Source organism: Okibacterium sp. HSC-33S16, from assembly GCF_024171565.1.
In the GTDB taxonomy this organism is placed as follows: domain Bacteria; phylum Actinomycetota; class Actinomycetes; order Actinomycetales; family Microbacteriaceae; genus Mycetocola_A.
The window spans coordinates 1-57,671 of sequence record NZ_JALJZZ010000001.1; the positions used below are offsets into that span (position 1 = coordinate 1).

Here is a 57,671-nt window from a genome sequence, read left to right on the forward strand (position 1 = left end):
GTGGAAGAGAGGACTAAAGACTCTCGGAGCTGACCGGTACTAATAAGCCGATAACTTACCAATCATCCCACCCCCTGGGTGGAGCATGAGTTTTGGTAAATCATTAACGAACTCAGATCGAACATTGACATGTTCTCTGATGCGACGCGTCCACTATGTGGTTCTCGATGTACGGTCGAGAACCGAACAACACACTCAAACGTGTTTGTTCGATTCAACTTTTGACTACACGTCACAAGATGTTTCGGCGGCCATAGCAAGAGGGAAACGCCCGGTCACATTCCGAACCCGGAAGCTAAGACTCTTTGCGCCGATGGTACTGCAGGGGGGACCCTGTGGGAGAGTAGGACACCGCCGGACTTAACTTAGAAGAGCCCACCCCCAAGGGGTGGGCTCTTCGCATTTAACCCACCAACACACAGCCCGCCCACACCAGGACGGGCTCTTCGCATTTAACGCTGCTTTACGTAGGCTTGGCGTGCCACGAATCGAAGGGGAGCCATGCGTGAGTTGAGCGAAATCGACATCCGGACGTCATTCATGAACTGCTCGAAGGGTGAAGCATTCCGCATCATGGTTCCCGTCGGGCTCGAGCATCTCGACTGGGAGCGCCGTGATTACCTCGGTTGGCAGGATCCGAAAGCTCCACAGCGTGCGTACCTCGTTACATGGCGTGGCGACGAGCCGGTCGGAATCGTTCTCCGCCGCGCAGACCAGTCCACACGCGCTCGCTTTCAGATGTGCTCACTCTGCCAAACACCGCAGCCAGCAGACAATGTCGCGCTCTTCGTCGCTCCCCGCTCGGGAGACGCCGGGCGCAACGGCAACACTATTGGCACCTATCTTTGTGCTGGGCTGAACTGCTCCGCACATGTTCGCGTCGAACCGCCCGTTTCGGAGATTCAGCCTGACCCCTCGGTCGTTGTCGCAACTAAGATCGCTGGACTGAAGAGCCGGCTCGACGGTTTCGTCGCCAAAGTCGACAGCGTCTAAGTCGTCAAGTCTGACACCGCGGGCACCAGTAGCTGTCCCGCAGCCGAGTCGGGTCGCTGCCGATTGAACCTGAACGAATCCTGGTGCCGCAACGGCGACAGGGCTTACCGCCGCGGCCGTATACCCAGACCTGGCGTCCCGGTCGTGTGTCACCGGTCGTTGTGCGCTCGGTTCGGTCTCGGTTGGCCATGATAAGTCGATACGCCAGCGCAACCATTGCGGGGATATCGGTCTCACCGATGGGTCGAGTAGGCAATACGCCACGAAGGAAGCACAATTCGTTCGCGTACACATTGCCCAAGCCTGCGAGGTTCCGCTGGTCGAGGAGCGCCACCGCTGACGGAACCGCGGGGTCCGCGCTCAACCGTGCGATTGCCTCGTTGACGTCCCAATCGGCACCGAGGAGGTCGGGGCCGAGGTGGCCAACTACAGAGTCTTCATCGGCGCGAGCAATGAGCTCGACCACCCCAAGATCGAAACCGACGCTCACCCAATCGCTCGTCGTGAGTACCGCTCGCGCTTGGAAGGCAGGGCGCTTCCATGGCGACCCGGGACGGTACAGGTGCCATGATCCTTCCATCTTGAGGTGACTGTGTAGGGTGTAGTCCCCAATGCGATGAAGCAGGTGCTTGCCCCGGCTCACCACCTCATCGATGCGTTCACCCGTGAGATCCGACGTTGCGTACGCCGGTACTCGAAGATCCCAGCCGGTGAGCGTTGCTCCGTTCAGTGCCTGATCCAGGTGAACCGCTGCCCGGTAGACGGTATCGCCCTCAGGCATGCCGCATCCGCAATCCGCGCGGTGTCTCGCTGAAGCCAGCTTCGCGAAGCGCCGCCGCCACGGGAGTGCCCAGTAGGAACTCGCCGTTCACCTTCTCTACAGCAAGCTTGTCGATCGCGCCTTGTCTCACAAGGGTACCGACAGACGCGGCAGCAGCAGCTAGCTTGCCATCATCATCACTGAAGTTGAGCAGGGTCTTACCGCCTCGCTCGAAGTACAGGACGAGCTCACCGTCGACGAGCGTGACCAGACCACCTGCCTTACGGCCCGGGCGATGTTTGGTGCCCGCCGTCTCAAGGGCTGGCCATGGGAGGGCGGCGCCATAGGGATTGGCCGGGTCGCTCGCAGCGAGCGTGACCACGTCGACGGGGTCCTTAGGCTCGTCATCATCGGCGCGAGTGAATGCCCGGAGCCGGTCGACGGTGCCCGCGAGGGAGAACTGAGCGGCACCCAGCCCGTCGATGAAATAGCCACGGCGAGCACGACCGGAGTCTTCAAATCCGCTCAGCACGCGGTACGTCAGGGCGAACCCACCGGGGACGCCCTCGGTCATCACCGATCCACGAGTGACGACGCCATAGCGCTCAAGCAGGATCTCCGCCGTGGCCGCACCGCGGATGGTGGCGTCTTGCTCGGCCAGCGGCAGGATGGACCAACGACCTCCGAGTATGGGGGCTCCCACCCGGGTCGCCATCGTCGCCGGGCGCAGCGGGCGTCCTCGATACATTCGGGCTCGGGGAACGGCACGAGTCGTGCGGTGCGCACCCTTCCCGTGACCCGTCAGTGTGCGCAAGGGCGCGAACGTGTCGTTCGTGATGAGCCCAGCCCAGACGAGTTCCCACAACGCAGTGACAAGGGAAGCATCGTCGCGTGCTCCAGTAGCCTCGGCCAGCTGCGGGAAGAAATAGGCGCCGCCACCACCGAGTGCGAGCAGCACCTCGCGCTGGAGCTCATCGGGTTCGGCGTCGACGGGGACGGGCAACGTCAGGGATGCGGCTTCTGCGAGGTGCAGGCTGACCCATCCGTCGTTGCCAGGAAGTGAGCCTGCTCCGGCCCAGACCACTTCTCCGGTAGCGGTGAGCTCGTCGAGCATCGCCGGGGAGTAGTCGGACACGCGTTGTGGAAGGACGAGGGACTCCCATGCCGAGGCCGGGAGGGCGACACCCGCGAGTTGATCGATGACGGTTGCCACACCATCCACTCCACGAAGGCGTCCGCCGATGTGCTGCCATACGGGGAGGAACCGGGCGAACGCGGACTGTTCCACCGGCTCGACCTCGTGCCGCAGTGCGGCGAGGGAGCGCACACGCAGCCGACGGAGGACTTCACTGTCGCACCATTCGGTATTGTCACCCACGGTCTCACGACCGGTTGCGAGGAACTCCCCGCGGACGATGCGGCGTGCGTCCGCCAATCGGACGAGGGTGTGTGAGGCGACGGCACTGCCGAGTCCGAACCGGTCGGCGACCTGCTGTGTGGTGAAGGGGCCGTGTGTGCGCGCATATCGGGCGACCAGGTCGCCCACTGGGTCGGCGACCGGTTCGATAAACGCGAGCGGGACGCCGATCGGCAGCGGGACGCCGAGTGCGTCCCGGAGTCGCGCGGAGTCTTCTATCGCGGCCCACCAGTTGGTCCCCGCGAAAGACACAGCAATGGCACGTTTCGCGCTTACGAGGTCGGCGAGGTGTTGTGCGGCGACGGCAACCTCTTCGGCAGTGGGAACGCGAGTGGTGGTAACCGTGGTGGCCGGCTCGGGGCTGGTAGGGTCGGCGGTCTCGGCGAGAGCTGTGGCATCTGCCGTTTCCCTGAACTCGGTGCTGGTCGGAGCGGGCGGCGCAAACTCGAGCCGGGCAGCGACCTCCTCGGCGGTGAGCGGGCCCAGCATCCGCAGGAGGTCAGCGACCCCCTCGAGGCCTTTGGCGTGACGCGACTCGGCGAGGCGCTGGAGCTCTGACTCGGTGCGCGCGATGACACCCGGATCGAGAAGCTCGCGCAGTTCGACCTGGCCGAGCAGTTCGGCGAGGAGCCCGCTGTCGAGGGTCAGTGCTGCTGCTTTGCGCTCGGCGATCGGGCTGTCGCCCTCGTACATGAAGGCACCGACGTAACCAAAGAGCAGCGACTTGGCGAACGGCGAAGGCAGGTCAGTTGTGGTCTCGACGATGCGGATCGCTCGGCTGGCGAGCTTCTTCGTGATGGCGAGGAGTGCGGGCAGGTCGTATGCGTCTTGCAGGCACTCGCGCACCGTCTCGAGGATGATCGGAAACGACGGGTACTTGCGGGCGACGTCGAGCAGTTGGGCCGAGCGCTGTCGTTGCTGCCACAGCGGTGCCCGTTTGCCGGGCGAGTAGTTGGGCAGGAGGAGGGCTCGCGCGGCACACTCGCGGAAGCGGGAGGCGAAGAGAGCGGAGCCACCCACCTGCTCGGTGACGAGTGCCTCGAGCTCGGCCGCGTCGAAGACGAAGAGTTCCGCGCCCGGTGGTTCTGTCTCGGTGTCGGGGATGCGAACGATGATGCCGTCGTCGCTGGCCACCGAGGCGCCGTCGATGCCGAACCGCTCCTGCACCCGTGCACTGACAGCGAGGGCCCACGGCGCATGCACTTGCATTCCGTATGGGGAATGAAGGATGACTCGCCAGTCGCCGAGTTCGTCTCGCGTGCGTTCAACGACGAGCGTCTTGTCGGAGGGAATGTGCCCGGTCGCCGTGCGTTGCTCGGTCAGGTAGGCCACAAGGTTGGTGGCTGCGCGCGCATCGAGACCGGCGCTGGCAAGCCGGGCCGTGGCATCCGCTTCGCTTGCTGTATCGATCTCGCGACGGAATGCTCCGACCGCTTCGCCGAGTTCGGCGGGGCGGCCGAGGCTGTCGCCTTTCCAGAACGGCAGGCGGCCGGGTTGGCCGAACGCCGGGGTGACGAGGACGCGGTCGTGGGTGATCTCCTGAATCTTCCAACTGGTGGCTCCGAGCGCGAAGACATCGCCGACGCGCGACTCGTAGACCATCTCTTCGTCGAGTTCGCCGACGCGGGAGCCGGGAGTGGCGTCACCGGACACCATGTAGACGGCGAAGAGGCCGCGGTCGGGGATGGTTCCGCCGCTCGTGACAGCGAGGCGCTGGGCGCCGGGGCGGCCGGTGAGGGTACCGGCGTCACGGTCCCAGACGATGCGCGGGCGAAGCTCCGCAAACTCGTCGCTCGGGTATCGACCGGCCAGTAGATCGAGAGTCGCCTCGTATGCGGAGCGGGGGAGCCGGGAGAACGGGGCGCTGCGTTTGACCTGTTCGTACCACTCCTCGACGCCGATTGGCTCGAGAGCGGTGGCCGCGACGGTTTGCTGGGCGAGAATGTCGAGCGGGTTGGTGGGAACGGAGAGGGACTCGATCTGTCCGGCCACCATGCGTTCGGCGGCGACCGCCGAGTTGACGAGGTCGGATCGATGTTTGGGGAAGAGGACTCCGCGAGAAATCTCGCCAACCTGGTGCCCGGCTCGGCCGACGCGCTGGAGTCCGCTGGCGACGGAGGGCGGCGATTCGACCTGCACGACGAGGTCGACTTCGCCCATGTCGATTCCGAGCTCGAGGCTGGAGGTCGCAACGACACAGCGCAGTCGACCTGACTTGAGGTCATCTTCGATGAAGGCACGCTGCTCTTTTGACACCGAGCCGTGGTGGGCGCGAGCGAGTTGAGGACCGTCGTCGGAAGAACCCTGCGTCTGCCCGCTTCCACCCATCAGCGCAGCGGGTGGTCGGGTCGCCGTGCCGGTGGCTGCAGCGACCGCCGTGCCGGCCAGCTCGGGTTCGGTGGCGAGGACCTCAGCGTCGAGCCGCGCCTCGTAAATCTCGTTGAACCGCGCCGTGAGGCGCTCGGCCAGGCGCCTCGAGTTCGCAAAAACGATGGTGGATCGATGCTCGAGGATGCGATCGACGATGGCTTCTTCGACGTGGGGCCAGATGGACCCGGTGCGCTCGCCGTCGAGGGCGCCTGACGTGGACCCTTCGGGGACGAATGGAGCGTTTGAGGCGAGGTCGGTCATGTCGTCGACGGGGACGATGACGCCGAGGTCGAAGCGCTTGGAGGCCGGCGGGGCGACAATTTCGACGAGGGAGGAGCCCCCCAGGAAGCGTGCGACTTCTTCACAAGGGCGCACGGTTGCTGAGAGGCCGATCCGCTGGGCGGGCTTGGTGAGGAGCGCGTCGAGCCGTTCGAGGGACAGAGCGAGGTGGGCACCGCGCTTGGTGGCTGCGACGGCGTGGACCTCATCGATGATCACGGTCTCGACCGAACGCAGGGTTTCGCGGGCTGCCGATGTGAGCATGAGGAACAGCGACTCGGGCGTCGTGATGAGGATGTCGGGCGGGTTCTTCGCGAGCAGACGGCGGTCGGCGGCCGGAGTGTCACCAGAGCGCACGCCGACCGAGACGTGCGGCGGCTCGGCACCGAGTCTGATCGCGGTTTGGGTGATGCCAGTCAGCGGGGCGCGCAGGTTGCGCTCGACGTCGACGCCCAGCGCCTTGAGTGGGGAAATATACAACACACGGGTCGCCGTGTCATCGGTGCGCGGTTCGCTCATCAACCGGTCGAGCGACCAGAGGAACGCAGAGAGGGTCTTACCGGAACCGGTTGGCGCTACGACGAGCGCATGTGACCCGCGCGAGATGGCGTCCCAGGCGCCGGATTGTGCACTGGTAGGTGCGGCGAACGCCCCACTGAACCACTCACGGGTGGCGGGGGAGAACCGCTCGAGGACATCACGCACGTTTCCATCCTGCATGACGCCACTGACAGCATCCGCTTTTCTGGAATTTTTGGGTGATGGGTTTACAACTGTCGTTCGATGAACGCTCGGATGTCGGCGAGCTCCTGCTGCGAAATCGAGTGGTCGAGCCCTTCATAGATGCGACCGGCCAGCGTGGAGTGTTCGGGAAGCCACTCGACGGTGCGCGCAACGGCGGACGCCGGGATGACCTGGTCATGAGTTCCGCGCCCCCAGAACACCGGTGGGCGGCGTTCGGCGAGGACAGCGTCGCCCTCGAGGACACCGGGCGACACGTAACCGGAGAGGTTCACGGCGTAAGCGAACCGCTCGGGGGCGTGGCGGATCAACTGCATGGCCATGGCTCCACCCTGCGAGAAGCCGAGAACTCCGATCGTTGCTGGCTGGTTCGGTAACGCGTCGAGCCAGGCGAGCACAGCCTGGGCGGCTCCATCCACTCCCGCCTCGTCGGGCTTGCCGGGCGCGTCGATGGGGTACCAGGAGAAACCCTCAACAGGCCAGGGCGCATCCAGCGGCGCACGTAATGACGCGATGACCGGTTCGAGCGGCAGGTAGGGCGCGAGACTGAACAGGTCGGCTTCATTCGAACCGTAACCGTGCAGGACCAGGAGTAGTGACCGGTCGTCGTGGTCTTCCTCGGCGGCCGACCACAGAACGGCATCGCGGTCAATCGTGGGGTTCGTCATGCGGCTGTTCTCTCTGATTGGGGCCTTCGGTCAAGCCTACAGATGTGAACGCTGGTAAGAATGGACCATGAGCGTTCGCACTCCCGACCCAGACCAGCCGCAGGAACCGTCGTCGAATCCCACTCCGGGCTGGCTCAGCGACATCGAACTCGCCGAGGTGCGCCAGCGGCTTCCACTGCTCTACGTTGAAGCTGTTCCGGTGCGGGTCGACGGGCTCGGTATCGTCACCGAGGTCGGCGTTCTGCTGCGGGCGACACCAACCGGGCAGATGACCAGGACCCTGGTCTCCGGTCGGGTCATGTTTGGTGAGACACTGCGCGACGCGTTGTTCCGGCACCTGGAGAAGGACCTCGGACCCATGGCGTTCCCGCTGCTGCCGGCGTCGCCGACTCCGTTCCACGTCGCCGAATACTTTCCGATGCCCGGCATCTCGCCGTACACCGATGACCGCCAGCACGCGGTCGCGCTCGCCTACGTTGTGCCGGTGACCGGCACGTGTGAGCCGCGTCAGGACGCACTCGAGATCACCTGGATGACGCCTGAAGAAGCGCAATCGGATGCCGTCAGTGACGAGATGGAAGGCGGGCGCGGCACCCTGCTTCGCCTGGCGCTCGCATCGGTCGGTCGACTGCGGTAGGAGTTGCGCAGTTCAGCGTGCGCGATGAGTTCGCGGGCGTCTCGCTATCGCACGTACCGAACTTCGTGGATCTCTTCGCCGAGGAACGGCTCGGTGTGCTCGGCACCGTCGGCGACGAAGCCGTTCTTCTCGTAGAAGTGGCGCGCTCGACCGTTCGCCGATGAGACCCAAAGGTAAGCGGGTCCATCGCCAATCGCGGCGTCGAACAGTTTCTGGCCGGTGCCGGTGCTGCGGAACTCGGCGAGCATGTTGATGAAGTACAGCTCTCGCTCTCGCGGAGCATCCTCGTCACGAGCGGGGCCCGATCCGGCAAAACCGATAATCTCGCCCTCGAGCACGGCCGCGAACTGCATGTACTCGGGACCCTGATTCATCCAGTGCGTCCAGAGCTCAGCCATCCGCCGCGGCGAGAGGCGCTCAAGCGCTGCCTTGGAGATGAGCTCGTCGTACGCTTCATGCCAGCACTGGGCGTGAACGCGACCGAGTGACTCCGCATCGACATCGCGGACCGGGCGGACAATGACTTCACGGGTGGGAGTGATGGAGGCTTCGTTGCTCATACCGTGACCATACCCCGTGGTTTTGACTCTGAGAAATCCTTGAGCCGATTTGACGGAGCGTCCGAGTGTTCCCTCGCGCTCACGAAAAACACCGGCCGCCGCTCCGGGAAAAGGAGTGAGGCGACCGGTGTTTGTCGAGCGTGGGAGTGCTTAGCTTCCGCTGGAAACGCGGCGGTGCGTGCGCTGTCCGCCCGAGGCGGCCGGGCGAGATGAACGCTCGGGGCGCGCGGCGCGGTCAGGCCGAGCCTGAGCCGGGCGGCCCGATGCCGCACCTTCGTGACGGCGACCGGTCGTTCCGGCCGACGACGTCGAGTAGTCGCGCGATCCGGCACCCGAGCGAGTCCGTCCGCTGCCGCCCTGGCCCGACCGTGCGGTGCGCTTGCGCTGGGCGTTGGCGCCCTGTGAGCGTCCACCGCCTTGCGCCTGGACGACGCGGGGGACCGGCTTGACGTATGCGGCAACCTCACCGACGAGAGCGGTGACTTCGGGGCTCTTGGGTGTCACGGCGATCGGGGTCACCTTGATCTCGGCCTTCCGGAGCAGGACGGCGAGGTCCTTCTTCTGGGTCGGAAGGCAGATGGTGACCACGTCTCCGGCGCTGCCGGCGCGAGCCGTGCGGCCCGAGCGGTGCAGGTACGCCTTGTGCTCCATGGGCGGGTCAACGTGGATGACGAGTTCAACGTCATCGACGTGCACGCCGCGAGCCGCGACATCCGTTGCCACGAGAACGCGGGCCGATCCGTCGCTGAACGCGGCGAGGTTGCGGTCGCGCTGCGGCTGCGAGAGGTTTCCGTGCAAGTCGACGGCGGGGATACCCGAGTCGGTGAGCTGCTTGGCGAGCTTCTTCGCGTGGTGCTTGGTGCGCATGAAGAGGATCCGGCGACCGGTTCCCGATGCGAGCGTCTCGATGAGCTCCTTCTTGGAGTCGGCGCCCGAGACCTCGAACACGTGGTGGGTCATCGCGGAGACGTGGCTGGTGGCCTCGTCGACGGAGTGCAGAACCTCGTTGTGCAGGAAGCGGCGCACGAGCTTGTCCACACCATTGTCGAGCGTTGCGGAGAACAACAGGCGCTGTCCGTTGGACGGCGTCTTGTCGAGGATGCGGGTGACGACCGGCAGGAAGCCGAGGTCGGCCATGTGGTCGGCCTCATCGAGCACGGTGATCTCAACGGCGTCGAGGTTGACGAAGCCCTGCTTCATCAGGTCCTCGAGGCGGCCGGGGCAGGCTACGACGATGTCGACGCCAGCCTTGAGCGCGGTGACCTGGCGGGTCTGGTTGACGCCACCGAAGATCGTGGTGGTGTTGAGCCCGTAGGCCGCTGCGAGTGGGTTGAGCACGGCAGAGATCTGGGTCGCCAGCTCGCGGGTCGGTGCGAGCACCAGTCCGAGCGGACGGCCGGGGCGGCGCTTTCCACCGGCGAGCTTGCCGCCGAGTCGAGCGACCATCGGAATGCTGAACGCAAGCGTCTTGCCCGAGCCGGTCTTTCCGCGGCCGAGAACGTCGCGTCCACCGAGGGTGTCGGGGAGCGTGTCGACCTGGATCGGGAAGGCGAGCGTCTTGCCGTCTGCGGCGAGAGCCGAGACGAGAGCTGCAGGAACGCCGAGTTCAGCGAAAGTGGTGTCTGGAACAGTTTCTGACAAAGAAATGCCTTTCGGGGCACAGTCTCCCGTACTGGATCTCGACAGGCGAAACCGGCTGGAGCGGGAGTAAATGGCGAAGGTGGCAGTGGCCACATCCGTTCGCCGTATGAAGAGTCATCGACCCGAACTCTCGAAGAGTGTCGGGGAGAGAGGAAGCGTTCTACGACGCAAGGGGCACGTAACTGGGCCCGCAAGTGTTTCCAGTCTAGCGGATGTCACGTGGTGACGTCTGGCAGGTCGCCGAGAGCGCCTGCCTGCCCGCCGCTTTTTCGGCTGTCAAGATTTTTCGCTCATCCACTCGCCAAGCGATAAAAGACAATATAGGATCGACGATCGTATGGACCCCGCTGGAGATCCTTCCGGCCGGAACCGTTTTACAAAGGAGTAAGCGTTTTGACAACCACAGCACCCAAGCCCGCCCCGACGCCGGTTCGGCGCACGATGAAAAACCTGCGCTGGTGGATCCTCGGTTGGGCCCTCTTCGCGGGCATTCTCAACTACATGGACCGCAGTGCGATCTCCATCGCCGCACCGGAGCTCATCGCCGACCTGGGCCTCACCCGCACCGATATCGGCCTGCTCGGAACCGTGTTCTCCTGGACGTACGCGTTCTGCCAGCTCCCGGCCGGGTTCCTCGTCGACAAGCTCGGCGCTCGCCGCATGTACTTCATCGCGATCGCCGGCTGGAGCATCGCAACCGCGCTGATGGCGTTCGGCACCAAGCTCTGGCACTTCATCACGTTCCGCGCGTTGCTCGGACTGATGGAAGCCCCGAACGGTCCCGCATCGGCCAAGCTCACCGCCGACTGGTTCCCACGCTCAGAGCGTGGACAGGCGACGGCGATCTGGGACAGCGGCTCGAAGTGGGGACCGGCTATCGCCCCGCCGATCCTGACCTTCTTCCTCATCACGTTCGGCTGGCAGTCGATCTTCTTCTTCCTCGGCGCAGTGGGACTCGTTCTCGCCGTGGCGTTCTACCTCTTCTACCGGATGCCTGAGGACCACCGCCGGGTGTCTGAAGAAGAGTTCGCGCACATCAAGTCGGAGCGCGACATCGAAGCCGCCGGCAGCACCAAGGCCTCGTGGATCAGCCTCTTCCGCCACCGCCAGGTGTGGGGCATGATGGCTGGGTTCTTCTGTGTCATCTGGATCTGGAACATCTTCATCGTCTTCCTCCCGCTGTACCTGCAGGACGCGCATGGTGTGACCATCGCGGGCACAGGCATCCTGGCAGCGATTCCTTATCTCGGTGCCGCCATTCTCGGAATCACGGGCGGTTGGGTGATGACCCGCTACACCAAGCGTTCGGGTCGCGATGCGCTGACCGCCAAGCGCTACGTCATGTCGGTAGCCGCGATCGTGGCCGGAATCCTGGTTGTGCTCATCCCGTTCCTGCCAACGCTTCCTCTCGCCATTGCCGTCATGACGGTTGCCCTGGGCTTCGTGGCCACCATGCAGGCAGCGGCCTGGGCTATGCCCGGCGACATCGTGCCGCGCAGCCAGATCGCGTCGGTCGGTGCCATCCAGAACTTCGGTGGCTACTTCGGTGGAGCATTCGCGCCGCTGGTCACCGGTGTGATCTACGACGCCACCGGCTCATACACCCCGTCATTCGTCATCGGCGGCATCATCGCGTCGCTCGCCGCCGTGGCCTACACGGTCCTCGTACGTAAGCCCATCACCGCACAGAAGCTGGCCACCGCGTGACCGGCGCCGCGCTGACGGAGGACGAGATGGCGACAACGAACCCGAAGGGTACTAGGGCGAGCGCGTACCGCGTGGCCGTCACCGCTGATGTCGTGCGGCCCGACGGCTCATCGGTGCACGGCGACCTGGGATTCGACCGGCTGGTCGAGCGGGGCATCGACTGGTCGGTGCTCCCGGGCGACGCGCCGGTGCTTCCGCCGGAGTACTTCGACGACGTCGACGCTGTTCTCGTGATGGGTCACACGTACTTCGATGCGGAAACTGTGGACCGGACGCCGCGACTTCGACACATTGCGCGGTTCGGCGCCGGCTACGAGACCATCGATCTCGACGCGTGCACCCGCGCCGGGGTGGTCGTCACGAACACGCCGACCGCCATCCGGCGCACGCTCTCCACGGCTGCCGTCACCATGATCCTCGGGCTGACACATCATGTCGTTCCGAAGGACCGAATGGTGCGCGAGTCACGGTGGAGTGACCGCGAGCACTTCCGCGGCGTCGGGCTCGAGGGCCGTACCCTCGGCATTGTCGGGTTCGGTAGCGTCGGGGCGGATGTCGCTCGACTGATGCAGAACTTCGACATGACGATCCTCGGCACCAACCGCAGCGGAAAGAGCGCGGCGGCCGACGAGCTCGGCGTCAGCCTCGTCTCGTTCGAGGAACTGCTTGAGCGCTCCGATGTGGTGTTGCTGACCGCGGCTCTCACACCGGAGACGACGGGAATGATCGACGAGGCGGCTCTTGCGCGGATGAAGCGCTCGGCGTTCCTCGTCAACGTGGGGCGCGGCAAACTCGTCGACACCGACGCGCTTCGTGACGCCCTGCTCGACGGGCGCATCGCGGGTGCCGGGCTCGACGTCTTCGACCCCGAACCGCTCACCCCGAACGATCCGATCCTCGGGCTCGACAACGTGCTGCTGAGCCCGCACGCCCTCGGTTGGACCGATCAGTTCACCGACGCGGTGTCGACCGCGGCTCTCGACGCCATCATCGCGATCGCCGATGGTGGGCGCCCCGACTCGGTGCTGAACCCCGAGGTCTTCGAGACCGAGGCGTGGCGGGCGAAGGTTGCGTCGGACTAGCTCACACCGTTGAACGGAACCCCCGCTTCGCGCTCGCTCAGTGCGCGGCGGGGGTTTCTGCGTTCGACGCGTCGTCGGTCGGCTCGCCCGGCTCGCCCGGCTCAGCTGCGGGCACTGGTTCGAAGGCCCAGTTCGGCGCCATCTGCGCGAGCCGCAGCCCGCGCCATTGCCACATCGTCCACAACGGCATCCAGAGCGGAAGCGCCGCGGGACCCGTGACATCGAGTCGGTCCCGGTAGAGGGTTTTCCCCTCGGCTCCTGCCGCTGGCGCAACAGCCATGCGATGGTGCCAGCTGTCGAGGAGCGACAAGGGGCCGCTGAGCGGCCGACCGCTGTCGACAAGAATCCGTACCCCAGGCATCCGCTTCAGATCAAAATCAAGATCGATCAACTGGCGGCCAACCGGAACGACACCGGCACCCTTCATGGTGACGTTCATGGCACCGGGCTCCCACAGCGTGGGCATCGGAGAGTCGGGAGCAAGTTGCAGCAGCGGCCCGTACAACTCCTGGAGCACAGCCGGGGAGCGCAGGGCCCGCCAGGCATCGTCGGGTTCGCAGTCGAGAATGAGCTTCAGTTGCACACGCATGTGCCCAGTCTGGCCCTACTTCTTTCCCGGCGGCAGGGAGAACGCTCCGAGAGCGCTGCGATGCGCTAAACAGGGAGGATGGCGATTCGATACTGGCTGGCCGTTGCGTCGCGCGACCACGTACGGAACGCCGTCGACCTCGGAATCGCGCAAGTGAACCACGGCCAACGGGGCGGGCTCGACGCGATGGGCGAAGCCGACGGGCTCGTCTATTACTCGCCGAAGACCGACTATCCCGACGGCGAGACGATTCGCGAGTTCACGGCGATTGGGCGCATCGCGGCGGGCATGCCGTACCAGGCGGTGTCGCTCGATCGTCGGCCGTGGCGTCGACGCGTTGAGTATGAGCGCGATGCCGAGTCCGCGCCGATTCGGTCGATGCTCGGCATGCTCGACTTCACCCGCGACGCACCACAGCAGTGGGGCTACCAGTTGCGCCGTGGGCTGATCGAAATTTCGCGCCACGACTTCGAGCTGATCCGTCAGGCCATGCAACGCCCCAGTGCCGATGACCGCACGTGGCCCGAACCGCGACGTTAGACGGCGTAACAGTTTTTTCATCGAACGGATGCTCCGCCTACCCTTGCATCATGCCCGAACTTCAGCGTGAAACGACCGCGACCGCCCAATCGAAATATCAGGTGCGGTTTGACGTCGGTCTCGATGGCCTCACTCGAGTGGGCGCTGCAGACATTGTCGTGTGGGTGGACGCGCTTGGCGTCAGCGACACCGATGCCGTACTCGACGCGTTGGACTCCGGAGCGACCGCGGTACGTGCCGGACTCGTCAACCGTCGTGCCGTCGCCCAGTGGGTGCTCGACCAGCAAGTCGGGCGCGGGCGTCGGGTGTCGATCGCGATTGTCGCGGCCGGTCGCGGCGGCGGGTTCTCGAGCACTGACGTGCTCGCGGCCGGGGCCGTCATCGATGCGCTCGTCGCTCTGGGCATCGACTTCACCTCGCCCGAAGCGGCCGTGGCCTGCGCCGCGTACGAGTCGCTCCGCAACGCGGTGGGCCACCTCTTCACCGCATCGGTCAGCGGACAGGAACTCCTTGCCCGGGGTGAGCGTGACCGGGTCGTTGCTGCGGCCCAGGTCGACTCGTCGACCGACGTGACGGTGCTGCGGCTCGTCTGAGTCGGCCGGTTCCTCCGGGAACCCTGTTAGCTCACTGCGAACTCGCACGCAAGGCACCGGTGCCTTCGCGGGCCGGGCGTAGTGTCGGGCGCATGAAGGCTACCTATCGCGACACCGTCATTGCCGATTCACCGACCGAAGATCTCGTCAAGATCGAGGGCAACTGGTACTTCCCGCCGTCGAGTATCTCGGAGGAGAAGTTCTCGAAGAGTCCAACGCCGTACACCTGCCCGTGGAAGGGCGCGTGCCAGTACTGGAACGTCACGGTCGACGGCAGCGAGCAGAAAGACCTGGCGTGGAGCTACCCCGACCCGTACCCGACCGCATTTGACCGCGTCGGAAAGGACTTCTCGGGCTACGTCGCGTTCGACCGCTCGGTGACGATTACCGAGTAGCTGTGGCGCGTGCCCGGTGCGCGCGCACCTTGTGCCGGTTGCCGCAGCGCTGCATGGAGCACCACCGGCGGTTCCCGGCGCGCGAGGTGTCGAGGTAAATCAGGGCGCAATCGTCGGCGTCGCATTCGCGGATGCGACCGAGCGTCTCGCCGGAGAACAGAGCGACCGCGTCGCGTGCGATCGTTGAGAGCGCCTGCCCGGCTCGAGGTTCGGTGCGGCCGGCCTGAACGGTGCCACCGGCGAGCCGCGGCGGAATGTCGGGCGTAGCCGCATAGAGGTTGAGCAGGTCGATATCGTGCGCGTCAGGCGCGCTGCCGGCGCTCGCCGCGAGGGCGAGCCGGGTGATCGAGCCACGCAACATCAGCGCGTCCTGCAGGTCCCGGTCGGTCGCGCTCACGCTCGGCAACCGGGTCGCCAGCCAGGCCGAGAGGTCCTCGGGGCCCTGCAGCGTTTCGCTGTTGCCGTCCGCCGTCCCGCCGCTGGCGCTTACTGGGCCGGTGTACGCGAAGTCCAGCGCCAGCGAGCTGGTGTCAAACCACCATCGCGTCCCGTCGGTGACCAGCCACTGGCCCGTGGGGTTCTGTGCGACGCCGGAGTGAGGGTGCGAGGCCTGAGCGTTCTGAGGCACGGCGGATTCGCCGAAAGCAGGGGATTCCTGCGCGGGGGAGGGCATACCTCCATGGTACTGAGTCGCCGTCTGCCCCTCCTGCGGCAACGAGCTCAGAGCAGCTTGCGCAAGGTCCGCAGGTTGCGGGTGGTCGTGACCGCAGGACCTTTCTGCCTGGTTGTGCGTTTCGCGAACGGGCTGTCGGTCGACATGCCACGCCGCACCTCCCAATAGAGAACACCGTCGCCGCGCACGACCCGCTCGACGTCGTCGTTTGAGTAGGCGCCCTCACCGAGATCGTGCAACAGTGCCGGGTCTGACGCGAAGACGACGTACGGCTGCGTGTCGTCGACCTCAGGGAATGGGTATGCGGCGACCACCGCAGCAAGCGTCGACTGTTTTACGAGAACCACCCGGGCGGCGTAGCCGAACGTGTCGCTCAGCGCCGACTCGATGCGGCTCGTGAGTGCCGACACGTCGTTCTCTCCTGTGCTGAAGAGCACATTGCCCGAAGCGAGCACGGTCCTGACGTCATCGAGCTCTAACCCCCGAAACACCTCGGCGAGTTGCGCTGACTTCACGGTGACGCCCCCGACGTTCACGCCGCGAAGCAGCGCAACCCAGCGGGTCACAGTCCGGGCGCGGCCGCGCGGCGCCGCATCGACGGCGTGATCTCGCGGTGCTGCCAGCTGATGGTGAACCGGTCGTCGAAACGACGCGAACACACGCCGCAGCTTGTCACGTGCCGCGGCTTGCGGTAGCGGTACAGCGTGTGCCCATTGGGGCAGGCACCGACCCACGGCGCGAGCTCGTCGGCCGTTTCACCGTGGTGCAGCCGCGAGCCGACATAGCCGAGCTCTTTCGCCACGCGATCCCAACTGGGACCGTGCCCGGCGCGAGGCCCGGCGAGTGCGTGCGCGACTTCGTGGAGGAGGATTTGATGGACGTCATCGTCGTCATAGCGCGCGGCAAGGTAGCGCGACACGGTGATGCGGTGCGTGTTGAAATTGCAGAGCCCGGCACGGCGCTTGGCATTGTCGAACCCGAATGACCACACGGCCGGGTCGAGATGCAACCTGATTAGAGAATCGGCCCAGAGCCGAACCTTCACCAAATCTGACATGCCATCACGTTAGCTTCCGCCTCCGACATTCCCGGCTCAGACGCGGTTGCCAACGAACGATTCGGTCACCGCCACCGCGATGAGAGCCGATTCAATCTGATCCTCGGATGCTCCCAGCTCGGTCCGCAAAGACACGGCGGCTCTGAAGTCGGTGAGAGCGGCGGTGAACTCGCGCTGGTCGAAGTACACCTTGCCGCGGTGCTGCAGCGCGAGCGCCTCGTGCAGCTTCCACTCGTGGGTGTGCGCTTCGTCGATGAGGGAAGACAGTTCGTGAATTGCTTCCTCATAAGCGCCACGGAATTGCAAAACCTGGGCTCGAAGCATCCGTGGTTGCATCAATCCTTTGCGGTCACCGGTGAAGCGTGCCAAACGCACGCACTGGTTCGCCACGTCGAGTGCATCGTCGAGTTGCCCGGCCACTTTGAGCAGCCAGGCCTTTTCGCAGAGCGCGCTGAGGCTGCGCATATCGCCGAGTTCCTCGAGGCGCTCGCCCACGGCCTTGAGGTCTACTTTTTCGCGCAATGTTTTGGCGTCGTAGCCAAGAATGATGCTCAGGGTGTACTCCAAGGGTGGTGCTCTGCCCGGTGTCGCCGATTTCCCCGGGGCTACGTTCGACTTTAACCCTCGACGAGCGGGGAGAGGGTGACCTCAACCAGCCTGTCGTCATCCGGCGTCGGATTTCCACGACCGTCTGTATTGTTCGTGATCATCCAGAGCGAGCCGTTCGGGCCAGGAACCACATCGCGGATGCGCCCGAACTCGCCGTCGAAGAACGGGTTCGCCGAAATGACGCCCTCGAGTCCGACACTTCCCTCGGGCACGTGGACACCGTCGAGGATCGACCAGAGCCTCTCGCCTCGGAGCGCGGCCATAAACAGGGTGTTGTCGACGACGGTGAGTCCGCTCGGGCTCGCGTCGCTCGTCGACCACTGGAACGCGGGATCGACGTAGTCAGCGTTTCCGCCGTGTCCTTCAACGATCGGCCAGCCGTAGTTCTTCCCCGGTTCGATGATGTTGAGCTCGTCCCAGGTGTTCTGCCCGAACTCGCTCGCCCACATCCGGCCGTCCTCCGTCCACGCAATGCCCTGCGGGTTGCGGTGGCCCAGCGAGTACACCGGCGATGCGAACGGGTTGTCCTGCGGTACGTCACCGGTTGGCGTGACCCGGAGGATCTTGCCGTTGAGCGAGGCCGGGTCCTGCGCACGGTTCGGCTCACCGGCGTCCCCGACCGTGATGTAGAGCATGCCATCAGGGCCGAAGGCGATGCGGCCGCCGTTGTGGTTGCTTGCCTTGTCCAGCCCCTCCAGAACAACCTCCGCCGCGCCGAGGGTGAGCGAACCGAGTTCGCCACCCAGTGACATCCGTATCACGCGGTTGTCGTCAGCCGTCGTGAGATAGGCGTACACCCATCGCGTTCCACTGATCTCGCGTGCGGCCAGGCCGAGCAGTCCGCCCTCGCCTGCGGCGTCGACCTCCGGAACGACGGCTGCCTCACGCAGATCGCCGGCGGTCGTGAGTTCCATGATCTGCCCGGTGTCGCGGTAGCTGATCAGGGTGCTGTCGCCAACCGGGAGGACCGACCACGGGGCGTCAAGCCCGGTCGCGAGCACCTTCGTCTCACCGGTCGGCGCGACAGGGCCTTCGCCGATTGGAGCAGGCGCCGGGGTGGTGGCTGGCGAGCCGGAAGGCGCAGACGTTGGTGGTTCGCTTGCGCTGCAGCCCGCGAGGAGGGCGGCCGCCGTGAGCGACGCGACAAGAAGGTGCGGAACGCGGCGGGTCATCTCAGCTCCCGGACTTCACCTGGAAGATGCTCTTGGCCGGCGGCGGAGACGGGATCGCCGTCGCATCGGTCATCACCGGGGCCCCGGCGACAAACTGCCTGAGCTCGGCACCCGCGACCGCTTTCGCCGGGTGCGGCCCGCCGGCCAGGAGCCGCGGAATGAAGTCCATCGGCAGCTCAGCATTCGACCCCACGAGCACGAGGTTGCCGAACCGGCGCCCCTTGAGAATCTGGGTTTCGGCGAGAACAGCGACCGACTCGACTGCGGCACCGAGCGTCGCCACCTGGCTGCGGGCGAAGGCCAGGCCGGGGCCATCGGCAACGTTGACGACGATCACGCCGTCTGGTGCAAGAAGAGCGGATGCTGCGCGATAAAACTCGAGGCTCGTCACGTGGGCGGGCGTGCGGGCTCCCGAGAAAATGTCGACCACAACGAGGTCGACGGTTCCGGCCAGTCCACCGGGGAGGCGACCGAGCACCTCGCGGGCGTCTCCATAGCGCACGCGAATCGCCGAGCGCTTGGGCCACGGCAGGTGCTCGCGCACGAAGTCGACGAGGTCTTGCTCGATCTCGATGACCTGCTGCCGGCTGCCCGGGCGGGTGGCTTCAACGTAACGGGGGAGCGTCAGTGCGCCGGCACCCAGGTGAACGGCCGTGATGGCCTTGCCAGGGTCCCGAAACTCGTCGATGACATGCCCGATGCGCTGGATGTACTCGAAAAACAACTGGCTCGGATCGTCAAGGTTCACGTGTGACTGCGGAGTGCCGTCGACCACGAGCTGGAAGCTGCCCGGGGTGAAGCGGTCAACCTCGATCACCGCCTGGAAACCGCTGAGGGCCAGTTTGATGCTGGGGTTGTCGGTTTCGCGTGATGCCATGGATCGAGCCTACCTTTCGAGGGTTCGACCGGGCAGCTAGCCTGAGGGGGTGCGCGTTGACCTCAACAGTGACCTCGGCGAGACGGTGGATGGCCACCCGACCGCCGATGACGCCGCGATGTTTCGGCTCATCTCGAGCGCGAATATCGCCTGCGGGTTCCACGCCGGAGACGCCGACTCGATGCTCGCCTCCTGCCGCCTCGCGGTGGAGAACGACGTGAGCGTCGGGGCACACGTCTCCTACCGCGACCGGGCGCACTTCGGCCGGGCCGACCTCGAAGTGCTGCCCGCTGTGCTCACCGACGAGGTGACCGAACAACTGGCGGCGCTCGCCGAGGCGGCACACGAAGCAGGCACGGGCATCCGTTACGTGAAACCACACGGAGCGCTCTACAACAAGATCGTCTCCGACGATCGGCGAGCGGATGCTGTCGCGCGCGCGATCGCAGAATTCTCGCCAGGGCTGCCGTTGATGGGCCTCGGCGGATCGGCGGCTGAACGTGCCGCGGTGCGTCACTCCCTTCCTTTTGTGCGCGAGGCGTTCGTCGACCGGGCCTACCAGCACAACGGTGCCCTGGTGCCGCGGAAGCTGCCGGGTGCCGTGTTGCACGGGACATCCGAAGTGGCCGAGCGAGCCGTCGCCATGGTGAGTGAGGGCACCGTTCGGGCGATCGACGGTCGGATGCTGCAGGTCGAGGTCGATTCGCTGTGTGTGCACGGTGACACCCCGGACTCGGTCGAGATGGCGACGGCGGTGCGCCGGGCGCTCGCCGCGGCTGGAATCGAGATCGGAGCGTTCGCATGAGTCGAACCGTTCGGACGGTTGGCGACCGCGGGGTGCTCGTCGACTGCGCATCGATGGATGAGGTGCTCGCAGTGTCGGCGGGGCTGGCTGACGACCCGCCAGTCGGGGTGGTCGATGTGGTGCCTGCGGCGCGGAGTGTTTTGGTGAGGATCGACCCGACGGTGTTGCCTGTCGACCGGGCCGTCGACTGGGTGCGGAGAACTCCCGAGCGCCCGACCGGCGGCGTGGATGTCGACGATGCCGTCGTCATCGACGTGGACTACTCGGGGGAGGACCTCAGCGATGTCGCGCGGTTCCTGGCCTGCACCGAACGCGATGTTGTTGATCGGCACACCGGCACTCACTGGCGGGTCGCCTTCGTGGGCTTCGCACCTGGCTTCGGCTACCTCGTGGCCGACGATGCCGGCCTGACCGTGCCGCGCCGGGTCTCGCCGCGAACGAGTGTTCCGGCCGGGACGGTCGGGCTCGCGGGCGAGTTCACCGGCATCTACCCGCGCTCATCGCCCGGCGGCTGGCAAATCCTCGGACACACCGACACTGTGCTGTGGGACCCGGCTGCTGCCGAACCCGCGCTCCTTCGCCCCGGGCGGCTCGTGCGGTTTCGGGAGTCGATATGACGGCGCTGACCGTGCGCACGGCGGGCCCGCTCTCGACGGTGCAGGATCTTGGGCGCCCCGGCCACGCGGCGATTGGTGTGCCGTCGTCTGGCGCCCTCGACCGCAGTGCTCTGCGGCTCGGTAACCGGCTGGTCGGCAACGCCGAGGGCGCTGCCGGCATCGAAGTCACGGTTGGCGGGCTCTCGGGCTCGTTCGACGGCGACGTGTGGATTGCGGTGACCGGCGCGTGGGGCCCGGTCACCGTCGGTGGGCGAGCCGTCGACATCAACCACCCGGTGCGGATGGTGGCCGGCGAGCACCTCGAGATCGGAATGGCCGAGGCCGGGTTGCGCTACTACCTCGCTGTCGCGGGTGGCATCGCGGTGCCGCCCGTGCTCGGGTCGCGGTCGACCGACCTGCTCTCCGGCACCGGCCCGGCCGTGCTCGTCGACGGGGACACTCTGCCCATTGGTCAGGCACACCCCGAGTCCATGCGCCCGGTCGACATCTCGCCGTGGGGCCGACCGGATGTGGGCGTCGTCACGGTGCCGCTCTTCGTCGGGCCGCGCGATGACTGGTTTACGCCTGCCTCGGTCGACGCACTGTTCACCCGGACCTGGACGCTGAGCCCGGCCTCCAACCGGGTCGGCGCGCGGCTCGAGGGCACACCGCTCGAGCGGTCAGCCCGGGCGGTCGAGTGGGGCGAGCTGCCGAGCGAGGGCATGGTCGCCGGCGCGCTGCAGGTGCCGCCATCGGGACTTCCCACAGTGTTGCTGGCCGACCACCCCACGACCGGTGGATATCCGGTGATCGCTGTTGTGGCATCCGCTTCGCTCGATCGTTTCGCACAGCTGCGACCGGGTCAGGAAATCAGGTTCCGGCACGGCCGGTGACTGCTTCGCCGCGAGTTGCTGACTCTGCAGGTGTGCAATTGGGTTGATCCGTGCACAGTCGGCAACTCGCGGGGAGGGTGGGTCTCGGGGTGGGTTCAGGCTGGTGTGCGCGCGAGGTGGGCGTGGACGAGGCCGATGAGGGTGCGTGGATCCCGGAGGTCGGCAGCCGTGACACGAATCACCCGCCAGCCCTCAGCTTCAAGTTGGCGGGTGCGTTGAATGTCTCGCTCCCACTGGTCGGCAGTGAGGAGGTGTTGGATACCTTCGTATTCCAGGATGAGCCGGTGCTCGCGAAACATCATGTCGACCCGGGCGATGAACGTCCCATGACGATCGAGGACATCCACATTGAGTTCCGGCGTCGGCAGCCCCGCCAGCACCAGCTCCACGCGGAGTACCGACTCTTTCGGTGACTCTGCGCGGTCATTCAGGAGTGCGAGAGCTGCACGAAGGTTCTTCGCGCCCCGCCGCCCGCGGCAGGCATCCACGGCGCGCGCCAACCGTTTCATCGACGTGAGCGGGCGCCGCCGACGGATGAGGTAGTCGCCCGCAGCGACGAGGTGCGTGAGACTGAGGAATCGCGCGAGGTCGCACCAGGTGCGCTCGACGGTCGTGAGTCGTCCGACCGAGTGCGTCAGCACGTCGGCGGGATCGATGCTGTAGCTGTGGCCGATGGCGCCAACGACTTGTATCGCTCGCCGTCGTCGGGGGTATCCGACGTGCAGGCGCCGGTCTGCGGAGAGTCGATACGGAAGGGGAATGCCGTGCAAGAGTGCGGCGGTTGGTCCGCAGAAAAATGCCGCGTGTGGCATCCGCAATGAATAGGCGGCGCAGAGCTGTCTATTTCGCCGCTGATGGGCGGCGAAAATGTGGAGCCATTCGGCGTCGGAGGTGGGAGGCCTGACATCTCCACCCGCCGGAATGCGGATGCCGGTGAATGGCCGCTCGAGATCAGCGCCGGCAAGCCGCCCCCTGCCGATGCCAAGAGCGCTCGCGTGGGCAACGGTAAATGCGCGGCCCGACAAAGCCGGCGGCAGGGGTGTGCGTTTACTCATCGAACCAGCGTGGATCGACTCGGTTCGATCTGCCCCGCTGAACAAATTCTGTGAATCCGAGGATCCGAGTTTCGCTTTGTGAAGGACCGGAACGGAGCCGACTGGCCCGGAATCCCGGGACTTTTTGAGAGGATGACGGCGGCGAGTGAGGTGATTGGCTCGCTATATACCGCAGCTGTCGAACTCAGTCAACCCGAATCGCTGGACATGGTGTAACGGAAGGCATATAGTAGACCTTTGCGCTCCCAGACGTTCCCCATGCCTTCATATTGCGGTCGGCCCAGTGTTTCTTTCACGCGAAAGACGCACCATTTTTGATGGCGTTTGACGAGTTCTCCATTACTACCAGTAACTAGAGCCTGTACGAGGGCCCACGGAGGTTATTTCCTTGGCTGCTGCGCGCAACGCATCCACCAACTCACCCAAGAACGGCCGCAACGCATCGCGTCTGTCGTTCGCGAAGATCACCGACACCCTGACGGTTCCGGATCTGCTTGCTTTGCAGACCGAGAGCTTTGACTGGCTCGTAGGCAACGACGTGTGGAAAGCACGCGTCGAAGAAGCTACGAACGCCGGTCGCCAGGACCTGCCGACTCACTCCGGCCTCGACGAGATCTTCGAGGAGATCTCACCGATCGAAGACCTCGGCGAGACCATGCAGCTGAGCTTCACCAGCCCCTTCCTGGAGCCGGAGAAGTACTCGATCGACGAGTGCAAGGAGCGTGGCAAGACCTACGCTGCTCCGCTGTACGTCGAAGCCGAGTTCATGAACCACCTCACCGGTGAGATCAAGACTCAGACTGTGTTCATGGGCGACTTCCCGCTCATGACCGAAAAGGGCACATTCATCATCAACGGCACCGAGCGTGTCGTCGTGTCCCAGCTCGTTCGTAGCCCGGGTGTGTACTTCGACCGCAACCAGGAGAAGACGTCTGACAAGGACATCTTCTCTGCACGCATCATCCCGAGCCGCGGAGCGTGGCTCGAGTTCGAGATCGACAAGCGCGACCAGGTCGGCGTTCGCATCGACCGTAAGCGCAAGCAGTCGGTCACCGTGTTCCTCAAGGCCCTCGGCCTGACGAGCGAAGACATCCTTGAGCAGTTCAAGGGCTTCGAGTCGATCGAGCTGACCCTCGAGAAGGACACCATCCTCACGAAGGAAGATGCGCTCCGCGACATCTACCGCAAGCTCCGTCCGGGCGAGCAGGTTGCCGCAGAGGCAGCTCGCGCTCTCCTCGACAACTTCTACTTCAACCCGAAGCGCTACGACCTGGCGAAGGTCGGTCGTTACAAGATCAACAAGAAGCTTGGTCTTGAAGCACCGCTCAGCGACAGCGTCCTGACCGTCGACGACATCGTCGAGACGATCAAGTACCTCGTTCGCCTGCACTCGGGTGAGACCACCTTCAGCGGTCTTCGCGATGGCAAGCCCGCCGAGATCCGTCTCGACATCGACGACATCGACAACTTCGGTAACCGTCGTATCCGCGCAGTTGGCGAGCTCATCCAGAACCAGGTTCGCACCGGTCTGTCCCGCATGGAGCGCGTCGTTCGCGAGCGCATGACCACGCAGGACATCGAAGCGATCACCCCGCAGACCCTGATCAACGTGCGCCCCGTCGTCGCAGCGATCAAGGAGTTCTTCGGAACATCGCAGCTCTCGCAGTTCATGGACCAGAACAACCCGCTCGCGGGTCTGACCCACAAGCGCCGTCTTTCGGCTCTGGGCCCCGGCGGTCTGTCGCGTGAGCGTGCAGGTGTTGAGGTTCGAGACGTTCACCCGTCCCACTACGGCCGTATGTGCCCGATTGAGACGCCTGAAGGCCCGAACATTGGTCTGATCGGTTCGCTCGCATCGTTCGCGCGCATCAACGCGTTCGGTTTCATCGAGACCCCGTACCGTCGCGTTGTCGACGGACTGGTCACGAAGGACATCGACTACCTCACGGCAATGGAAGAGGACGACTACATCGTTGCTCAGGCCAACGCGCCGCTGAACGACGATGGCCGCTTCACCGAAGACCGCGTTCTCGCCCGTCGTAAGGGCGGAGAGGTTGACCTCTTCCCCGCGAGCGAAATCGGCTACATGGACGTGTCGCCTCGTCAGATGGTTTCCGTCGCGACGAGCCTCATCCCGTTCCTCGAGCACGACGACGCGAACCGCGCACTCATGGGTGCCAACATGCAGCGTCAGGCTGTTCCGCTGCTCCGTTCGGAGTCGCCGATCGTCGGAACCGGTATGGAGGGCTACGCAGCCATCGACGCCGGTGACGTGATCACCGCCGACAAGGCTGGTGTTGTTGCTGAGGTTTCGGCCGAGGTCGTCACCATCCAGCTCGACGAGGGTGGAACACAGGACTACTACCTGCGTAAGTTCGACCGCTCCAACCAGGGCACCAGCTTCAACAACCGTGTCATCGTCTCAGCGGGCGACCGCATCGAGGCCGGCGAGGTTATCGCTGATGGTCCGGCAACGGAGAACGGTGAGCTCGCACTCGGAAAGAACCTCCTCGTGGCATTCATGTCATGGGAAGGCCACAACTTCGAGGACGCGATCATCCTGAGCCAGAACCTGGTCAAGGACGACACCCTCTCCTCGATTCACATCGAAGAGTACGAGGTTGACTCGCGCGACACGAAGCTGGGTAAGGAAGAGATCACCCGTGACCTTCCGAACGTCAGCCCCGAGCTGCTCAAGGACCTCGACGAGCGCGGCATCATCCGCATCGGTGCCGAGGTTCGTCCCGGTGACATCCTCGTCGGAAAGGTCACACCCAAGGGTGAGACCGAGCTTTCCGCCGAAGAGCGACTGCTCCGCGCAATCTTCAACGAGAAGAGCCGCGAAGTTCGCGACACTTCGCTGAAGGTTCCCCACGGTGAGCGCGGCACGATCATCGCTGTCAAGGAGTTCAACTCCGAAGATGGCGACGACGAGCTCGGCTCGGGTGTCAACCGTCGTGTTGTCGTCTACATCGCCCAGAAGCGCAAGATCACCGAAGGTGACAAGCTCTCTGGTCGTCACGGCAACAAGGGTGTTATCTCGAAGATTCTGCCTGTCGAAGACATGCCGTTCCTCGAAGATGGAACCCCGGTCGACATCATCCTCAACCCGCTCGGTATCCCGGGTCGAATGAACTTCGGCCAGGTCCTCGAACTTCACCTCGGCTGGATTGCCCAGCAGGGTTGGAAGGTCGAAGGAACTCCCGAGTGGGCGAAGAACCTCCCGGCACAGGCGCACGAAGCTGCACCTGGAACCAAGGTTGCCACCCCGGTATTCGACGGTGCGTCCGAGGAAGAGATCGCAGGTCTCCTCGATTCGACCAACGTCACCCGTGACGGCGACCGCCTCATCGGATCAAGCGGTAAGGCCCGCCTGTTCGATGGTCGCTCCGGTGAGCCGTTCCCGATGCCGATCTCGGTTGGCTACATGTACATCCTCAAGCTGCACCACCTCGTCGACGACAAGATTCACGCTCGTTCGACCGGGCCGTACTCGATGATCACCCAGCAGCCGCTCGGTGGTAAGGCTCAGTTCGGTGGACAGCGCTTCGGTGAGATGGAAGTGTGGGCGCTCGAAGCTTATGGAGCTGCATACGCGCTCCAGGAGCTGCTGACGATCAAGTCCGATGACATCCTTGGCCGCGTCAAGGTGTACGAGGCCATCGTCAAGGGTGAGAACATCCAGGAGCCCGGCATCCCCGAGTCCTTCAAGGTTCTGATCAAGGAAATGCAGTCTCTCTGCCTGAACGTTGAGGTCCTGTCTGCTGACGGCACCGTCGTCAGCCTGAAAGACACCGACGATGACGCCTTCCGCGCAGCGGAAGAGCTCGGCATCAACATTTCCTCCAGGTTCGAGTCCTCGTCAATTGACGAGATCTAAGCCTGGCCAACTGAAGACCTCAGAGAACTTTCTTTAGGAGAGAAATTGCTCGACGTAACAACTTTTGATGCGCTTCGCATTGGCCTGGCTACTGGTGACGACATTCGTCGTTGGTCCTATGGCGAGGTTAAGAAGCCTGAAACAATCAACTACCGCACCCTGAAGCCCGAGAAGGATGGTCTGTTCGGTGAACAGATCTTCGGCCCGAGCCGTGACTGGGAATGCTCCTGTGGCAAGTACAAGCGTGTCCGCTTCAAGGGCATCGTTTGTGAGCGCTGTGGAGTGGAAGTCACCAAGTCGTCCGTGCGCCGTGAGCGCATGGGTCACATTGAGTTGGCCGCGCCCGTTACCCACATCTGGTACTTCAAGGGCGTTCCGTCGCGCTTGGGTTACCTGCTCGACATGGCACCGAAGGACCTCGAAAAGGTCATCTACTTCGCCGCTTACATGGTCATCTCCGTTGACGAGGATGCTCGTCACGAAGACATGCCCGGCCTTGAGAACGAGATCCGTCTCGAGATCAAGACCCTCGGCGACCAGCGCGACACCCGCATTGCTGACCGTCTGAAGAAGCTCGAAGACGACCTCGCCGCCCTTGAGGCAGAAGGCGCCAAGGCCGACCAGAAGCGTCGCACCAAGGACGCCGCTGAGAAGGAGATGAGCCAGGCCCGCAAGTCGTATGACGAGCAGATCGCTCACCTCGAGCGTGTGTGGGACGACTTCCGCAGCCTGAAGGTCGGCGACCTGAAGCCTGAGGACGCTGTCTTCCACGAGCTGCAGGACCGCTTCGGTCTGTACTTCGAGGCGTTCATGGGCGCTGAGGCGATCCAGAAGCGACTGCTGAGCTTCGACCTGGCCGCAGAATCCGAGCTGCTGCACACGCAGATCGCTGAGGGCAAGGGTCAGAAGAAGATCCGCGCCATCAAGCGCCTCCGTGTCGTCAACTCGTTCCTTCAGACCGGCAACTCGCCGGCCGCGATGGTGCTCGAGGTTGTCCCGGTTATTCCACCGGAACTGCGCCCGATGGTGCAGCTCGACGGTGGCCGGTTCGCTACCTCTGACCTCAACGACCTCTACCGTCGTGTGATCAACCGCAACAACCGTCTGCGTCGACTGCTCGACCTCGGTGCCCCCGAGATCATCGTCAACAACGAGAAGCGCATGCTTCAGGAGGCTGTTGACGCGCTGTTCGACAACGGTCGCCGTGGTCGTCCGGTCACAGGAACGGGAAACCGTGCCCTCAAGTCCCTGAGCGACATGCTCAAGGGTAAGCAGGGTCGTTTCCGTCAGAACCTGCTCGGAAAGCGCGTTGACTACTCCGGCCGTTCGGTGATCATCGTTGGACCGCAGCTCAAGCTGCACCAGTGTGGTCTGCCGAAGCAGATGGCTCTCGAGCTGTTCAAGCCGTTCGTTATCAAACGCCTGATCGATCTGAGCCACGCTCAGAACATCAAGGCTGCGAAGCGCATGGTTGAGCGCAGCCGTCCCGAGGTCTGGGACGTTCTCGAAGAGATCATCCGCGAGCGTCCGGTCATGCTGAACCGTGCACCAACGCTTCACCGCCTCGGAATCCAGGCGTTCGAACCTCAGCTCGTTGAGGGTAAGGCCATCCAGCTGCACCCCCTCGTCTGTGCCGCATTCAACGCCGACTTCGACGGTGACCAGATGGCTGTTCACCTGCCGCTCTCGGTTGAGGCGCAGGCCGAGGCTCGCATCCTGATGCTCGCTTCGAACAACATCCTCAAGCCGTCTGACGGACGCCCGGTCACCCTGCCCACGCAGGACATGATCATCGGTCTGCACCACCTGACCACCCTCAAGGAGGGTGTCGCAGGTGAAGGCCGTGCGTTCTCGTCGATCGCCGAAGCGATTCTCGCGTTCGACCAGAAGTCACTCGACCTCAACGCCAAGGTGCGCATTCGTCTTCACGACATCGCCTTCGCGAAGGGTGAGGGTCCTGAGGGTTACGAAGGCACCGGAGTTGCACTGGTCGAGACCACGCTTGGTCGCGCCCTATTCAACGAAGCGCTGCCTGCCGACTACCCGTACGTCGAAGCAGTTGCCGACAAGGGCAAGCTCTCCGCGATCGTCAACGACCTCGCTGAGCGCTACCCGAAGACCGTCGTAGCCGCGACCCTTGACAACATCAAGGACGCTGGTTTCCACTGGGCAACCCGCTCCGGCGTGACCGTTGCACTGAGCGACGTTCTCACCCCGCCGAACAAGCGCGAGATCGTCCAGGGCTACGAGCAACTCGCCGCCAAGGTGCAGGGCCAGTTCGATAAGGGTCTGACCACCGACGCTGAGCGTCGTCAGGAGCTCATCAAGATCTGGACCGAAGCGACCGAGAAGGTTGCAGAGGCGATGCGCGCCAACTTCCCCGAGGACAACACGATCAACCGCATGGTGTCGTCTGGTGCTCGTGGTAACTGGCTGCAGATCCGCAACATTGCGGGTATGCGTGGTCTGGTGAACAACCCGAAGGGTGAGATCATCCCTCGCCCCATCATCTCGTCCTACCGCGAGGGCCTCTCGGTTGCGGAGTACTTCATCGCAACCCACGGTGCTCGTAAGGGACTTGCTGACACGGCGCTTCGTACGGCTGACTCGGGTTACCTCACGCGTCGACTCGTCGACGTGTCGCAGGACGTCATCATCCGCGAGGAAGACTGTGGAACGACCAAGGGTCTCGAGACCGCGATCGCCGCAGTTGACTCCACCGGAACCCTCGTCCGTGACGCCAACGTTGAGAACTCCGTGTTCGCTCGTTCGCTCGCTGCAGACGCCATCGACCCGAAGGGCACCGTTGTTGCGGAGGCCGGTTCGGATGTCGGAGACGTTCTCATCGACCAGCTCGTCGAGGCAGGTGTCGAGAGCATCAAGGTGCGCTCGGTTCTGACTTGTGAGTCTGCTGTCGGTGTCTGTGCAGCCTGCTACGGCCGTTCGCTCGCAACCGGAAAGCTCGTCGACATCGGAGAGGCCGTCGGTATCATCGCGGCACAGTCGATCGGTGAGCCCGGTACGCAGCTCACGATGCGTACGTTCCACACCGGTGGTTCGGCATCAGCAGACGACATCACGCAGGGTCTTCCGCGCGTTCAGGAGCTCTTCGAGGCTCGTACCCCCAAGGGTGCGACGCCGATCGCAGAAGCTGCTGGTCGCGTCAACATCGAAGACACTGACCGTAGCCGCAAGGTCATCCTCACACCCGACAACGGTGACGAGCCGGTGGTCTACCCGGTCCTCAAGCGCGCGACCCTCCTCATCGAGGATGGCCAGCACGTTGAGCTCGGACAGCCGCTGCACCTCGGTGCCGTTGACCCGAAGGAAGTTCTCCGGGTTCTCGGTGTGCGTGAAGTTCAGAAGCACCTCGTTGGTGGCGTCCAGGGCGTTTACCGCTCGCAGGGTGTGCCGATCCACGACAAGCACATCGAGGTCATCGTTCGTCAGATGCTCCGCAAGGTAACCGTGGTTGACCACGGTGACACCGGGCTCCTGCCTGGTGAGCTCGTCGACCGGATGAAGTACAACGAGCTCAACCGTGCTGCGCTCACCGAAGGCAAGAAGACGGCTTCGGCTCGTCAGGAAGTCATGGGTATCACCAAGGCTTCTCTCGCGACCGAGTCCTGGCTCTCTGCCGCATCGTTCCAGGAGACGACCCGCGTTCTGACGCAGGCCGCCATGGAGGGCAAGAGCGACCCGCTGCTTGGCCTCAAGGAGAACGTCATCATCGGTAAGCTCATCCCGGCCGGAACCGGACTCGGAAAGTACCGCAACGTCACCGTTGAGGCTACTGAAGAGGCCAAGGCCGAGCGTTACCCGAACCGTATCTTCGCAACGGATGGTGCATTCGATGAGGCCGACCTCGGCTTCGTTGACTTCGACACCTTCTCGAGTGACGATTTCACCCCCGGTACCTACAACTAGGTAGGTAACAGGCACAGTCGCTTCGGCGGCTGACCACGAAAGGCCCCGACTTTGAGTCGGGGCCTTTCGTCGTTAAACGGATGCTCCGGGGCGGCACACAACGCACGCGGCAGCATCCGTTTCTCACATTTCCATTCCCGACCGTCGACTATCGCGGCGTCGTGCGTCGCGCTAGGCTGACCGGCGAGGGGGCCCGTTCAACGATGAGGGACCCATGCACACTCGTATATCGCGGCCGGTGGGCCAGCGGAGGAAGCGCGGTCTGGCAGCAGCCCTGACTTTCGCGCTGCTCATGCCGGCGCTTCTCGCCGGGTGCGCGTCGAGCGCCTCGTCGGAGCCCTCGTCGGAACCGGCCCCGGTGGCGCCATCGAGTGCCCCGCCGGCCCCCTCGACGCCTCCCACTCCCGTGCCGGTCGACACACCGATTCCCGCGGCGTGCGAGCAGGCGTACAGCCCCGAACTCCTGGCCACCCTCCAGGCTAACCACCCTCCGCTCAACGACCCCTCGATGAGCACGGCTACCTTCTCCGACATAGAGCGGCTCGACAACACGATCCGGGCGAGCCAGCCTCTGGTCTGCACCTGGGGCGTCGCGGGCCCAATCGGTATCGCCACGGCGGTGTCCCGCATCGCGGAGCAGCAGGCGGTCTCCGCGCGATCCGCGATGGAGGAGGGCGGCTTCGCCTGCACACCTCTGGGGGACGCGGTCAGCTGCGTGATCCAGCGGGAGGGCGACAAGGGCTTCACGGTGGGGGAGTCGCACTACCTGCGCGGCACCATCGCTGTCTCCACGCGCTGGATTAACACCTCCATCGACGGCTACACCGAGGGCATGGTTGCCGCGATCTGGGGTTAGTGGGCCGACCATGTGTCCGAATCGTGATCGGGCCTTCCCGCACGCGTCGCAGACTTCCCGGTAGTTTGTGGGGAGTCGCCGCGCGAAAGGACACTATGTCAGACCAGTTCGGACTGCCCGCAGAGGATACTCCGTCGACCGACCGCGCTGATCAGCGACGCCGACGCATCATCCTCGGGGTGTCGCTCGGGCTGGCCGCCATCGTCGTGATTGCGCTCGTCATCTTCTGGGCGCTCCGCGGTGCCGGTGACGCTGAGCCAGAGCCCACGCCCATCTCGTCGGCCACCTCGACTCCGACGGCGACACCGACCCCAACGCCGACACCCACGCCGACGCCAGACGACCCCAACACCATCGCCCTCCCGACCGAGTGCGCTGAGGCGTTCAGCCCCGAGTTCTTCGAGGGGCTCTCCACGTCAGGTCTGCCGCTCAACGACCCGACCGTCGCCGACTCCCCGATGACGAAATCCGAGTCGGTCGAGACCCTGCGCGAATCACTGCCGCAGCTCCGCTGCACCTGGGGAGCCGCGAGCGAGACCGGTATCCTCTCCGCGATCAACGAGGTCACCGAGCCGCAACGCAACGCGGCCATCTCGGCGTTCGAAGACGAGGGATACACCTGCGGTGAGCAACTCGGCGGCACGCTGTGCACTCTCGATTTCCTCGACGAAAGCGAGCAGTTCGCCGTCGCCGGCGAGGAACACTACCTGCGCGGCAACGGCTGGGTCTCGTCGTACTGGACGCAGATCGACTTCTCGGGTTACACCGCAGACATCGTCGCCACCCTCTGGGAGTAATCGAACGGATGCCGCGTCGCGCCTGAACAGGCGCGTCGCGTCACGCGAATGGGGGCGGTGAAATCCCCAACGGGGGACTGTGGCGACCGACACGCCTCTCGGTAACTTGGCAAGGCTGCACCGCCCTGACCCGAAGCCGGAGGTGATCCTGTGGCGTCCATTATGGAGACCCTTATCCTCCAGGGCATCTTGCCCTTCGACCAGCTTGACCGAGTCAGCCGCAGCCAGGCCGACGACGAGGTGGCGCTGAGCGCGCTCCTTGAGCAGAAAGTCGTCACCCCGGTACAACTTGCCCGCGCCCGCGCCACACAGGCGGGTATCGGCTTCGTCGAATTGCTCGAGTACCCGGTCGACCGCACCGCGGTATCTCTGGTCCCGGCTGCGCTGTGCCGGCGCCACTCCGTGCTGCCCATCGGACTCGTCGACGGTGTCCTCCAGCTGGCGATGGTCACCCCAGGCGACGTTTTCGCCATCGACGACGTTCGGGCGACCACTCAGCTTCGCGTGGAGAAGGTACAGGCCGAACAGGCTGACCTGCTCGCCGCGATCGACCGGTACCTCCGTGCCGACGACGAGCTCAACGACCTCACCAACACGCTCGAGGAAGAGAACGCGCCGCAGGACACCGGGCTGGGCATCGCCGATAACGGCGACGACGACGCCCCCATCGTGCGGTTCGTGAACCTGCTGGTTTCCCAGGCGATCCAGGACAGCGCGTCCGACATCCACATTGAGCCGGGTGAACACGAGCTCCGGGTGCGGTACCGCATCGATGGTGTGCTGCACGAGATGCAGAGCGCACCGAAGAGCATCCAGAACGGCGTGATCTCGCGGCTCAAGATCATGAGCGAGATCGATATCGCAGAGCGACGTAAGCCGCAAGACGGTCGGATGTCGGTCATGCACGGCGGGCGCAAGATCGACCTGCGTGTGGCAACGCTCCCCACGGTGTGGGGCGAGAAGGTCGTCATGCGAATCCTCGATAACTCCAACACCAGCCTCGACCTGCGCGACTTGCAACTGCTCGACCGCAACTTCGAGGCGTACAAACGGTCCTACACCAAGCCATACGGCATGATCCTCGTGACCGGACCCACGGGCTCGGGCAAGTCGACCACCCTGTACACCACGCTCAACACGGTGGCCCGACCTGAAATCAATGTCATCACCGTCGAAGACCCCGTCGAATACCGTATGGCTGGCATCAACCAGGTGCAGGTCAACCCCAAGGCCGGCCTAACCTTCGCCAGCGCACTGCGCTCGATCCTGCGGTCCGACCCCGACGTCGTCCTGCTCGGTGAAATTCGTGACCACGAGACCGCGCAAATCGCCATCGAGGCCTCTCTCACCGGTCACCTCGTGCTCTCCACGTTGCACACCAACGATGCCCCGAGCGCGGTGGTGCGACTCACCGAAATGGACATCGAACCGTTTCTCGTCGGCTCCGCCCTCGACTGCGTTGTCGCCCAGCGCCTCGCCCGCCGATTGTGCGACCGGTGCAAGGCGCCCGCCGAGCACTCAGCAGATGACCTGCAACGGATGCGCTTTCCGCAGGTCGAGGTGAGTCGCCGCATGCCGGGCATCTTCCGCCCGGTCGGCTGCAACCAGTGCTCGAATACCGGGTACCGGGGTCGCCTCGCGATTCACGAAGTGATGACCATTTCTGAGGAGATCGAACGATTGGCTGTCGCCCGGGCATCCAGTGCCGAGATCGGCAGCGTCGCCCGCGAGCAGGGCATGCTCACCCTGCGTGAAGACGGCTACACCAAGGCGACGATGGGCCTCACGTCGCTTGAAGAAATTCTGCGAGTGGTCGTGTAAGGGGGCAGAGCGGCAGCGACGGGGGTCGCGTTCCGCAACCACAGCCTGCACCACACCGACCAACACAGCAGCACAATTGAGGGAGCGAACGCGTGAGCGATCCGATCTATGAGATTCCCATCCTTCCGGCCGGCACGAATGTCGCCGGATGGACGCCGGGAATCAAACCGCGGACGGATGCCGCGACCGCCGTTACTGGCGGGAACCAGCCTGACTCTGCCACCCCAGTTGACCCCGTAGCCGACGAACCGAGCTATGCAGGGGTCGAAGCGTTCGACGACCTCACCATGTCTGCACCACTTCTGGGCGAGGGGCGCCAGGGCCGTCGGGCACGAGCGGCCGACACCGCTGCCATCACGGAGCAGCTTCCCGCGGCCGACGCACCAACGATGGCGTATGCGCAACCGATCGCATCCGCTGTTCCGTCATATTTGTCCACCGTTTTGAGGGACACGCCGGGCACGCCCATGACACGGAGCGAAGCCAACCGCCGAGCACAGGCGGAGGCCGCGTCCCGATTGGCAACGGGCGGTGCGGAGAGCGCGGCACAAGCTCTCGCCGATATCTCACTGGAAGAAGCGTTGGCGATTGTGGTGAGCTTGGGTGCATCCGATCTGCACATCACCGCAGACGCGCCGCCAATGATCCGTGTCAACGGGGCGCTGCGGCCGATCGATGGTGCCGCGGCCTGGTCGCGCGAAAAAGCCACGGCAGAGCTGGCTGGGATCGTCACCGACCGGCAGCGTGAGGCGTTCTACGAGCACCTCGAGCTCGACTTTGCGCACACGCTGACGGCGGAGAGCCGGTTCCGCGCCAACTATTACATGCAACGTGGCGCGATCGGGGCGGCGTTCCGGCTCATCCCGACCGAGATCAAGCGACTGAGTGACCTGGGAGTTCCCGACACGGTCAGTCGCTTCGCCGCTCTGCCACGTGGGCTGGTGCTCGTCACAGGCCCGACCGGTTCGGGCAAGTCCACGACGCTGGCCGGACTCATCGACTTAGTCAATCGCACGCGCGCCGACCACATCGTGACGGTCGAGGACCCGATCGAGTTCATGCACACGAACCAGAAATCGATCGTCAACCAGCGCGAGGTCGGGGCCGACACTCACAGCTTCGGCAATGCGCTCAAGCACGTGCTGCGGCAGGACCCCGACGTGATTCTCATCGGAGAGCTCCGCGACCTGGAGACCATTTCGGTCGCACTCACCGCAGCAGAGACGGGTCACCTCGTCTTCGCCACGCTGCACACACAGGACGCGGCGCAGACCATCGACCGCATGATCGATGTGTTCCCGGCACACCAACAGGAGCAAGTTCGTACTCAGCTGGCCGGTGTGCTGCAGGGCGTGGTCTGCCAGACCCTCGTACCGAAGGCGAGCGGCAATGGTCGGGTGGTGGCGACCGAGGTGATGGTGATTACCCCGGCCCTGTCGAACCTCATCCGCGAGGGGAAGACCTACCAGATCCTGTCGGCCATGCAGGCAGGCAAGGAACTGGGGATGCACACGATGGACCAGCACCTCGCTGAACTCGTCAACAGCGGGCGTGTAACCCGCCAGGCCGCGGAGGCGAAAGCCCACGATCATGAGGGCTTTGCGCGCTCGTTGCATACGGTTCAGTCGCCGACCGAAGCGTCCACCCGAGCCATGCAACGGTCCGAAATCGACTTCGGAGACTCGTTCTCAACCCGAGTGGAGCGGTAGATGCCCTCGACTGTCGCCTACGCCTATAAGGGGCGAGATGCCGCCGGCAAGATCGTCAAGGGCAAAGTGGATGCCACGAGCGAAGCGGCGGTCGCGACACGACTCCGAACGATGGGCCTGTCGCCCGTCGCTATCGAAGCCGCACCAGACGGCACCGGGCTGAGCCGCGAAATCACAATCCCAGGACTGTCGAAGGGCGTGACGCTCAAGGATCTCGCGATCATGAGCCGTCAGATGTCGACAATGGCAAGCGCCGGTCTGTCGCTCATGAGGACCCTGACGATCCTCGCAGACCAGACAGAGTCAAAGCCGCTCGCCAAAATCCTCGTCACAGTGCGTGACGATGTCGAGACCGGTTCGTCGCTGTCGGATGCGATGCGAAAGCACCATCAGGATTTCCCTCCCATCATGATCAACATGGTGAAGGCGGGGGAGACCGGTGGGTTCCTTGACAAAGCACTCGATACAGTCGCCACCAACTTCGAGAAGGAAGCCAAGCTCAAGAACAGCATCAAGAGCGCGATGACGTACCCGGTCGTCGTTGTCTGCATGGTGATCCTGGCGGTTGCCGGAATGCTGATCTTCATCGTCCCCGTGTTCAAGGACATGTTTGAGGGGATGGGCGGAAGCCTGCCCCTCCCGACGCAGATACTGGTCACCATGTCTGAGCAAATGATTTGGCTCGGGCCCCTGATCGTCATTCTTGCGATCGTCGGAACGATATTGTGGCGCACCCATAAGAACGATGAGAACGTGCGGCGGTTCCTTGACCCGCTGAAGCTCAAAATGCCCGTGTTCGGCCTGCTTCTGAAGAAGCTGGCCGTTGCGCGGTTCTCCCGAAACTTCGCGGACATGATCGGCGCTGGCGTGCCGATCCTGCAGGCGCTTCACATCGTGGGGGAGACCTCCGGCAACTACGTCATCGAAGAGGCGCTCAAGAAGATCGCTGACTCCGTGCGGCAAGGGAAAACCATCGCCGGGCCGATGGCTGACGAGGATGTCTTCCCGCCCATGGTGGTGCAGATGATTTCCGTGGGTGAAGACTCTGGGGCGATGCAACAGATGCTCGAAAAGATTGCTGAGTTCTATGACCAGGAAGTTCAGACAATGACGGACAGTCTGACCTCTCTCATCGAGCCGCTCCTCATCGCCTTTCTCGGCATCGTGGTCGGCGGCATGATTGTGGCGCTCTACTTGCCGGTTTTCAATATTGCCACTTTGATGCAATAACCTGAGGAACCTTCAGCTTAACGCTCAGTTCGCCCCGTTCTGGGGCCGACAAATGCTCATTTTACCCCCATTAGTGTGTCCTCATCAGGCCATTGGCTCTCCTAAGGTCAGAGGACGGAGGGCCGGTACGGCGCTCCACATAGCACCGACCCTTACCCCAAAGATCAGAAGGAAAGCCTCATGGTTTCTCGCATCACAGCTGCGCTCGCGGCACGTTACAAAGCCATCCAGGAGAAAGAAAAGGGCTTTACCCTGATCGAGCTCCTCGTCGTCGTCATCATCATCGGCGTGCTCGCCGCAATTGCCATCCCGATCTACATTGGCGTGCAGGAAAGCGCGAAGGACAGCGCCGTCAAGTCGGACCTCACGAACGCCAAAATCGCGGTTGTATCTTTCTACACGCAGGAAAATAAGATGCCCGCCCTCCCCACCAGCGCGAGCGCCCTTGGTGATGGTGCGGTACTCAAGAAATTCGGATTGACGCAGTCCGCCCAGACGCTGGCGTATTCGATCAAGTTCGCTGGAGCTGGAGGGTCGGGAGCTGAAACATTCTGCATTCAGGCGCAGCGCGCCGACAAGACCGGTACAGACGGCCTCTTCAAGATCACCTCTTCGGGAGGCGCCGAAGCCGGAGGCTGTTAGTAAGGCTTTCGCCGCGCCTCAACTATGCAAATAAGCGGGCGCGGCACCCCGCGGGGCATCGCCTTTAGGCGGTGCCCCGCTTCAGAACAGGGTCACCGGTCACATCTTCCGCCCCACAGTCCGTAGTCCTCGCACCGCCCGCCTTACCCGAAGGAGGTGACCGCTGTGCAACGCTTCCATAACTCCATTTCGCAACACGACCGTGACGGCGGCCTCACCCTGATTGAACTGGTCGTCGCCATGATGGTCTTTGCCATCATCACGGTCGGCGTTGCCTACTCGATGGCCTCGGTTCTCGCCGCGACTCGCGACGCTCGCGGGCGTGAGGTTGCTGCCAACCTCGCCGCTCAGGAGATCGACCTTGCTCGCTCGATCGAGGATGTGTTCGACCTCCTGGATAAGACAAAAACCCAGACTGTCAATGGCACCGTCTACACCATAAGCATCGTTACCGACTGGGTGACGGCCACTGGCGTTGCCGCCGACTGCGGCGTCGGTGGTGGAACGCTGCAATACAAACGCATCAATGTGACCGTGACCTGGCCGGGAAAGATGGGCGCAACGCCGGTCCGAGCCGACACCGTACTGGCACCCGCGTCGAAGATCAACGACCCGACTCTTGGAACGATCCTCGTTCGGGTGAAGAACGCCAGCGGCACGGGAAGCTCGAACGTGACAGTAACCGCAACTCCCGTTGCCGGAACGGGCGCGGAGTCGATCACGGAGCCCATCCTCCCCACCGATGCTGAAGGATGCACGTATGCGCTGAAGGTCAAACCGGGAACGTACACGGTAAAGATCTCGCGGGCGAACTCGGTCACGGAGAAGCAGGAAACTCTCCCCGAGAGCCAGAAGGCCGTCGTCGCCGCCGGGGCAACCGCGTCCGCCGGCTTCGCATTCGACTACTCCGGGACAATCACCGCCAAGTACGCCGCCAACTACACGGCGTCGGCGCCCAGAATTCCCGTCGACCTCCATACCAGCATGGTCAGTACCTACGGGATCTACCTCAATCAGGCCACAGCGGCAGCGGCAACCCGGACCTTCTCGCTGCATCCCTTCACCGGTGGGTATCAAGTCTTGGCCGGAAAATACGCGACAGCGAGCGACGCCACCATGGCGTGTGCTTCCATCAACCCCACGAACTGGCCGGACGGAGTCAACCCGGCCGGAACACCGATACGCGCCGTCCCACCCGTCACGGTGACGACCGGTCCCGCGGGCATCGCAACGGTTGATGTCCCGATGGGCGTTGTGACGATCAAGAACAGCGGTACGTCGAGCGCCACCCTCCGCGCGATTTCTGCGACGCCTGATCCCGAAAGCGGAGACCCGGGGTGTGATCTCAGTCAGGCCCTCAAATTTGCGGATCTCGCTGCGGGGGCCAGCGCGGTCGTGGCCTTGCCGTATGGCACGTGGAAGATGCAGCTCGGCGGATCGGTAGTGGGATCGAGCGCTCTCTCCGTACCGGCGACCTCACTCGGCACGACCATTCGACCCGATGGCACTGTGCTTCTCGACCCCCGGCGGGTGGTAGCCCCGTGATGCTTGCACGCGAGGTGACAGCCAAGCGCACCGAGGAGTCCGGCATCAGCCTGACTGAGCTGATCGTCGCCATGCTGATCTTCGGCATCGCGTCGACAATGGTTATTGGCTTCTTCATTAGTACGACCAAGACCATGAGTTTGGCCCAGTCGCTGACCACAAACACCAAACAGGCGTCGAACGCGATGAACCAGACCGCTCGGCTGATCCGTGCCGGAACGGAAAATCCGGTCAAAGGCGAGACGAACGACCCGGCCTTCCTGTTCGCCTCGACCGAGACGCTCACGATGTATGCATATATCAACTTGCAATCCAGCGAACAGAAGCCAATCGCTGTGCAACTCTCCCTGAACACCAAGCGGCAACTCATCGAAAAGCAGTGGCCGGCGAAACCGGGTGATGTCGCTGGCTATTGGACGTTTGACGTCGGGGGCCCGCCCGCCTCTACTCGTATTCTCGCTACATCGGTGGCGCCCACGGGATCCGGTGGACCTCTCTTCAGCTATCTCACGGCGGACGGATCCGTGCTCCCCGCTGGTTCGCTGAACAAAGACCAGCGACGCAGTGTTGCGGCTGTGAAAGTCACCCTCACGCTTCAGGAAGAAGGGGCGAGCGACGAGCATCGCGTTAGCCTTCAGAACACTGTTGGGATCCCCAACCTTGGATTTCACCGGGTGGTGTCATGAACGCCCACAGCCGAATCCCGGTGTCCAGAGGGAACAAAAATGAGCGCGGTGCTGCACTGACGATGGTCATTGTCATCGGGGCGGTGTTGATGATGCTCATCGCCACCAGTACCGCGTTCTCGCTCAGCAGTCTTCGCAAGTCAAGCACTGATGCTGACTGGAACGGCGCGATGGCCGCGGTGTATGCGGGCGTCGAAGACTACAAGTCAAAGTTGTCGAATGACAACGCCTATGTGAAGTATGGCAACAAGCTTGCTCCGTTCAGTGTGGGGAGCGACCTCCAGCTGCCCACTGGAGTGATGACGAACCCAGCATTCGGGCTCGGAACGGCAGGCACATGGGCGACCGTCTCGGGTTCCAACGGAACGGCAAGCTACCGATACGAGGTAGACAACTCGAAGTACTCCGCCTCCGGTATCCTGCGACTCCGCTCGACGGGACGGGTGAACGACTCCATTAGGACGCTTGTCGTGAACGTCAAACAACAGGGGTTCATCGACTACCTCTATTTCACGGACTACGAGATCGTGGATCCTGCTCAGCAGCAAAACAGCAACTGCGTCGTCACCCACGCCTGGGAACAAAATGACAACGAGCACAAGAACTATTGCACGGAGATCCAATTTGCTCCGGGTGACGTCATCAACGGCCCGATGCACTCCAACGACACACTGTTGATCTGCGGTACACGATTCAAAGGTCAAGTCACCACCTCCAACAACAAGCTGCCGATATACCGCAAGGCTTCAAACTCGGGTTGCACGCCGACATTTGAAGTTCCGGGCTCGCCCGAGTTCAGCACGAGCATCGGCATGCCGGCTACGAACTCGGAGATGCGCTCAGAGACACGAACCGACCTCCCAGATATCGTGACCCGCCCCGGTTGCCTGTACACGGGCCCCACCGTTATCACGTTCCTTAATGGTGGGCTGATGAACGTCAAGTCCCCGTTCACCGTCAAGACACGTATCGCGGGCGCACCCGCGACCTCGGGTACTACTCCGGCGGAGTGCGGAGTCCCGGGAACGTCTGCGGGCTCGCTGGGGTCCTCTGGTGGTGCGACGATCGCCGTCATCGAGCAAAACCTCATTTACGTGCAGAATGTCCCTGGCCTCTCCGACGACCCCAACTACACGGCCCCGACGTCTAGCCCGACAGGCTTCACCTGCACCACTGCGACCGGCAAAAAGGGCTGGTCATTTGGCGGCAACCAGTTTCCGCTCGCGGACGAGATCATCCCGTGGGCGGAGCCAGCCCACTACGGCTGCCGAAACGGGGACGCGTATATTAAGGGAAAACTGGGCGGACAGGTATCCGTCGCAGCGGAGAACTACGTCTATGTGACTGGAGACCTGACCTATTCGGACGAAACCGCGGACATGCTCGGAATAGTGGGCCAGAACGCCGTCTGGGTCTGGAACCCGCTGATCTGCGAGGAGTACTACTCGAATAACGGAAACGGGGCCAAAAACGGTACCTGCAAGGAGAACAAGCGGGAATTCTCGCTGCCAAAGAACCGCACGATCAGCGGCGCCATCCTGTCGGTCGCACATACCTTCATGGTGCAGAACTATGACCTCGAGGATTCTCGCGGCAAGTTGACGGTGAAGGGCGCCATTTCTCAGAAGTTCCGCGGCACCGTGGCCACGACCTCGGGCTCGGGTTATGTGAAGGACTATAACTACGATCCACGGTTCAGGTTCATGGCCCCGCCGAAATTCCTCTCACCCGTGTCGACGACCTACGGCATCAGCGAATTGGTGGAAGTGTCTGCAGCGTTCAAACCGAACGGTGTGGCGAACTGATGAGTGCGACGCTGGCAACATTCGTTCCCGTCGTGGTTGTCACGGTCGGCATGCTCGGCCTTCTCGTCGGCTCCTTCCTCAATGTTGTCGTCTATCGAGTGCCCAACGGTATGTCGGTTGTCGCCCCTCCCAGCGCATGCCCGGGCTGCGGATCAGGCATCAAAGCGTACGACAACATTCCGGTGTTGTCGTGGCTCGCGCTGCGCGGCAAATGCCGGACGTGCCATGAGCCGATTTCGGCCCGGTACCCCCTCGTCGAAATCGGGGCTGCGGTGTTCTTCGCCGCGGTTGGTGTGTGGTGGTGGCTTGCCTCAGGTTCGTCCCTCGCCTCTTCGGTCGGCCTGGTCGCCACCGTGCTCCTGCTCGTCGCTTACCTGTGGCTTGCAGGGGTCAGCGTCGCGCTCGCGCTGATCGACATTGATACGCACAAACTCCCCAACGTGATCGTTTTGCCGAGTTACATCGTTGGTGGAATTTTGCTGGCAACCGCCAGCATCCTGCAGTCGGATTTTGATGCCCTGATTCGCGCCGGTATCGGTATGGCCGTCCTGTGGCTCGCCTACTTCGCGATGGCGATGCTGTATCCGGGAGGCATGGGCTTCGGCGACGTGAAGCTCGCCGGACTACTTGGCCTCTATCTCGGATACATCGGGTGGGGTCCGTTGCTCGTCGGTGCTTTCGCCGCGTTCTTCCTCGGTGGCATCTATGCCATTGGGCTGATGACCGCGCGGAAAGTCGGCCGGAAGAGCGGCATACCGTTCGGACCGTGGATGCTTGCGGGCGCGTGGATCGGCATCTTCGCCGGCCCCGAACTATGGACTTCTTACCTCGCGCTGCTCGGCGTGGCGTAGGCACGGAAGCAAGAGGAGAACAATGTCAGCAACAATCGTGGGTATCGATATCGGCAGTGTGGCCATTCGAGCTGTCGAGCTGAAAGACGCCGATAAGGCACACCCGACGCTCGTGCGGTACGCGGAGCTGCCACTTCCCGTCGGCGCCGTCAGCCGTGGAGAAGTGATTGAGCAGAGCACCGTCTCCTCGGTGTTGAAGCGCCTCTGGTCTACCAACGGCTTCAAGAGCAAAAACGTCGTCTTGGGTATGGGTAACCAGCGGGTGTTGGCTCGCGACCTGACCCTGCCGCGAATGTCTCAGGAACGGATCCGCGAAGCGCTTCCGTATCAAGTGCAGGAACTGCTCCCTGTGCCGGTTGGAGAGGCGATGCTCGACTTCTATCCGGTATCTGAAGGTCAATCCGACTCGGGTCCTGTCGTGCATGGCCTTCTCATCGCAGCCATCAAAGAAGCGGTCCTGGGTAACGTCCGTGCGGTCGAGAAATCAGGTCTCACCACGACCGGAGTGGACCTCATCCCATTCGCGCTTGCCCGGGTGCTTCTTCGCGGGGAGCACGGGAACGGCACGGTCGCGATCGTCGATATCGGTGCGTCTGCCACGACAGTCGTCATCGCGACGAACGGCGTTCCGCAATTCCTGCGGATCATTCCGGCCGGGGGCGATGACCTGACGACGACGCTGGCCCAGCGCCTCGAGATCGGTTCGGAGCAGGCCGACGAGCTCAAGCGGGGTATCGGGTTGCGCACCAAAGTCGATGACCCGCAGTACCAGCTCCCGATGGACGTCATCAACGAGGTCACGAGCGAGCTGCTCATCAGTGCGCGCAACACACTCGACTACTTTCGGCAGTCGCGACCGGATGCGCCGATCGAGCGGATCGTGCTCACCGGCGGCGGAGCGAACCTGAGCGGGCTCCCGGATGCGCTCGCCGAATTGACCCGCACTGTGGTGGTGCAGCCGGACCCATATGCCGGTGTCACCGTATCCAACACGTTCAATGTCGATCAGCCGAGTGATGGCCCATCAGCCATTGTTGTTGCACTCGGCCTCGCGCTGGGGAGCAAAGTATGAGCAAGCACACAGAGGCGCTTACCGTCGGAGGAGTCCCTCGGGCAGACCTGCTTCCGTTCGAGATTCGTGCGGAACACAAAGGTAAGCGCACCCGACGCTCCCTGATCTTCGCCACTCTCGGTGTCGTGTTGCTGGTGTTCGTCGCGACCGGAACATCCTTCTACTTCATGCTGACCTCGCAGATGTCCCTCGCTTCCGAACAGGTGCGCACCACGGACTTACTCGCTGAACAACAGAAATATTCGGAAGTCCGGGTCGTGCAGGACACTCTCTCTGCCGTGGAAGCGGGTCAGATGGTCGGTGCCGCAACGGAGATTGACTGGAAGGCGTATCTCGACCTCATCGAAGCCAGCCTTCCGGCGAACGTCGCGATCCTGGAAGTCGCCATCGATGGCGCCTCCCCGCTCGTTGACTTCGGGCAGCCCAGCGCTCCACTTCAGGGCATGCGTGTCGCCACACTGACCTTCGGCGCGGCGACGGTGGCCCTGCCTGACACCGATGCGTGGCTCGTTGCCTTGTCGGGACTTCCCGGCTACGCCGATGCGAACCCTGACTCGATTGTCGTCGACGAGGAGACCGGACTCTACAAAACCACGGTCACCATGCACATCGGCGAGGGCGCCTGGTCACAGCGCTTCGTGCCGGAAGAGGACAAGGTCGTCGATAGCGACGAGGCGTCGGACGCCGAAGGCGACGTCGCGGAAGGTGGCGAGTAACCATGGATCGAAACAAAATCTGGATCCTCGCGTCAGCGATTGTGATGATTGGAATCCTCGCCCTTGGGTGGTTCGTCGGAGTAAACCCGCTCCTTCAGACCAAGGCGTCGACCGACGAGCAAAAATCCTCGGTCGAGGCCCAAAATACGGCGACCGAACTCGCCATCGCCAAGCTCAAGGGTGACTTCGAGAGTATCGACGAGCTGCGTACCGAGCTCGCCGGCCTGCGTGAATCAATTCCGGCAGACGGCCAGTTGCCGGCCTTTTTGACCCAGCTAGACACACTCGCGAGCGAGAGCGCGACAAAGGTCACCGCACTCACCGTCTCGGAGGCGATCGAATACACCGCGCCGGCTACGTCGGTGGTCGCGCCCCCGGTTGACGAGGCGACCGACGGAGCGACGGAGGGTGAGGCCCCGGCGGAACCCGACGCGGCAGCAGTGGTTCCTGAAGCGCCAGAAACGCCAACGGTCATCACGGATACGCGCATCACCTCGGACAATTTCGTGGCAATTCCGATCACTGTCACGGTGCAGGGGGACCGCAACGGTGCGCGCCTATTCCTGGACAAGCTGCAGCACGGTGAACGGCTCTTTATGGCGATACAAGTGGCAATCGCACCGAAGGACGACGAACTGGGCCAGTTCGAGACCACGGTGAATGGATACATCTACGCCCTGCTGGAGAATACCGGCGAATAGGTCGGAGAATTCCGGCATAAATTCGAGAAGCGGCGCGTTGTTGCTCTGTGTAATAGCGCGTCACGCAAATTTGCGCGCGAGCGGGGGCAATTTAGGGTCGTAAGGCGGAACATCCGCTGATCTGAATTTTCAGCGCCTCCCGTTCTCTCGACATATTGAAGGAAACCCCTATGAAGTTCCGCCTCACACAGGTGCTCGCCGTAACCGCCGCCGCAGGTCTCGCCCTCTCTCTCGCCGCATGCTCGTCAGACTCAGGCGAAGGATCGACGGAGAAGACGTCGAGCGGAAGCGCTCTGGAGCGCGTGACCGAAGCGGGCGAGCTCGTTGTCGGAACCGAGGGAACCTACCGTCCGTTCAGCTACCACGAGGGTGGCTCCGGTGACCTCACCGGGTACGACATCGAAGTTGTGACTGCCGTCGCCGACAAGCTCGGACTCGACGTGAGCTTCGAAGAGACCCAGTGGGACGGCATCTTCGCCGGACTCGACGCAGGCCGCTTCGACATCATCGCGAACCAGGTCTCGATCAGCCCGGAGCGCGAAAAGCAGTACAGCCTCACCGACCCGTACGCCGTGTCGCCTGGTGTGCTGGTTGTTCCGAAGGACAACACCGACATCACGTCGCTTCCTGACCTCAAGGGCAAGACCACCGCGCAGTCGCTCACGAGTAACTGGAAGACCATCGCCGAGGAGAACGGCGCCACCGTCGAAGGCGTTGAGGGCTGGGCCCAGGCTGTCGAGCTGCTCGAGCAGGGTCGCATCGATGCAACCGTCAACGACGAGCTGGTCGTGCTGGACTACCTCACGCAGAAGCCCGACGCCGGAATCAAGATCGTCGACGAGACCGAGGACCCCTCGCTCAGCGCCTTTGCACTTAAGAAGGGCAGCGACGACCTCGCAGACGCCATCAATGAGGTGCTCGCTGAGCTCAGCGCTGACGGCACTCTTGCTTCTATCTCTGAGAAGTACTTCGGTCAAGACGTCACCAAGTAGGCGGCTCGGCTGAGATACTGCCCTCATGACCGAGTGGCAATTTCTGAGTAGTGCACTGTCGGTCGCCGCTCCCACCGCGGCGACCGATGGTGTCACCGAAACCGGGTGGCCACTCTTCTTCAGCTCGTTCTGGCCGCTGCTCTCCGGTGCAATCACGGGGACGATCCCGCTCGCGCTGATCTCGTTCGTGATCGGGCTGTTGATCGCGTTGGTCGTCGCGATCATGCGACTCTCACGCAACCGGTTCGTGTCGAGCATCGCCCGCATCTACATCTCGGTCATCCGTGGCACCCCGCTGCTCGTGCAGCTGTTCGTGATCTTCTACGGGCTGCCATCGATGGGCCTCACCATCGACCCGTGGCCGAGCGCCATCATCGCGTTCTCGCTTAACGTCGGCGGCTACGCGGCCGAAGTGATTCGCGCCGCGATTCTCTCGGTGCACCAGGGCCAGTGGGAAGCCGCGTACACGATCGGCATGTCCCGCGCTCGCGCACTGCGCCGGGTGATCCTGCCGCAAGCGGCACGGGTTTCGGTGCCTCCGCTGTCGAATACGTTCATCAGTCTCGTGAAGGACACGTCGCTCGCCTCGCTCATCCTCGTGACCGAGATGTTCCGGCAGGCCCAGAAGATCGCGTCGTTCACGTCCGAGTTCATGCTGCTGTACCTTGAGGCGGCGCTCATCTACTGGCTGATCTGCCTCGTGCTGTCGTCAGGCCAGAGCCTGCTCGAAAAGAGGTTGGACCGCTATGTCGCTCACTAACCCCCGCCCCGCCAGCGGCGAGAAGCTCCTCGACGTCACCGGGCTCCACAAGGCGTTCGGCTCGAATCAGGTGCTCCGCGGCATCGACCTGTCGATCGAACGTGGCCGGGTGCTCGTGCTGATCGGCCCTTCCGGCTCGGGCAAGACCACCGTGCTGCGGTCGATCAACGGCCTGGAGATTCCGGAGGCCGGCGTCGTGACGGCGGCAGGAGGCATCCGTGTGGATTATGCGGCGAAGCCCGCGAGAAAAGACATTTTGGCGCTGCGCGACCGCACGGCCATGGTTTTCCAGCACTACAACCTCTTCCCGCACATGACCGTGCTCGAGAACATCATCGAGGGCCCGACCCAGGTGCACGGCGTGAAGAAGGCGCAGGCGATCGCCGAGGCTGAGGCGCTGCTCCAACGCGTGGGGCTGGCCGAGAAGCGCGACGTCTACCCGTTCCAGCTGTCGGGCGGGCAGGCGCAGCGTGTCGGCATCGTTCGGGCACTCGCACTCAAGCCAGACCTGCTGCTCTTTGACGAGCCAACCAGTGCGCTCGACCCTGAACTCGTTGGCGACGTGCTTGCCGTGATGAAAGAGCTCGCCGACGAGGGCTGGACAATGCTCGTCGTCACCCACGAGCTCGCGTTCGCGCGCCAGGTTGCCGACGAAGTGCTGTTCATGGACGGCGGTGTGATCGTCGAGCGCGGTGCTCCCCGAGACATCTTCACGGCACCGCGCGAAGAGCGCACGCAGCAGTTTTTGCACCGCATCCTGAACCCGCTGGATGATGACTAACCCCAGCGCGGTTGCCGGAATCCCCGGTCCCGTCGCGCTAAAGTGACCACACTGGGGCACATCAGGCCCTGATCGACGAGGAGTGTCACCATGAGCAACACCACCCCGGAATCGGGCAACGAGAACATTGACGCAGCCGGTCGGAACACGCCACCGGTCGAGAACATCGACGGCGACACCGCTGTGCAGCCAACTGTCGCGCCCGAGAACGCCGACCGCGAGATCGTGATCGACTACGGCTCGGCGGTTGACCCCGAACCGGTCGAATCAGCGGGCGAAGCGGATGCTGTCGCTCCCGTCGCGCACGAACACCACGTTCCTGAGGTGGCCGATCAGGCATATGCCGAAGAGCCAGACACCCACACCCTTTCCTCGGCCGAGCCCACCGTGCTCACCCAGGCCGACCTTCGCGAAGAGGAGATTCGCGCAGCTGAAGCGGGCACCGGAGCCGTCGGCGCCGAGCAGACCGTCGCGCAGCGCGCGATGGCCGAGCGAGCCGAAGCCGATCGCGTCGAAGCCGAGCGAATCGAGAACGAGCGCCGCGAAGCCGAACGCGCCGATGACGAGGCCCGGCGCGCCGCCGCGATTCGCGCCGACGCCGACGCCCAGCGCACCGAGAACACCACGGCCGCGCCAGCCGCAGGTCCCAGCTCGCCGGTCGCTCCCGTGCGCCAGCCGATATACGTTCAGGCACCATCGAAGCCCAAGCCCAAGAGTAACCGCGGCTTCGGTATCCTCGTCTCGCTGCTCGCGACCGTCGTGTTCGCGGCTCTCTACGCCGGCATTCTCGCGTTGATCCTCGCCGTCAACAACGGCTCAGTCGACCTCGTCGGCGAGGTGCTTTCGCGCGCGCCGTACTGGATCCCCGTTCTCTTCTTCTTCCTCGCCATGGCGCTTCTCGTCACCGTCGTGAACCGCGGCGGCTGGTGGGCATACGTACTCGGCGGATTCGTCGTTGCGGCGATCGTTTACGGCTCCTACCTCGGTGGCGTGCTCATCGACGTCGCCAACGAAATCAGCCCCAGCGAAGTCGGCGACACCGTGCGCCGCGCCCTGCTCTCACCGGCGGCCATCATCGCGTTCCTCGTTGCACGCGAGGTGCCGATCTGGTTCGGCGCCTGGATCGCCTCGCGCGGCCGCAAGGTCCGCGAGCGCAACGCTGAGGCCCAGGCTGAGTACGAGCGGGTGCTCGAGCAGGGTCCCGTCGTCGCGTAGTGGCTGCCTTCACTCCGCAGCGCGTCCTGGCCGTCGCTGCGGGCTACGTCCTTGCCCTCGGCGTCATCGCCTGGCTGATCGCCAGCGTGGTCGGACAACCCATTGCGGGCACGGATGTCGCGGGCTGGCTCGCTCCGGTCATGGTCGTCGCTGCGGTGGCCGGCTGGCTCGTCGTCCTGGTCCGTCTTCCTCACGAGGTGCGGCCGGTCGCGCGGTTCGTCCTCCCCGCGCTCGGCGCCGGTGCGGCATTCCTCCTCGCGGCGCTCGTGCTCGACGGGTTGGGCAGCGGTGACCCGGTGAAAGGCCCGATGCTCGCGCTCGCGCAACTCGGATACCCGACGTTCTACGCTGCAGTGGTGCTCGCGCTTGTGGCAACGGCGGTGGCTTCGATGGGGACTCCTCCACATCGCACGGCGAGTGAGCGCCCGATAGTGTGACAAGTACTTCCGGTCCCGGCGATCACTCGCCGGGACCGACCTGCGAAAGGGATTAATCGATGCGCCTGAAACTGACCCTCGCGCGCCCGAACGGCTCGCGAGAAGACATCGTCGTGACAACGGATGCCGCAGCGACGATCTCGGAGGTCGCGTCGACCATCGCTCGGGTCGACCCGGCACAGCCGGTGCCCGCCGACGGTGACTACACGCTTCAGGCCGCACTTCCCGGTCATACCGAGTGGCTGCCACTGCCTCCGGACGGACCGGTCGGCGAGGCGTGGATCGGTTCGGGCGCAACGGTGCACATCGCCGATGCCGGCAAATACTTCTCCCAGGCGAAAACCGGCCACGCGCCGACCATCGCGAACATCACCATCCTGTCCGGTCCCGAAGTGGGCCGCAGCATTCCTCTGAGTGTCGGAAGTTACACGGTCGGGCGCGACGCGTCCTGCGATCTCGTGCTCGACGACAAGCTTGTGTCGAAAAAGCACGTCAGGATCGAGGTGGGCGATGGCGTCGATGTTATTGACCTGGGATCCGCCAACGGAGTCGAGGTGGACGGCGGACTGGTCACGCGCCTTCACGTCACCGACTCCGACACCATCCAGCTCGGCGACACGCAACTGAAGATCAGTCTCTCGGAGTCTGTGGTGCACTCGGGCGTCGCGCCGAAGGCCGGACCGATCTTCTTCAACCGCTCGCCGCGCGTGGAGAAACGGTACCTGGGGCAGGAGTTTGCCGGTCCCGAGGTCCCGGTCGAGCCGGACGACCAGCCGTTCCCGTTCCTGGCCATGCTTGCACCGGCCCTCATGGGCTTCGGGCTCTACGCCGTGACGCAACGGATCACGTCGCTGATCTTTGTTGCCCTGTCGCCGATCATGATCATCGCCAACTTCGTGATGCAGAAGCAGCGCGACAAGCGAAAGCTCAAAAAGCAGATCAAGAAATTCGAGACGAGGCTCAAGGCCCTCAACCTCGAACTGGAGAAGGAACGGCCGACCGAACGCGAACTGCGACTGGGTGAATCGCCCTCGACGCAGGAAGCCTACGAGCAGGCCATGCGCCGTGGGCCCATGGTGTGGACCCGCCGCCCGGAGCACTGGTCGTTTCTCAACGTTCGGCTCGGCGTCGGCACAATGACGAGCCGCAACACCATCAGCTCGGGCGCGCGAGGGGAGATGCTTCCCGAATTCCAGGAGCGTCTCGATGCCGTCATCGAAGAAAACCGCACAATCGATGGCGTCCCACTGATCGACAACCTCTACGATTCCGGAGCGCTCGGTATCGCCGGCTCACCCCGGTCGGCTGCCGGCTCGGTCAACTCGGTGCTCGTGCAGCTCACCGCCCTGCACTCTCCCGCCGAGGTGGTCGTCGCAGCCCTCGTCACCCCCGACTGGTCGCACGAGCTCGCCTGGCTGAAATGGCTCCCGCACACGTCTTCACCGCACAGCCCCATCGATGCGGTTCACCTTGCCGACAGCGCATCAAGCGCTGGCACACTGTTGTCGTCCCTCGAAGAGCTCATCCAGTCCCGGCTCGACAACAACCGGAACAGTTCACTCCGTCGCGGTGCGATGACGCAGAACGCCGCAGCGCTCGAGCGCGGAGCCGACGTCGGTAAGGAGTCGGTGTCGAGTGGCACGAAGTCGCAGATTCCGGCCGTCATCGTGTTGATTACCGATGACGTTGCCGTCGATCGGGCTCGGCTGGTCCAGCTCGCCGAACTGGGAGCGGACGCTGGCGTCTACCCGATCTGGATTGCCCCCGACGTCGCCTCGCTCCCCGCCGTGTGCCGTACGTTCCTCTCGGTGCCTGACGACGGGACCACCGCCAGCGTGGGCTTCGTCCGCCTCGGTGAGTACATCGACGACGTCGAAACCGAACTCATCGATCCCGAGACCGCCCTCGACTACGGCCGCCGGATGGCCCCCCTGATCGACGCCGGTGCCCTGGTCGAAGACTCGAGTGACCTACCGCGCTCCGTGTCGCTGGTCACCCTGCTCGGTCATGACCTGGTCGAGTCGAGCGACGCCGTTGTCGACCGCTGGCGACAAAATGCGTCCATCCATGATCGGACGCCCGGCGCACCGCATAAACCGCGCCGCGCGGGAAAGCTCCGTGCGATCGTGGGTTCCGGTGGCGTCGACGCCATGCATCTCGACCTGCGCACCCAGGGGCCACACGCACTCGTCGGTGGAACGACAGGTGCGGGTAAGAGTGAGTTCCTCCAAGCCTGGGTCCTCGGCATGGCTGCCGAATACAGCCCCGACCGGGTCACCTTCCTGTTCGTCGACTACAAGGGCGGATCAGCGTTCGCGGACTGCGTGTCACTGCCACATACGGTTGGGCTCGTCACTGACCTCAGCCCGCACCTCGTGCGCCGGGCCCTCACCAGTCTTCGCGCTGAACTCCACTTCCGCGAGCACCTGCTCAACCGAAAAAAGGCCAAGGACCTGCTCGAGCTGGAGAAGCGAGGGGATCCAGACAGCCCGCCAGCGCTGATCCTCGTTATCGACGAGTTCGCCGCACTTGTCGGCGAGGTTCCCGAATTCGTTGACGGCGTCGTCGACATCGCCCAGCGCGGTCGCTCGCTCGGCATTCACCTCATCATGGCGACCCAGCGCCCCGCTGGCGTCATCAAAGACAACCTCCGCGCAAACACCAACCTCCGCGTCGCCCTGCGGATGGCCGACGAATCGGACAGCCAGGATGTGGTCGGCATCCAGGACGCCGCCCACTTCGACCCGTCCATTCCGGGCCGCGGCGTCGCGAAGACGGGTCCGGGACGGCTGATGAAGTTCCAGTCGGGGTACGCGGGCGGCTGGACCACGAAAGAGATCGACCGGCCTGATATCGATGTTGCCGAACTGAAGTTCGGCGGCGAGACCCGCTGGGAAGAACCCAACGCCACCCAGGCAGTGGAAAAGGATCTGGGGCCGACAGATCAGCAGCGACTCGTGGCATCCGTCGTCGCCGCTGCCTCCGCAGCGGGCATACCGGCTCCGCGACGGCCCTGGCTCGACGAAATCGCGTCGGTCTACGACCTGGGGCTGCTGCGCCAGCGCAGCGACACCGACCTGCTTCTGGGAGTGTCTGACCTTCCCGATACGCAGCAGCAGAAACCCGTGTACTTCCAGCCCGACGTTGATGGACACATCGCGATTTTCGGAACCGGTGGCTCCGGAAAGTCTGCGGCTCTGCGGACCATCGCGAGTGCGGCCGGGATCACCCCCCGGGGCGGGCCTGTTCAGGTGTACGGCCTCGACTTCGGTGCCGGGAGCCTGCGGATGCTCAACGAGCTTCCGCACGTTGGGGCTGTAATTGCGGGTGACGATACCGAACGGATTGTCCGGCTGTTCCGCCGGTTGAACACCGAACTCGAGGAACGCGGACCGCGCTATGCCGAGGCCAGTGCGGCGAACATCACCGACTATCGGCGTCTCGCCCAACGGCCGGACGAGCCGCGCATCCTCCTCGTCATCGACGGGTATCCCGCGTTCCGCAACGATTGGGAAGTTCCCGCTGGACGCTCGATCTGGTACGACGTGTTCAAGAACATCCTGACCGACGGCAGGCAACTCGGCATGCACGTCGCGTTCACCGCAGACCGACCGGGGGCCGTTCCCAGCAGCATCGGATCCAACGTGCAGCGCCGCGTGGTCCTGCGCCTCTCCGATGACAGTGGGTACAGCCTTCTCGATGCGCCGAGCGACGTTCTGTCTCCGAGTTCGCCTCCCGGACGAGCCATCGTCGACGGCTTCGAAACGCAGATCGCCATTATTGGCGGCTCCCGCCAGATGTCTGACCAGGCGGCTGCGACGAAGCGACTAGCCCAGTCAATGCGGCGCGCGGGCATACCCGACACACCGCCGATCGGCTCACTGCCCAAGGAGTACTCGCAGGCAGAGCTCCCGGCGGGCCTCGACGGGAAACCCGTACTCGGCATCAGCGAAGGCGAACTGGGCCCATATGGCATCGACCCGGCAGGGACGATGCTTCTGGCCGGTGGTCCGGCAACCGGGCGAACAAACTCATTGCTGGCCATCATCGACGCGTTCCAACGCTTCGATCCGGAGACCAGGTTCTACTACATCGGCAACTCTCGATCGGTGGTTTCCAGTTCTCGGGAGTGGGTCGAAGCAGCAACAACCATCGAAAGCATCGCGGCGCTGGCCAAGAACCTGGCGGCCGCCGTCGCGGACCCGGAGACCGAGGGTCGGATTGCGGTGTTCATTGAGGCCATCGGTGACTTCCTCCAGACCCCGGCTGACGCCGCCATCGTCGAACTCACCAAGGCTGTGAAGCGCAGTGATCACTTCGCGCTCGCAGAGGCGGAGACATCGTCATGGAACTCGTCCTGGCCGCTCATGAGCGAGTTCAAAAACGCCAGGCGCGGGCTCTTGCTTCAGCCGGACATGATCGAGGGTGACCTGATTCTCAAGACGCCACTGCCCCGCATCGCTAAGTCAGAGTTCCCGCCTGGACGAGGGATGTACATCGCTCGCGGCAAATTCGCCCGAGTACAGCTGCCCCTCGTCGACCCCGCGTAGGGGATGGGGAGTCCTGCCCATTGGTGGGTGGGGTGTTGGTGGATAGTGTTTGGTGTGCTGGTCGGCCGTAGGGGTGGGCCTTTCAAAATCTGAGGAGTGTTGTCATGGCGAATATGAATGTGACCTACAGCGAGATGACGGATGCTGCTACGCGTCTGACCACGGGCAAGGAAGACCTGGTGTCGAAGCTGACTGAGCTTCAGACTCAGGTGAACAGCCTGGTTCAGAACGGGTTCGTCACGGATCAGGCTTCGGGTGCGTTCCAGACGTCGTATGACCAGTTCACGAAGGGAACGACGGAGGCTGTGAATGGTCTTGAGGGTATGAGCCAGTTCCTGACGAAGGCGGCAGAGGCTCTCGGTAACGTCGACAGCGAGCTCGCTAAGGGCATCAGCGGCTAACACCCACACCACTTACGGCCGGCCCACGTGGGCCGGCCGTCCATCCTCGCTGAAAGGAGTCCGCCATGAGCGACCTGCAAATCCGCACCGACCTGCTTGAGCAGTTGACAACAGACCTCGACGCCATTGCGAAGGAGTTCGACAAAGCGGACGAATTCAGCGATGAGGTTGCGCACGCCGTCGGACACGAGGAACTTTCCGGCAAAGTCGAGGACTTTGCTCACAAGTGGAATGACAAGCGCAAAGAAATGACCGAAGCGGTCAAAGCACTTCAGCAGCAGATCCAGGCGATCTCCGACGCGTTCACCGAAGCGGATAACGAGCTGTCGAAAGCGCTCGAAGAAGCGGCAAGCGAGACGGCAACGACCAATCCAGACGCAGCGCCCGGCTCGCGGACACCGTCCACACCGGACGCTGTCTAGTTTCTTTCGACTTCCACCCATTTCCCGCGGCACAAAGCAGAGGACACGCCATGGCTGACATTGAGTTCCAACCCCTCGAGGGCGACGACGCCGTCGTTTCGTCGAAGGCGGCTCATTACCTTGAGATCGCGCACGCGATCACTCGATCGATCGCGTCCCTCAAAGCTGTTGCTGACACCAGCCAGATGACAAGCAAAGCGATCGACGCGGTCCGAAAGAGTGCCGAGTCTGTGGCAGAGGACATTGGCAAGGCGCAGGAGCGCTATGAGGTCACGGCAAATGCACTTTCGACATATGCGGGAAAGTTGAAGACCGCGAAGAGCAACGCGGATACGGCGATAGCCAGCATTGGGAACGCCCAGTCCAACGTGGAGACCGCAGAGACCGCCAAGACGACAGCTCAGCGGGCGGCGGAAGGCGATCCGACTCTGCCCACGACGGCCGTTGATGACGCTGACGCGGACCTTATTGCTGCTGCCGGTGCCCTGTCGGGGTACCAGCAGGACTGGCGAGACGCGCGGACATACAAGAACAACGCGGCTGACGAGGCCGTCGCCGCGATCATTGCGGTGACCGAGGGCAAAAAGGGCAAGACACTCAACGACTCCTTGTGGGACAACGTTGGGTCGAAAATCTTCGAGGCATTCAAGACGATCTGCAAGTGGGCTGGAATCCTCGCCATCTTCTTCTCCTGGGTTCCCATCGTTGGCCAGATCCTGATGGTTCTCGCCGCCATTGGTGCGGTGCTCGAGCTCATTGACGCACTGGTCAAGGCCATCGGTGAGGGCGGAAGCTGGATGGACGTGCTTGGCGCTGCGGCCGGTGTTGCCCTCACCTTCTTCGGTGGCGCCCTCATCAAGCACCTGGGGAAGCTCGCCAAGTCGTCAATCATCATGAAGAGCGCCGTCAAGGTCAAGGGCAATATGACTGCCTTGAAGAGGATGAAGGGCACCCTTGGACTCAAGAATGGTCAGAGCATCGCTCCGACCATGATGGAAGCTGGCGGCCGGATGCGCATGGGCGTGAAGGACATCTTCTTCAAAGAACCGTTCAAGGCGATGTTCAAGCTGGAAAAGGGCATGACCCGCGCCGACCTGGGTGATTTCAAGACCATGTTCAAGACGTTGGTCACCGACCCCGCGCTCGGTGCCGTCAAGTTCAACAAAGACACGTTCATGGCATTCAAGCTTGCCGCGCTAAATCCGTCGGTTCTCGCCGATCCGATGACGTTGTCACGCCTCGGACTCGCGGGGACCGTGCACGGTGCACAGTCGGTGAACGCCGTGCTGAACTTCGATGTTTCGAGCTGGGAAAGCTACGCAATCGGGCCCGTCGGTGACACCATTGACGCGGTCAAAGAGACCGTCGACGTGGTGTCCTCCGCTTTCCGTAGATAGGGCGTGCTATCTCCGGCCCGTAGGCTGGATGAGCACCCAGTTGCAATCGAATCTATTCTGACCCGGGGGAGCCGAATGCTGCGCGGTAAACGTAACCGAATCATCGCTGACTATGACATTGGATTGACCGAAGACTGGTATCCGATTGATTTGGATCCAGCGACCTCCACAGGATGGCCCCGCACGCTTTCGGGCGAACTGGGCCTTACCGGCGATTCGAAGGAACGCTTGGTCGGGCGTCTCAGCACCATTCAGGAAACGATGAGACGGATGTCGACGCCTCAGCTGGCGACGGCGGTCTGGATCCCGGAACCCCAATCCGGTGAGGTAGCGAGCATCCTTGGATTCGGTCTCGTGCAACTCGCCGACGACCAGGGTCCTGAGACGTACCTGGAGAGCCTCGCAGCCGACGAAGGCCGCCGCGAACTCGGTGTCGAGTTCCAGAATGTTCAAACCTGGACGGCTCCCGTCGAGGCGGGGCTCGCCGTTGGGGCATACAACCTCATCGCACACACCGATCTGGGCGAGGAGCCGCGGGTCGAGGAGCGCACTGTAATTGGAGTGTTCCCTCCCCGCTCGAAAGAGATGATCGAGTGCATCTTCACCGCCCAGTCGATCACAGCGTACGACGACATCATCCAGCAGACGATGGGGCTCGTCGCCACGATCGAGGTCCAGTTGGAGCGCGCATGAAGACCCGTCAAGTTCGACTCGGCCTGACCGACTTTCACTTCATTCTGCCGGGAACCTGGGCGGCAATTCCCATGGCAGACGCCGAGTCGATGAAGAAGCGCGTTGCTGCGCTCGTGAAAGAACAGATGGGGCGGGATGACCGCCTGGCCAGCCGCAGACTCCAGATGCGCAACGAACTTATCGAGGTCGCCGGCAAGGCTGCCGAGCAGGGTGCTGTGTCGTTCGCACTCGCCCTCGAACTGCTGCCGGGGGTGCCATTCGGTGCGGCTCTCATGGCGCGGTTTCAGCCGTGGTCTGACAGCGGCGACGGTGATGTTGCAACCCGGCTTGCGGCCACATTTCCTCACGCGGACATTATCGCCCTCGATGGTGGCGGCGTTGCTGCGCGGGTGGCAGCAGCGGGCTCACAAAAATACGTGACCGAAGAGACTCCGTCGCTGTTCGTTGAGTATTGGACACCCGCGCCACATTCCGACGACCTTCTGTACATCACGGTGTCAGCGCCGATGGCCCCACAGGCCGATCTGTTCACACAGCTGTTTGACGCGGTGATTGGGTCATTGACCTGGGACGTGGACGTGGCCAAGGAAATTCTGGAGAGTGAATTTGTCGAAAACGCAGGATAAGGCGAGACGAGCCGGAAGCGCGGCGAAGCATCGCACGCTCAACGTCGTTGTGGGGATCGGAGTCGCGCTCGCGATCCTCGGCCTCGCAACCCTCGCTGTAAACCTGATCTTCTTCTCGCGGGTCTACGACGTTGCCGCCTGGGAAACGGATGTCACGGTGCCAGGCGGGTTCTTCGCCCTCTCGCCAACCGTCGTCGACCAGCTGTCGTTCTTCGTTGCTGTTCCCGGCGGGCTGTTCCTTCTCGCCCTCTGCTTCATCATGACGGGCCAGGTGCTACGCGGGCGGGTGGGGACCCGTGAAACGAAGGGACTGCAGGGCGGAACCGTCGTTTCGAGCAATGCGATTCTCTCCGCTCGCGCCCAGCTGGCGTGGATTGGTGTCGCGCTGGCGTTCTGGGTCGCGCTGATCATCGTTCCGATGCTGCTTGCCTTGGGCGGCGGCTGGCCGTC

The 57,671-nt window shown here is 63.6% G+C and carries 50 protein-coding genes and 1 rRNA gene (1 of these 51 running past the window's edge); 38 read left to right on the forward strand and 13 right to left on the reverse strand.

Annotated features, from left to right (window positions below):
- The first annotated feature begins 243 nt into the window (after positions 1-243).
- Both rrf and L1277_RS00010 read left to right on the forward strand, forming a co-directional pair.
- Positions 244-360: ribosomal RNA gene (gene rrf / locus L1277_RS00005) — 5S ribosomal RNA — on the forward strand.
- Between the two features lie 141 nt (positions 361-501).
- Positions 502-993 carry an FBP domain-containing protein gene (locus L1277_RS00010; protein ID WP_253374323.1) on the forward strand — a complete coding sequence of 164 codons (492 nt, stop codon included), beginning with the start codon at positions 502-504 and terminating at the stop codon, positions 991-993.
- 4 nt (positions 994-997) lie between these two features.
- Here L1277_RS00010 and L1277_RS00015 read toward each other — a convergent pair whose 3' ends face one another.
- The 3 genes from L1277_RS00015 to L1277_RS00025 are packed head-to-tail and all read right to left on the reverse strand — an operon-like array spanning position 998 to position 7,228.
- Complete coding sequence (locus L1277_RS00015; RefSeq protein WP_253374324.1) at positions 998-1,774, reverse strand: DNA-formamidopyrimidine glycosylase family protein; 777 nt, start codon at positions 1,772-1,774, stop codon at positions 998-1,000.
- Positions 1,767-6,539 carry a DEAD/DEAH box helicase gene (locus L1277_RS00020; RefSeq protein ID WP_256481310.1) on the reverse strand — a complete coding sequence of 1,591 codons (4,773 nt, stop codon included), beginning with the start codon at positions 6,537-6,539 and terminating at the stop codon, positions 1,767-1,769. Before L1277_RS00020 ends, L1277_RS00015 begins: the two co-directional genes overlap by 8 nt.
- 47 nt (positions 6,540-6,586) lie before the next feature.
- Positions 6,587-7,228, reverse strand: coding sequence for an alpha/beta hydrolase (locus L1277_RS00025; protein ID WP_253374325.1), 642 nt, complete (start codon positions 7,226-7,228; stop codon positions 6,587-6,589).
- A gap of 67 nt (positions 7,229-7,295) precedes the next feature.
- Between L1277_RS00025 and L1277_RS00030 the strand changes: the two genes are divergently transcribed.
- Positions 7,296-7,865, forward strand: a complete 570-nt coding sequence (locus L1277_RS00030; RefSeq protein WP_253374326.1) for an NUDIX hydrolase family protein — start codon at positions 7,296-7,298, stop codon at positions 7,863-7,865.
- Between the two features lie 44 nt (positions 7,866-7,909).
- Here the strand turns inward: L1277_RS00030 and L1277_RS00035 are convergent, their stop codons facing one another.
- Together L1277_RS00035 and L1277_RS00040 are read right to left on the reverse strand one after the other, a co-directional pair.
- A complete protein-coding gene (locus L1277_RS00035; RefSeq protein WP_253374327.1) occupies positions 7,910-8,425 on the reverse strand; it encodes a GNAT family N-acetyltransferase in 516 nt (171 codons plus the stop codon).
- 150 nt (positions 8,426-8,575) lie between these two features.
- Positions 8,576-10,066 (reverse strand): DEAD/DEAH box helicase, encoded by a 1,491-nt coding sequence (locus L1277_RS00040; protein ID WP_253374328.1) that lies wholly within the window; start codon positions 10,064-10,066, stop codon positions 8,576-8,578.
- A 393-nt stretch (positions 10,067-10,459) separates the two neighbouring features.
- Between L1277_RS00040 and L1277_RS00045 the strand changes: the two genes are divergently transcribed.
- Both L1277_RS00045 and L1277_RS00050 read left to right on the forward strand, forming a co-directional pair.
- Positions 10,460-11,773, forward strand: coding sequence for an MFS transporter (locus tag L1277_RS00045; protein ID WP_253374329.1), 1,314 nt, complete (start codon positions 10,460-10,462; stop codon positions 11,771-11,773).
- A gap of 26 nt (positions 11,774-11,799) precedes the next feature.
- Entirely contained in the window at positions 11,800-12,855 is a 1,056-nt protein-coding gene (locus L1277_RS00050; RefSeq protein ID WP_253374330.1) for a 2-hydroxyacid dehydrogenase, read from the forward strand.
- 37 nt (positions 12,856-12,892) lie between these two features.
- Here the strand turns inward: L1277_RS00050 and L1277_RS00055 are convergent, their stop codons facing one another.
- Positions 12,893-13,444: a hypothetical protein gene (locus L1277_RS00055; protein ID WP_253374331.1), complete on the reverse strand. Its 552-nt coding sequence runs from the start codon at positions 13,442-13,444 to the stop codon at positions 12,893-12,895.
- 78 nt (positions 13,445-13,522) lie between these two features.
- Here L1277_RS00055 and L1277_RS00060 point away from each other — a divergent pair, with 78 nt between their 5' ends.
- The 3 genes from L1277_RS00060 (at position 13,523) to L1277_RS00070 (ending at position 14,972) form a co-directional block, all read left to right on the forward strand.
- Positions 13,523-13,984 (forward strand): EVE domain-containing protein, encoded by a 462-nt coding sequence (locus L1277_RS00060; protein WP_253374332.1) that lies wholly within the window; start codon positions 13,523-13,525, stop codon positions 13,982-13,984.
- Positions 13,985-14,034: 50 nt separating this feature from the next.
- Positions 14,035-14,577, forward strand: a complete 543-nt coding sequence (locus tag L1277_RS00065; RefSeq protein WP_253374333.1) for a 2-phosphosulfolactate phosphatase — start codon at positions 14,035-14,037, stop codon at positions 14,575-14,577.
- A gap of 92 nt (positions 14,578-14,669) precedes the next feature.
- The gene (locus L1277_RS00070; RefSeq protein WP_253374334.1) at positions 14,670-14,972 is read left to right on the forward strand and encodes a DUF427 domain-containing protein; all 303 of its coding nucleotides are present in this window, start codon (positions 14,670-14,672) and stop codon (positions 14,970-14,972) included.
- Here L1277_RS00070 and L1277_RS00075 read toward each other — a convergent pair.
- The 6 genes from L1277_RS00075 to L1277_RS00100 are packed head-to-tail and all read right to left on the reverse strand — an operon-like array spanning position 14,962 to position 19,360.
- Positions 14,962-15,645 carry a CGNR zinc finger domain-containing protein gene (locus tag L1277_RS00075; RefSeq protein ID WP_253374335.1) on the reverse strand — a complete coding sequence of 228 codons (684 nt, stop codon included), beginning with the start codon at positions 15,643-15,645 and terminating at the stop codon, positions 14,962-14,964. The genes L1277_RS00070 and L1277_RS00075 overlap by 11 nt on opposite strands.
- A 47-nt stretch (positions 15,646-15,692) precedes the next feature.
- Positions 15,693-16,211 carry a DUF1697 domain-containing protein gene (locus L1277_RS00080; RefSeq protein WP_253374336.1) on the reverse strand — a complete coding sequence of 173 codons (519 nt, stop codon included), beginning with the start codon at positions 16,209-16,211 and terminating at the stop codon, positions 15,693-15,695.
- Positions 16,208-16,702, reverse strand: a complete 495-nt coding sequence (locus L1277_RS00085) for a SprT-like domain-containing protein (protein ID WP_253374337.1) — start codon at positions 16,700-16,702, stop codon at positions 16,208-16,210. The genes L1277_RS00080 and L1277_RS00085 overlap by 4 nt, the downstream gene beginning before the upstream one ends.
- A gap of 36 nt (positions 16,703-16,738) precedes the next feature.
- Positions 16,739-17,269 (reverse strand): hypothetical protein, encoded by a 531-nt coding sequence (locus L1277_RS00090; protein WP_253374338.1) that lies wholly within the window; start codon positions 17,267-17,269, stop codon positions 16,739-16,741.
- Positions 17,270-17,319: 50 nt separating this feature from the next.
- The gene (locus L1277_RS00095; protein WP_253374339.1) at positions 17,320-18,483 is read right to left on the reverse strand and encodes a sorbosone dehydrogenase family protein; all 1,164 of its coding nucleotides are present in this window, start codon (positions 18,481-18,483) and stop codon (positions 17,320-17,322) included.
- A gap of 1 nt (position 18,484) precedes the next feature.
- Positions 18,485-19,360, reverse strand: coding sequence for a spermidine synthase (locus tag L1277_RS00100; RefSeq protein ID WP_253374340.1), 876 nt, complete (start codon positions 19,358-19,360; stop codon positions 18,485-18,487).
- Positions 19,361-19,409: 49 nt separating this feature from the next.
- Between L1277_RS00100 and L1277_RS00105 the strand changes: the two genes are divergently transcribed.
- Genes L1277_RS00105 through L1277_RS00115 form a run of 3 tightly spaced genes read left to right on the forward strand, consistent with a single transcriptional unit; the run spans position 19,410 to position 21,654 of the window.
- The gene (locus L1277_RS00105; protein WP_253374341.1) at positions 19,410-20,165 is read left to right on the forward strand and encodes a LamB/YcsF family protein; all 756 of its coding nucleotides are present in this window, start codon (positions 19,410-19,412) and stop codon (positions 20,163-20,165) included.
- Positions 20,162-20,782: an allophanate hydrolase subunit 1 gene (locus tag L1277_RS00110; RefSeq protein WP_253374342.1), complete on the forward strand. Its 621-nt coding sequence runs from the start codon at positions 20,162-20,164 to the stop codon at positions 20,780-20,782. Before L1277_RS00105 ends, L1277_RS00110 begins: the two co-directional genes overlap by 4 nt.
- The gene (locus L1277_RS00115) at positions 20,779-21,654 is read left to right on the forward strand and encodes a biotin-dependent carboxyltransferase family protein (RefSeq protein WP_253374343.1); all 876 of its coding nucleotides are present in this window, start codon (positions 20,779-20,781) and stop codon (positions 21,652-21,654) included. Before L1277_RS00110 ends, L1277_RS00115 begins: the two co-directional genes overlap by 4 nt.
- A 95-nt stretch (positions 21,655-21,749) precedes the next feature.
- On the opposite strand, the gene L1277_RS00120 is transcribed toward L1277_RS00115, so the two are convergent.
- The gene (locus L1277_RS00120; protein ID WP_253374344.1) at positions 21,750-22,709 is read right to left on the reverse strand and encodes a DUF559 domain-containing protein; all 960 of its coding nucleotides are present in this window, start codon (positions 22,707-22,709) and stop codon (positions 21,750-21,752) included.
- Positions 22,710-23,097: 388 nt separating this feature from the next.
- On the opposite strand from L1277_RS00120, the gene rpoB reads away from it, so the two are divergent.
- From rpoB to L1277_RS00255, 27 genes are all read left to right on the forward strand, one after another.
- The gene (gene rpoB / locus L1277_RS00125) at positions 23,098-26,589 is read left to right on the forward strand and encodes a DNA-directed RNA polymerase subunit beta (RefSeq protein ID WP_253374345.1); all 3,492 of its coding nucleotides are present in this window, start codon (positions 23,098-23,100) and stop codon (positions 26,587-26,589) included.
- 45 nt (positions 26,590-26,634) lie between these two features.
- Positions 26,635-30,516: a DNA-directed RNA polymerase subunit beta' gene (locus tag L1277_RS00130; RefSeq protein ID WP_253374346.1), complete on the forward strand. Its 3,882-nt coding sequence runs from the start codon at positions 26,635-26,637 to the stop codon at positions 30,514-30,516.
- 214 nt (positions 30,517-30,730) lie between these two features.
- Positions 30,731-31,372 (forward strand): hypothetical protein, encoded by a 642-nt coding sequence (locus L1277_RS00135; RefSeq protein WP_253374347.1) that lies wholly within the window; start codon positions 30,731-30,733, stop codon positions 31,370-31,372.
- Positions 31,373-31,467: 95 nt separating this feature from the next.
- Positions 31,468-32,169, forward strand: coding sequence for a hypothetical protein (locus L1277_RS00140; RefSeq protein ID WP_253374348.1), 702 nt, complete (start codon positions 31,468-31,470; stop codon positions 32,167-32,169).
- 150 nt (positions 32,170-32,319) lie between these two features.
- Positions 32,320-33,990, forward strand: a complete 1,671-nt coding sequence (locus tag L1277_RS00145; RefSeq protein ID WP_253374349.1) for a GspE/PulE family protein — start codon at positions 32,320-32,322, stop codon at positions 33,988-33,990.
- A gap of 92 nt (positions 33,991-34,082) precedes the next feature.
- A complete protein-coding gene (locus tag L1277_RS00150) occupies positions 34,083-35,699 on the forward strand; it encodes a type IV pilus twitching motility protein PilT (RefSeq protein WP_308215061.1) in 1,617 nt (538 codons plus the stop codon).
- On the forward strand, positions 35,700-36,929 hold the full coding sequence (locus tag L1277_RS00155; RefSeq protein WP_253374350.1) for a type II secretion system F family protein: 1,230 nt from the start codon (positions 35,700-35,702) through the stop codon (positions 36,927-36,929).
- Between the two features lie 180 nt (positions 36,930-37,109).
- Positions 37,110-37,571 carry a type IV pilin protein gene (locus L1277_RS15700; RefSeq protein ID WP_305884273.1) on the forward strand — a complete coding sequence of 154 codons (462 nt, stop codon included), beginning with the start codon at positions 37,110-37,112 and terminating at the stop codon, positions 37,569-37,571.
- A gap of 156 nt (positions 37,572-37,727) precedes the next feature.
- On the forward strand, positions 37,728-39,116 hold the full coding sequence (locus L1277_RS00165) for a prepilin-type N-terminal cleavage/methylation domain-containing protein (protein WP_253374351.1): 1,389 nt from the start codon (positions 37,728-37,730) through the stop codon (positions 39,114-39,116).
- The gene (locus L1277_RS00170; protein WP_253374352.1) at positions 39,113-39,802 is read left to right on the forward strand and encodes a type II secretion system protein J; all 690 of its coding nucleotides are present in this window, start codon (positions 39,113-39,115) and stop codon (positions 39,800-39,802) included. Before L1277_RS00165 ends, L1277_RS00170 begins: the two co-directional genes overlap by 4 nt.
- Before the next feature lie 20 nt (positions 39,803-39,822).
- A complete protein-coding gene (locus tag L1277_RS00175; RefSeq protein ID WP_253374353.1) occupies positions 39,823-41,607 on the forward strand; it encodes a hypothetical protein in 1,785 nt (594 codons plus the stop codon).
- Positions 41,607-42,458, forward strand: a complete 852-nt coding sequence (locus L1277_RS00180; protein ID WP_253374354.1) for an A24 family peptidase — start codon at positions 41,607-41,609, stop codon at positions 42,456-42,458. The genes L1277_RS00175 and L1277_RS00180 overlap by 1 nt, the downstream gene beginning before the upstream one ends.
- A 22-nt stretch (positions 42,459-42,480) precedes the next feature.
- Positions 42,481-43,530 carry a type IV pilus assembly protein PilM gene (gene pilM / locus L1277_RS00185; protein WP_253374355.1) on the forward strand — a complete coding sequence of 350 codons (1,050 nt, stop codon included), beginning with the start codon at positions 42,481-42,483 and terminating at the stop codon, positions 43,528-43,530.
- Complete coding sequence (locus L1277_RS00190) at positions 43,527-44,246, forward strand: hypothetical protein (protein WP_253374356.1); 720 nt, start codon at positions 43,527-43,529, stop codon at positions 44,244-44,246. The genes pilM and L1277_RS00190 overlap by 4 nt, the downstream gene beginning before the upstream one ends.
- Positions 44,247-44,248: 2 nt before the next feature.
- On the forward strand, positions 44,249-44,947 hold the full coding sequence (locus tag L1277_RS00195) for a hypothetical protein (RefSeq protein ID WP_253374357.1): 699 nt from the start codon (positions 44,249-44,251) through the stop codon (positions 44,945-44,947).
- 170 nt (positions 44,948-45,117) lie between these two features.
- Positions 45,118-45,939: an amino acid ABC transporter substrate-binding protein gene (locus tag L1277_RS00200; RefSeq protein ID WP_253374358.1), complete on the forward strand. Its 822-nt coding sequence runs from the start codon at positions 45,118-45,120 to the stop codon at positions 45,937-45,939.
- A gap of 25 nt (positions 45,940-45,964) precedes the next feature.
- Positions 45,965-46,699 (forward strand): amino acid ABC transporter permease, encoded by a 735-nt coding sequence (locus tag L1277_RS00205; RefSeq protein WP_253374359.1) that lies wholly within the window; start codon positions 45,965-45,967, stop codon positions 46,697-46,699.
- Positions 46,686-47,480, forward strand: coding sequence for an amino acid ABC transporter ATP-binding protein (locus L1277_RS00210; protein WP_253374360.1), 795 nt, complete (start codon positions 46,686-46,688; stop codon positions 47,478-47,480). The genes L1277_RS00205 and L1277_RS00210 overlap by 14 nt, the downstream gene beginning before the upstream one ends.
- A gap of 90 nt (positions 47,481-47,570) precedes the next feature.
- Positions 47,571-48,695, forward strand: coding sequence for a hypothetical protein (locus tag L1277_RS00215; protein WP_253374361.1), 1,125 nt, complete (start codon positions 47,571-47,573; stop codon positions 48,693-48,695).
- Positions 48,695-49,132, forward strand: coding sequence for a hypothetical protein (locus L1277_RS00220; protein WP_253374362.1), 438 nt, complete (start codon positions 48,695-48,697; stop codon positions 49,130-49,132). Before L1277_RS00215 ends, L1277_RS00220 begins: the two co-directional genes overlap by 1 nt.
- 59 nt (positions 49,133-49,191) lie before the next feature.
- The gene (locus L1277_RS00225) at positions 49,192-53,682 is read left to right on the forward strand and encodes an FtsK/SpoIIIE domain-containing protein (RefSeq protein ID WP_253374363.1); all 4,491 of its coding nucleotides are present in this window, start codon (positions 49,192-49,194) and stop codon (positions 53,680-53,682) included.
- A gap of 104 nt (positions 53,683-53,786) precedes the next feature.
- The gene (locus L1277_RS00230; protein ID WP_253374364.1) at positions 53,787-54,083 is read left to right on the forward strand and encodes a WXG100 family type VII secretion target; all 297 of its coding nucleotides are present in this window, start codon (positions 53,787-53,789) and stop codon (positions 54,081-54,083) included.
- Between the two features lie 65 nt (positions 54,084-54,148).
- On the forward strand, positions 54,149-54,505 hold the full coding sequence (locus tag L1277_RS00235) for a hypothetical protein (protein ID WP_253374365.1): 357 nt from the start codon (positions 54,149-54,151) through the stop codon (positions 54,503-54,505).
- Positions 54,506-54,555: 50 nt separating this feature from the next.
- Positions 54,556-55,902 carry a putative T7SS-secreted protein gene (locus tag L1277_RS00240; protein ID WP_253374366.1) on the forward strand — a complete coding sequence of 449 codons (1,347 nt, stop codon included), beginning with the start codon at positions 54,556-54,558 and terminating at the stop codon, positions 55,900-55,902.
- Between the two features lie 75 nt (positions 55,903-55,977).
- Entirely contained in the window at positions 55,978-56,595 is a 618-nt protein-coding gene (locus tag L1277_RS00245; protein WP_253374367.1) for a hypothetical protein, read from the forward strand.
- A complete protein-coding gene (locus L1277_RS00250) occupies positions 56,592-57,221 on the forward strand; it encodes a hypothetical protein (RefSeq protein WP_253374368.1) in 630 nt (209 codons plus the stop codon). Before L1277_RS00245 ends, L1277_RS00250 begins: the two co-directional genes overlap by 4 nt.
- On the forward strand, positions 57,196-57,671 hold the 5' portion of the coding sequence (locus L1277_RS00255) for a hypothetical protein (protein ID WP_253374369.1). It continues 388 nt past the right edge of the window; the window shows 476 of its 864 coding nt (coding positions 1-476); it begins with the start codon at positions 57,196-57,198; its stop codon lies beyond the right edge, outside the window. Before L1277_RS00250 ends, L1277_RS00255 begins: the two co-directional genes overlap by 26 nt.

Excerpts from the sequence above, each read along its gene's own strand:
- L1277_RS00010 (WP_253374323.1), top strand. The coding sequence starts at position 502 with ATGCGTGAGTTGAGCGAAATCGACATCCGGACGTCATTCATGAACTGC.
- L1277_RS00015 (WP_253374324.1), bottom strand. The coding sequence starts at position 1,774 with ATGCCTGAGGGCGATACCGTCTACCGGGCAGCGGTTCACCTGGATCAG.
- L1277_RS00020 (WP_256481310.1), bottom strand. The coding sequence starts at position 6,539 with ATGCAGGATGGAAACGTGCGTGATGTCCTCGAGCGGTTCTCCCCCGCC.
- L1277_RS00025 (WP_253374325.1), bottom strand. The coding sequence starts at position 7,228 with ATGACGAACCCCACGATTGACCGCGATGCCGTTCTGTGGTCGGCCGCC.
- L1277_RS00030 (WP_253374326.1), top strand. The coding sequence starts at position 7,296 with ATGAGCGTTCGCACTCCCGACCCAGACCAGCCGCAGGAACCGTCGTCG.
- L1277_RS00035 (WP_253374327.1), bottom strand. The coding sequence starts at position 8,425 with ATGAGCAACGAAGCCTCCATCACTCCCACCCGTGAAGTCATTGTCCGC.
- L1277_RS00050 (WP_253374330.1), top strand. The coding sequence starts at position 11,800 with ATGGCGACAACGAACCCGAAGGGTACTAGGGCGAGCGCGTACCGCGTG.
- L1277_RS00055 (WP_253374331.1), bottom strand. The coding sequence starts at position 13,444 with ATGCGTGTGCAACTGAAGCTCATTCTCGACTGCGAACCCGACGATGCC.
- L1277_RS00060 (WP_253374332.1), top strand. The coding sequence starts at position 13,523 with ATGGCGATTCGATACTGGCTGGCCGTTGCGTCGCGCGACCACGTACGG.
- L1277_RS00065 (WP_253374333.1), top strand. The coding sequence starts at position 14,035 with ATGCCCGAACTTCAGCGTGAAACGACCGCGACCGCCCAATCGAAATAT.
- L1277_RS00070 (WP_253374334.1), top strand. The coding sequence starts at position 14,670 with ATGAAGGCTACCTATCGCGACACCGTCATTGCCGATTCACCGACCGAA.
- L1277_RS00075 (WP_253374335.1), bottom strand. The coding sequence starts at position 15,645 with ATGCCCTCCCCCGCGCAGGAATCCCCTGCTTTCGGCGAATCCGCCGTG.
- L1277_RS00085 (WP_253374337.1), bottom strand. The coding sequence starts at position 16,702 with ATGTCAGATTTGGTGAAGGTTCGGCTCTGGGCCGATTCTCTAATCAGG.
- L1277_RS00095 (WP_253374339.1), bottom strand. The coding sequence starts at position 18,483 with ATGACCCGCCGCGTTCCGCACCTTCTTGTCGCGTCGCTCACGGCGGCC.
- L1277_RS00100 (WP_253374340.1), bottom strand. The coding sequence starts at position 19,360 with ATGGCATCACGCGAAACCGACAACCCCAGCATCAAACTGGCCCTCAGC.
- L1277_RS00110 (WP_253374342.1), top strand. The coding sequence starts at position 20,162 with ATGAGTCGAACCGTTCGGACGGTTGGCGACCGCGGGGTGCTCGTCGAC.
- L1277_RS00115 (WP_253374343.1), top strand. The coding sequence starts at position 20,779 with ATGACGGCGCTGACCGTGCGCACGGCGGGCCCGCTCTCGACGGTGCAG.
- L1277_RS00120 (WP_253374344.1), bottom strand. The coding sequence starts at position 22,709 with ATGAGTAAACGCACACCCCTGCCGCCGGCTTTGTCGGGCCGCGCATTT.
- L1277_RS00135 (WP_253374347.1), top strand. The coding sequence starts at position 30,731 with ATGCACACTCGTATATCGCGGCCGGTGGGCCAGCGGAGGAAGCGCGGT.
- L1277_RS00140 (WP_253374348.1), top strand. The coding sequence starts at position 31,468 with ATGTCAGACCAGTTCGGACTGCCCGCAGAGGATACTCCGTCGACCGAC.
- L1277_RS00155 (WP_253374350.1), top strand. The coding sequence starts at position 35,700 with ATGCCCTCGACTGTCGCCTACGCCTATAAGGGGCGAGATGCCGCCGGC.
- L1277_RS15700 (WP_305884273.1), top strand. The coding sequence starts at position 37,110 with ATGGTTTCTCGCATCACAGCTGCGCTCGCGGCACGTTACAAAGCCATC.
- L1277_RS00180 (WP_253374354.1), top strand. The coding sequence starts at position 41,607 with ATGAGTGCGACGCTGGCAACATTCGTTCCCGTCGTGGTTGTCACGGTC.
- pilM (WP_253374355.1), top strand. The coding sequence starts at position 42,481 with ATGTCAGCAACAATCGTGGGTATCGATATCGGCAGTGTGGCCATTCGA.
- L1277_RS00190 (WP_253374356.1), top strand. The coding sequence starts at position 43,527 with ATGAGCAAGCACACAGAGGCGCTTACCGTCGGAGGAGTCCCTCGGGCA.
- L1277_RS00195 (WP_253374357.1), top strand. The coding sequence starts at position 44,249 with ATGGATCGAAACAAAATCTGGATCCTCGCGTCAGCGATTGTGATGATT.
- L1277_RS00200 (WP_253374358.1), top strand. The coding sequence starts at position 45,118 with ATGAAGTTCCGCCTCACACAGGTGCTCGCCGTAACCGCCGCCGCAGGT.
- L1277_RS00205 (WP_253374359.1), top strand. The coding sequence starts at position 45,965 with ATGACCGAGTGGCAATTTCTGAGTAGTGCACTGTCGGTCGCCGCTCCC.
- L1277_RS00210 (WP_253374360.1), top strand. The coding sequence starts at position 46,686 with ATGTCGCTCACTAACCCCCGCCCCGCCAGCGGCGAGAAGCTCCTCGAC.
- L1277_RS00215 (WP_253374361.1), top strand. The coding sequence starts at position 47,571 with ATGAGCAACACCACCCCGGAATCGGGCAACGAGAACATTGACGCAGCC.
- L1277_RS00225 (WP_253374363.1), top strand. The coding sequence starts at position 49,192 with ATGCGCCTGAAACTGACCCTCGCGCGCCCGAACGGCTCGCGAGAAGAC.
- L1277_RS00230 (WP_253374364.1), top strand. The coding sequence starts at position 53,787 with ATGGCGAATATGAATGTGACCTACAGCGAGATGACGGATGCTGCTACG.
- L1277_RS00235 (WP_253374365.1), top strand. The coding sequence starts at position 54,149 with ATGAGCGACCTGCAAATCCGCACCGACCTGCTTGAGCAGTTGACAACA.
- L1277_RS00240 (WP_253374366.1), top strand. The coding sequence starts at position 54,556 with ATGGCTGACATTGAGTTCCAACCCCTCGAGGGCGACGACGCCGTCGTT.
- L1277_RS00245 (WP_253374367.1), top strand. The coding sequence starts at position 55,978 with ATGCTGCGCGGTAAACGTAACCGAATCATCGCTGACTATGACATTGGA.
- L1277_RS00250 (WP_253374368.1), top strand. The coding sequence starts at position 56,592 with ATGAAGACCCGTCAAGTTCGACTCGGCCTGACCGACTTTCACTTCATT.